The 56,468-nt window shown below is 73.8% G+C and carries 48 protein-coding genes and 1 pseudogene (1 of these 49 running past the window's edge); 38 read left to right on the top strand and 11 right to left on the bottom strand.

The window, feature by feature from the left end; all coding sequences use genetic code 11:
- From ACFXPX_RS07790 to glmM, 7 genes are all read left to right on the top strand, one after another.
- On the top strand, positions 1-810 hold the 3' portion of the coding sequence (locus ACFXPX_RS07790; protein ID WP_030055844.1) for a DNA-directed RNA polymerase subunit alpha. The gene continues 213 nt to the left of window position 1, outside the view; the window shows 810 of its 1,023 coding nt (coding positions 214-1,023); its start codon lies off the left edge, out of view; it ends in the stop codon at positions 808-810.
- Between the two features lie 127 nt (positions 811-937).
- Positions 938-1,417, top strand: a complete 480-nt coding sequence (rplQ, locus tag ACFXPX_RS07785) for a 50S ribosomal protein L17 (protein ID WP_375882098.1) — start codon at positions 938-940, stop codon at positions 1,415-1,417.
- Positions 1,418-1,496: 79 nt separating this feature from the next.
- Complete coding sequence (truA, locus tag ACFXPX_RS07780) at positions 1,497-2,408, top strand: tRNA pseudouridine(38-40) synthase TruA (protein ID WP_380590004.1); 912 nt, start codon at positions 1,497-1,499, stop codon at positions 2,406-2,408.
- 41 nt (positions 2,409-2,449) lie between these two features.
- Positions 2,450-4,108 carry an ABC-F family ATP-binding cassette domain-containing protein gene (locus tag ACFXPX_RS07775; protein ID WP_380590007.1) on the top strand — a complete coding sequence of 553 codons (1,659 nt, stop codon included), beginning with the start codon at positions 2,450-2,452 and terminating at the stop codon, positions 4,106-4,108.
- A gap of 232 nt (positions 4,109-4,340) precedes the next feature.
- Complete coding sequence (gene rplM, locus ACFXPX_RS07770; RefSeq protein ID WP_030055846.1) at positions 4,341-4,784, top strand: 50S ribosomal protein L13; 444 nt, start codon at positions 4,341-4,343, stop codon at positions 4,782-4,784.
- Between the two features lie 45 nt (positions 4,785-4,829).
- Positions 4,830-5,339 carry a 30S ribosomal protein S9 gene (gene rpsI, locus ACFXPX_RS07765; protein WP_350503556.1) on the top strand — a complete coding sequence of 170 codons (510 nt, stop codon included), beginning with the start codon at positions 4,830-4,832 and terminating at the stop codon, positions 5,337-5,339.
- 162 nt (positions 5,340-5,501) lie between these two features.
- Positions 5,502-6,866 (top strand): phosphoglucosamine mutase, encoded by a 1,365-nt coding sequence (gene glmM, locus ACFXPX_RS07760; protein ID WP_375882106.1) that lies wholly within the window; start codon positions 5,502-5,504, stop codon positions 6,864-6,866.
- Positions 6,867-6,928: 62 nt separating this feature from the next.
- Here the strand turns inward: glmM and coaA are convergent, their stop codons facing one another.
- Positions 6,929-7,924, bottom strand: coding sequence for a type I pantothenate kinase (coaA, locus tag ACFXPX_RS07755; RefSeq protein WP_375882109.1), 996 nt, complete (start codon positions 7,922-7,924; stop codon positions 6,929-6,931).
- A 108-nt stretch (positions 7,925-8,032) separates the two neighbouring features.
- On the opposite strand from coaA, the gene glmS reads away from it, so the two are divergent.
- A complete protein-coding gene (gene glmS / locus ACFXPX_RS07750; RefSeq protein WP_375882113.1) occupies positions 8,033-9,889 on the top strand; it encodes a glutamine--fructose-6-phosphate transaminase (isomerizing) in 1,857 nt (618 codons plus the stop codon).
- Between the two features lie 39 nt (positions 9,890-9,928).
- On the opposite strand, the gene ACFXPX_RS07745 is transcribed toward glmS, so the two are convergent.
- Complete coding sequence (locus ACFXPX_RS07745; RefSeq protein WP_380640060.1) at positions 9,929-10,486, bottom strand: Uma2 family endonuclease; 558 nt, start codon at positions 10,484-10,486, stop codon at positions 9,929-9,931.
- Positions 10,487-10,657: 171 nt separating this feature from the next.
- Here ACFXPX_RS07745 and ACFXPX_RS07740 point away from each other — a divergent pair, with 171 nt between their 5' ends.
- The 5 genes from ACFXPX_RS07740 to ACFXPX_RS07720 all read left to right on the top strand — a co-directional run bounded on the left by ACFXPX_RS07740 (position 10,658) and on the right by ACFXPX_RS07720 (position 15,836).
- Positions 10,658-12,133 (top strand): NAD(P)H-hydrate dehydratase, encoded by a 1,476-nt coding sequence (locus ACFXPX_RS07740; protein ID WP_380640058.1) that lies wholly within the window; start codon positions 10,658-10,660, stop codon positions 12,131-12,133.
- 196 nt (positions 12,134-12,329) lie between these two features.
- Positions 12,330-13,541, top strand: a complete 1,212-nt coding sequence (gene alr / locus ACFXPX_RS07735; protein ID WP_375882120.1) for an alanine racemase — start codon at positions 12,330-12,332, stop codon at positions 13,539-13,541.
- The gene (locus tag ACFXPX_RS07730; protein ID WP_380640056.1) at positions 13,538-14,863 is read left to right on the top strand and encodes an alpha/beta fold hydrolase; all 1,326 of its coding nucleotides are present in this window, start codon (positions 13,538-13,540) and stop codon (positions 14,861-14,863) included. The genes alr and ACFXPX_RS07730 overlap by 4 nt, the downstream gene beginning before the upstream one ends.
- Positions 14,864-14,981: 118 nt before the next feature.
- Positions 14,982-15,476, top strand: a complete 495-nt coding sequence (tsaE, locus tag ACFXPX_RS07725) for a tRNA (adenosine(37)-N6)-threonylcarbamoyltransferase complex ATPase subunit type 1 TsaE (protein WP_375882122.1) — start codon at positions 14,982-14,984, stop codon at positions 15,474-15,476.
- Between the two features lie 165 nt (positions 15,477-15,641).
- Positions 15,642-15,836, top strand: coding sequence for a hypothetical protein (locus ACFXPX_RS07720; RefSeq protein ID WP_380590016.1), 195 nt, complete (start codon positions 15,642-15,644; stop codon positions 15,834-15,836).
- Between the two features lie 11 nt (positions 15,837-15,847).
- Here ACFXPX_RS07720 and ACFXPX_RS07715 read toward each other — a convergent pair whose 3' ends face one another.
- On the bottom strand, positions 15,848-16,414 hold the full coding sequence (locus tag ACFXPX_RS07715; RefSeq protein ID WP_380521329.1) for a hypothetical protein: 567 nt from the start codon (positions 16,412-16,414) through the stop codon (positions 15,848-15,850).
- A 156-nt stretch (positions 16,415-16,570) separates the two neighbouring features.
- Between ACFXPX_RS07715 and tsaB the strand changes: the two genes are divergently transcribed.
- The 5 genes from tsaB to ACFXPX_RS07690 all read left to right on the top strand — a co-directional run bounded on the left by tsaB (position 16,571) and on the right by ACFXPX_RS07690 (position 20,097).
- Positions 16,571-17,245: a tRNA (adenosine(37)-N6)-threonylcarbamoyltransferase complex dimerization subunit type 1 TsaB gene (gene tsaB / locus ACFXPX_RS07710; protein WP_375882127.1), complete on the top strand. Its 675-nt coding sequence runs from the start codon at positions 16,571-16,573 to the stop codon at positions 17,243-17,245.
- 23 nt (positions 17,246-17,268) lie between these two features.
- On the top strand, positions 17,269-17,748 hold the full coding sequence (gene rimI, locus ACFXPX_RS07705; protein WP_375882355.1) for a ribosomal protein S18-alanine N-acetyltransferase: 480 nt from the start codon (positions 17,269-17,271) through the stop codon (positions 17,746-17,748).
- Entirely contained in the window at positions 17,741-18,847 is a 1,107-nt protein-coding gene (tsaD, locus tag ACFXPX_RS07700) for a tRNA (adenosine(37)-N6)-threonylcarbamoyltransferase complex transferase subunit TsaD (RefSeq protein WP_380397377.1), read from the top strand. Before rimI ends, tsaD begins: the two co-directional genes overlap by 8 nt.
- Positions 18,844-19,104 carry a hypothetical protein gene (locus ACFXPX_RS07695; RefSeq protein WP_375882131.1) on the top strand — a complete coding sequence of 87 codons (261 nt, stop codon included), beginning with the start codon at positions 18,844-18,846 and terminating at the stop codon, positions 19,102-19,104. Before tsaD ends, ACFXPX_RS07695 begins: the two co-directional genes overlap by 4 nt.
- A gap of 78 nt (positions 19,105-19,182) precedes the next feature.
- Complete coding sequence (locus ACFXPX_RS07690) at positions 19,183-20,097, top strand: polysaccharide deacetylase family protein (protein WP_380640054.1); 915 nt, start codon at positions 19,183-19,185, stop codon at positions 20,095-20,097.
- 11 nt (positions 20,098-20,108) lie between these two features.
- Here ACFXPX_RS07690 and ACFXPX_RS07685 read toward each other — a convergent pair whose 3' ends face one another.
- Positions 20,109-21,278: a methyltransferase domain-containing protein gene (locus tag ACFXPX_RS07685; protein ID WP_375882358.1), complete on the bottom strand. Its 1,170-nt coding sequence runs from the start codon at positions 21,276-21,278 to the stop codon at positions 20,109-20,111.
- Between the two features lie 296 nt (positions 21,279-21,574).
- On the opposite strand from ACFXPX_RS07685, the gene groES reads away from it, so the two are divergent.
- The 3 genes from groES to ACFXPX_RS07670 all read left to right on the top strand — a co-directional run bounded on the left by groES (position 21,575) and on the right by ACFXPX_RS07670 (position 24,761).
- On the top strand, positions 21,575-21,880 hold the full coding sequence (groES, locus tag ACFXPX_RS07680; RefSeq protein WP_014136232.1) for a co-chaperone GroES: 306 nt from the start codon (positions 21,575-21,577) through the stop codon (positions 21,878-21,880).
- Between the two features lie 112 nt (positions 21,881-21,992).
- Positions 21,993-23,621, top strand: a complete 1,629-nt coding sequence (groL, locus tag ACFXPX_RS07675; protein ID WP_375882138.1) for a chaperonin GroEL — start codon at positions 21,993-21,995, stop codon at positions 23,619-23,621.
- A 141-nt stretch (positions 23,622-23,762) separates the two neighbouring features.
- Complete coding sequence (locus ACFXPX_RS07670; protein WP_375882141.1) at positions 23,763-24,761, top strand: LysR family transcriptional regulator; 999 nt, start codon at positions 23,763-23,765, stop codon at positions 24,759-24,761.
- An 89-nt stretch (positions 24,762-24,850) separates the two neighbouring features.
- On the opposite strand, the gene ACFXPX_RS07665 is transcribed toward ACFXPX_RS07670, so the two are convergent.
- Positions 24,851-25,177, bottom strand: a complete 327-nt coding sequence (locus ACFXPX_RS07665) for a WhiB family transcriptional regulator (RefSeq protein WP_375882144.1) — start codon at positions 25,175-25,177, stop codon at positions 24,851-24,853.
- 562 nt (positions 25,178-25,739) lie between these two features.
- Between ACFXPX_RS07665 and ACFXPX_RS07660 the strand changes: the two genes are divergently transcribed.
- The 4 genes from ACFXPX_RS07660 (at position 25,740) to ACFXPX_RS07645 (ending at position 30,470) form a co-directional block, all read left to right on the top strand.
- Positions 25,740-26,351: a response regulator transcription factor gene (locus tag ACFXPX_RS07660; RefSeq protein ID WP_014136228.1), complete on the top strand. Its 612-nt coding sequence runs from the start codon at positions 25,740-25,742 to the stop codon at positions 26,349-26,351.
- A 335-nt stretch (positions 26,352-26,686) separates the two neighbouring features.
- The gene (shbA, locus tag ACFXPX_RS07655; RefSeq protein ID WP_375882147.1) at positions 26,687-27,400 is read left to right on the top strand and encodes an RNA polymerase sigma factor ShbA; all 714 of its coding nucleotides are present in this window, start codon (positions 26,687-26,689) and stop codon (positions 27,398-27,400) included.
- Positions 27,401-27,691: 291 nt separating this feature from the next.
- A complete protein-coding gene (gene guaB, locus ACFXPX_RS07650; RefSeq protein WP_375882150.1) occupies positions 27,692-29,194 on the top strand; it encodes an IMP dehydrogenase in 1,503 nt (500 codons plus the stop codon).
- Between the two features lie 148 nt (positions 29,195-29,342).
- Positions 29,343-30,470, top strand: a complete 1,128-nt coding sequence (locus tag ACFXPX_RS07645; protein ID WP_375882152.1) for a GuaB3 family IMP dehydrogenase-related protein — start codon at positions 29,343-29,345, stop codon at positions 30,468-30,470.
- A gap of 73 nt (positions 30,471-30,543) precedes the next feature.
- On the opposite strand, the gene ACFXPX_RS07640 is transcribed toward ACFXPX_RS07645, so the two are convergent.
- Entirely contained in the window at positions 30,544-31,110 is a 567-nt protein-coding gene (locus ACFXPX_RS07640) for a hypothetical protein (RefSeq protein ID WP_380640052.1), read from the bottom strand.
- A 252-nt stretch (positions 31,111-31,362) separates the two neighbouring features.
- Here ACFXPX_RS07640 and ACFXPX_RS07635 point away from each other — a divergent pair, with 252 nt between their 5' ends.
- Positions 31,363-33,312 carry a serine/threonine-protein kinase gene (locus ACFXPX_RS07635; protein WP_380640050.1) on the top strand — a complete coding sequence of 650 codons (1,950 nt, stop codon included), beginning with the start codon at positions 31,363-31,365 and terminating at the stop codon, positions 33,310-33,312.
- 7 nt (positions 33,313-33,319) lie between these two features.
- Here ACFXPX_RS07635 and ACFXPX_RS07630 read toward each other — a convergent pair whose 3' ends face one another.
- Positions 33,320-33,847 (bottom strand): SHOCT domain-containing protein, encoded by a 528-nt coding sequence (locus ACFXPX_RS07630; protein ID WP_380640048.1) that lies wholly within the window; start codon positions 33,845-33,847, stop codon positions 33,320-33,322.
- Between the two features lie 57 nt (positions 33,848-33,904).
- Between ACFXPX_RS07630 and ACFXPX_RS07625 the strand changes: the two genes are divergently transcribed.
- From ACFXPX_RS07625 to ACFXPX_RS07590, 8 genes and pseudogenes are all read left to right on the top strand, one after another.
- Positions 33,905-34,984 carry a protein kinase gene (locus tag ACFXPX_RS07625; protein ID WP_380521204.1) on the top strand — a complete coding sequence of 360 codons (1,080 nt, stop codon included), beginning with the start codon at positions 33,905-33,907 and terminating at the stop codon, positions 34,982-34,984.
- Between the two features lie 162 nt (positions 34,985-35,146).
- Positions 35,147-36,922: a protein kinase gene (locus tag ACFXPX_RS07620; protein WP_380521202.1), complete on the top strand. Its 1,776-nt coding sequence runs from the start codon at positions 35,147-35,149 to the stop codon at positions 36,920-36,922.
- Positions 36,923-37,093: 171 nt separating this feature from the next.
- The gene (locus tag ACFXPX_RS07615) at positions 37,094-38,737 is read left to right on the top strand and encodes a succinic semialdehyde dehydrogenase (protein WP_380590031.1); all 1,644 of its coding nucleotides are present in this window, start codon (positions 37,094-37,096) and stop codon (positions 38,735-38,737) included.
- Between the two features lie 68 nt (positions 38,738-38,805).
- Complete coding sequence (locus ACFXPX_RS07610) at positions 38,806-40,596, top strand: GMC oxidoreductase (protein ID WP_375882172.1); 1,791 nt, start codon at positions 38,806-38,808, stop codon at positions 40,594-40,596.
- 265 nt (positions 40,597-40,861) lie between these two features.
- A complete protein-coding gene (locus ACFXPX_RS07605) occupies positions 40,862-42,586 on the top strand; it encodes a hypothetical protein (RefSeq protein WP_380640046.1) in 1,725 nt (574 codons plus the stop codon).
- Between the two features lie 1,057 nt (positions 42,587-43,643).
- Positions 43,644-45,212, top strand: coding sequence for a glutamine-hydrolyzing GMP synthase (guaA, locus tag ACFXPX_RS07600; RefSeq protein ID WP_375882178.1), 1,569 nt, complete (start codon positions 43,644-43,646; stop codon positions 45,210-45,212).
- A gap of 172 nt (positions 45,213-45,384) precedes the next feature.
- Positions 45,385-45,918, top strand: a pseudogene (locus ACFXPX_RS07595) (DoxX family membrane protein); the annotation flags it as partial.
- A gap of 42 nt (positions 45,919-45,960) precedes the next feature.
- Complete coding sequence (locus ACFXPX_RS07590) at positions 45,961-46,419, top strand: ubiquinol-cytochrome c reductase iron-sulfur subunit (protein ID WP_380640089.1); 459 nt, start codon at positions 45,961-45,963, stop codon at positions 46,417-46,419.
- A 15-nt stretch (positions 46,420-46,434) separates the two neighbouring features.
- Here ACFXPX_RS07590 and ACFXPX_RS07585 read toward each other — a convergent pair whose 3' ends face one another.
- Positions 46,435-46,644: a hypothetical protein gene (locus ACFXPX_RS07585; protein ID WP_380640044.1), complete on the bottom strand. Its 210-nt coding sequence runs from the start codon at positions 46,642-46,644 to the stop codon at positions 46,435-46,437.
- Positions 46,641-48,062 carry a PspC domain-containing protein gene (locus tag ACFXPX_RS07580; protein ID WP_380640042.1) on the bottom strand — a complete coding sequence of 474 codons (1,422 nt, stop codon included), beginning with the start codon at positions 48,060-48,062 and terminating at the stop codon, positions 46,641-46,643. The genes ACFXPX_RS07585 and ACFXPX_RS07580 overlap by 4 nt, the downstream gene beginning before the upstream one ends.
- 264 nt (positions 48,063-48,326) lie before the next feature.
- On the opposite strand from ACFXPX_RS07580, the gene ACFXPX_RS07575 reads away from it, so the two are divergent.
- The 3 genes from ACFXPX_RS07575 to pcrA all read left to right on the top strand — a co-directional run bounded on the left by ACFXPX_RS07575 (position 48,327) and on the right by pcrA (position 53,075).
- Positions 48,327-49,682, top strand: coding sequence for a PspC domain-containing protein (locus tag ACFXPX_RS07575; protein ID WP_380521319.1), 1,356 nt, complete (start codon positions 48,327-48,329; stop codon positions 49,680-49,682).
- Complete coding sequence (locus tag ACFXPX_RS07570; RefSeq protein WP_375882185.1) at positions 49,675-50,352, top strand: LuxR C-terminal-related transcriptional regulator; 678 nt, start codon at positions 49,675-49,677, stop codon at positions 50,350-50,352. Before ACFXPX_RS07575 ends, ACFXPX_RS07570 begins: the two co-directional genes overlap by 8 nt.
- Positions 50,353-50,432: 80 nt before the next feature.
- Complete coding sequence (gene pcrA / locus ACFXPX_RS07565; protein WP_380590037.1) at positions 50,433-53,075, top strand: DNA helicase PcrA; 2,643 nt, start codon at positions 50,433-50,435, stop codon at positions 53,073-53,075.
- 24 nt (positions 53,076-53,099) lie between these two features.
- On the opposite strand, the gene ACFXPX_RS07560 is transcribed toward pcrA, so the two are convergent.
- Positions 53,100-53,888: a M23 family metallopeptidase gene (locus ACFXPX_RS07560; protein WP_375882190.1), complete on the bottom strand. Its 789-nt coding sequence runs from the start codon at positions 53,886-53,888 to the stop codon at positions 53,100-53,102.
- Between the two features lie 338 nt (positions 53,889-54,226).
- Between ACFXPX_RS07560 and ACFXPX_RS07555 the strand changes: the two genes are divergently transcribed.
- On the top strand, positions 54,227-54,634 hold the full coding sequence (locus ACFXPX_RS07555) for a cobalamin B12-binding domain-containing protein (protein ID WP_375882192.1): 408 nt from the start codon (positions 54,227-54,229) through the stop codon (positions 54,632-54,634).
- 123 nt (positions 54,635-54,757) lie between these two features.
- Here ACFXPX_RS07555 and ACFXPX_RS07550 read toward each other — a convergent pair whose 3' ends face one another.
- On the bottom strand, positions 54,758-56,395 hold the full coding sequence (locus tag ACFXPX_RS07550) for a DUF5691 domain-containing protein (RefSeq protein ID WP_380590040.1): 1,638 nt from the start codon (positions 56,393-56,395) through the stop codon (positions 54,758-54,760).
- Between the last annotated feature and the right edge of the window lie 73 nt (positions 56,396-56,468).

Here is a 56,468-nt window from a genome sequence, read left to right as displayed (position 1 = left end):
GACGTGACCGACCTCATCCTCAACATCAAGCAGCTGGTCGTCTCCTCGGAGCACGACGAGCCGGTCGTGATGTACCTGCGCAAGCAGGGCCCGGGCGTCGTGACCGCCGCCGACATCGCCCCGCCGGCGGGTGTCGAGGTGCACAACCCCGAGCTGGTCCTCGCCACGCTGAACGGCAAGGGCAAGCTGGAGATGGAGCTGACCGTCGAGCGCGGTCGCGGCTACGTCTCCGCCGTCCAGAACAAGGCCTCCGGCCAGGAGATCGGCCGCATCCCGGTCGACTCGATCTACAGCCCCGTGCTGAAGGTCACCTACAAGGTCGAGGCCACCCGTGTCGAGCAGCGGACCGACTTCGACAAGCTGATCGTCGACGTCGAGACCAAGCCCGCCATGCGTCCGCGCGACGCCATGGCCTCGGCCGGCAAGACCCTGGTGGAGCTGTTCGGCCTCGCCCGCGAGCTGAACATCGACGCCGAGGGCATCGACATGGGCCCGTCCCCGACGGACGCCGCCCTGGCCGCCGACCTGGCGCTGCCGATCGAGGAGCTGGAGCTCACCGTTCGGTCGTACAACTGCCTCAAGCGCGAGGGCATCCACACCGTGGGTGAGCTCGTCGCCCGCTCCGAGGCCGACCTGCTCGACATCCGCAACTTCGGTGCGAAGTCGATCGACGAGGTCAAGGCGAAGCTGGCCGGCATGGGCCTGGCCCTCAAGGACAGCCCGCCTGGGTTCGACCCGACCGCCGCCGCCGACGCCTTCGGCGCCGACGACCTGGACGACGCGGGTTACGCGGAGACCGAGCAGTACTAAGAGATTTGGCCGCGGGGGCGGTTCCACGGAGCCGCCCCCGTCGTCATGGCAAGTCGTACCGGCAACAGTGCCGGTACGCCCGCTGCGGTACCTGGTACGGCCGTAGTCGGAGATCCAAGGAGTCACCATGCCGCGTCCCACCAAGGGTGCCCGCCTCGGCGGCGGCCCGCACCACGAGCCGCTGCTGCTCGCCGGTCTGTGCCGGGAGCTGTTCCAGTACGGCCGCATCACCACGACCGAGGCCAAGGCCCGTCGGATGCGCCCGCTGGCGGAGAAGCTGATCACCAAGGCGAAGAAGGGCGACATCCACAACCGTCGCCTGGTGCGCAAGACCATCACCGACATCTCGGTGCTGCACACCCTCTTCACCGAGATCGCGCCGCGCTACGAGAACCGCCCGGGTGGTTACACCCGTATCACCAAGATCGGTCCCCGTCGTGGCGACAACGCCCCGATGGCCGTGATCGAGCTGGTCGAGGCGCTGACCGTCGCGCAGACCGCCGTCGGCGAGGCCGAGGGCGCCACCAAGCGTGCCGTCAAGGAGGCCGACCAGGCCGCCGCCGTCGAGACCAAGGCCGACGAGGCCGAGGCCGCCGAGCAGGCCTGACACCTCCAGGTGTGATGCGGGCCCGCTCTCCCAGCGATGGGGGAGCGGGCCCGTTCCTTATTCGTAGGAGCAGGAGCAAGTGGTCAACGATTGCGCCGAGCAGCCACCGGTGAAGGACGGCCCGGCCGAGGGCCGCGTCCGGGTCCGGCTCGACCTCGCCTACCAGGGCGCCGAGTTCTCCGGCTGGGCCCGCCAGAAGGGCGGCCGCCGGACGGTCCAGGAGGAGATCGAGACCGCGCTGCAGGTCGTCACCCGCAGCCCGGAGCTGTTCCCGCTGACCGTGGCCGGCCGCACCGACGCCGGCGTCCACGCCCGCGGCCAGGTCGCCCACGTCGACCTGCCGGCCGAGCTGTGGGAGGCGCACCGGGAGAAGCTGCTGCGCCGGCTGGCCGGCCGGCTGCCCGGGGACGTCCGGATCTACCGGGTCGGCGAGGCGCCGGCCGGGTTCGACGCCCGCTTCTCGGCGATCTGGCGCCGCTACGCCTACCGGGTCGCCGACCACCCCGGCGGGGTCGACCCGCTGCTGCGCGGGCACGTGCTGTGGCACGACCGGCCGCTGGACGTGAACCGGATGAACGAGGCCGCGAAGCTGCTGCTCGGCGAGCACGACTTCGCCGCGTACTGCAAGAAGCGCGAGGGCGCCACCACCATCCGGACCCTGCTGGAGCTGCACTGGGACCGCGTCCCGGTGGACGGCTACGCCAGCCAGGAGGGCAGCCTCGCGGTCGCCACCGTGCGGGCCGACGCCTTCTGCCACAACATGGTCCGGGCGCTGGTCGGCGCGATGCTGCTGGTCGGCGACGGGCACCGGCCGGTGGAGTTCCCCGGCGAGGTGCTGGCCGGCGGGGTGCGCAACTCGGCCGTCAACGTGATCCGGCCGTACGGGCTCACGCTGGAGGAGGTCGGCTACCCGCCGGACGACCAGCTCGCCGAGCGGAACCGGCAGGCGCGGCGGATGCGCACGCTGCCCGGGCAGCCGGCCGTCGCGTAATCCGTTTTGGCCCGGGGCGTCCGCTTGGGACAATCGCTCCCATGGGACACGTCGAGATTTCGCACCTGGAGTACTACCTGCCGGACGGGCGGGTGCTGTTCGACGACGCGTCCTTCCGGGTCGGCGAGGGCGCCGCGGTCGCGCTGGTCGGCGCCAACGGCGCCGGCAAGACCACCCTGCTGCGCATGATCGCGGGGGACATCCAGCCGCACGGCGGCACGGTGACGATCAGCGGCGGGCTCGGCGTGATGCGCCAGTTCGTCGGCACCACCGGCCGCGAGGACCAGAGCGCCACCCCGGGGGCCCTGCCGGCCGACGCCTCGGTGCGCGACCTGCTGGTCTCGGTCGCCCCCGAGCGGATCGCCGTGGCCGCCCGCGCGGTGGACGCCGCCGAGCTGGCGATGATCGCCCAGGACGACGAGAAGACGCAGATGGCCTACGCCCAGGCGCTCTCCGACTGGGCGGACGTCGGCGGCTACGACTACGAGACCGACTGGGACGTCTGCACCATGGCGGCCCTCGGGATGCCCTTCGACAAGGCCCAGTGGCGCGGCCTGAACACCCTCTCCGGCGGCGAGCAGAAGCGGCTGGTGCTGGAGGCGCTGCTGCGCGGCCCCGAAGAGGTGCTGCTGCTCGACGAGCCGGACAACTACCTGGACGTACCGGCCAAGCGCTGGCTGGAGGAGGCCCTCAAGGCCACCTCGAAGACCGTCCTGTTCATCTCGCACGACCGTGAGCTGCTCTCCAGGTCCGCGGACAAGATCATCAGCGTCGAGTCCGGTGCCGCCGGAAGCAGCGTGTGGGTGCACGGCGGCGGCTTCGACAGCTTCCACGAGGCCCGCAAGGACCGCTTCGCGCGGTTCGAGGAACTGGGCCGCCGGTGGGACGAGGAGCACGCCAAGCTCAAGAAGCTGGTCGTCACCCTGCGCCAGGCCGCCTCCGTCAGCCACGCGCTCGCCACCCGCTACGCGGCCGCCCAGACCCGGCTGAAGAAGTTCGAGGAGGCCGGCCGCCCGGAGGAGCCCCCGCGCGAGCAGAGCATCACCATGCGGCTCAAGGGTGGGCGCACCGGCATGCGGTCCTTCACCCTGGAGCGGCTGGGGCTCACCGGCCTGATGCAGCCCTTCGACCTGGAGGTCTTCTACGGCGAGCGGGTCGCCGTGCTGGGCGCCAACGGGGCCGGCAAGTCGCACCTGCTGCGGCTGCTCGCGGGGGACACCACGGTCGAGCACACCGGCGACTGGAAGCTCGGCGCCCGGGTCGTCCCCGGCCACTTCCGGCAGACCCACGCCCATCCGGAGCTGTTCGGCCGCACCGTGCGCTCGATCATCGAGGAGGAGCACGCGCTCAGCCGCGGCGCCGCGATGGGCGCGCTGCGCCGGTACGAGCTGGACCGCCAGGAGGAGCAGAAGTTCGAGTCGCTGTCCGGCGGACAGCAGGCCCGGCTGATGATCCTCAAGCTCGAACTCTCCGGCGTGACGGCCCTGTTGCTCGACGAGCCGACCGACAACCTGGACCTGGAGAGCGCCGAGGCGCTGCAGACCGGGCTGGAGGCCTTCGAGGGCACGGTGCTGTGCGTCACCCACGACCGCTGGTTCGCCAAGACCTTCGACCGCTTCCTGGTGTTCGGCGCGGACGGGAAGGTCTTCGAGTCGTCCGAACCGGTCTGGGACGTCACCCGGGTGGAGCGCGAACGCTGAGTGACGGCGGGGTGGGCGGCCGGCGATTTTTGACCGCTCCCCGCCCGCCCGGTAACCTGGACGCTTGATGTGCGTATTGGCTCGCTCTATCTCACGTGAGAGGTCGGTACGCCGGAGACATCAGGTCGACGACCAGCGGTCACCCTTGAATTGCGTCCAAGGCTGATCAGGCTGCTCTTCCGTCCGGGTGCTCCTGTCAGGACTCACTCACTGAAAAGCGAAGGCTACGACCGTGCGTACGTACAGCCCCAAGCCCGGCGACGTCCAGCGTCAGTGGCACGTCATCGACGCGACCGACGTCGTGCTGGGCCGCCTGGCCTCCCAGGCCGCCAACCTCCTCCGGGGCAAGCACAAGGCGATCTACGCGCCGCACGTTGACACTGGTGACTTCGTCATCATCATCAACGCCGACAAGGTGCACCTGTCCGGTAACAAGAAGACCCAGAAGCTGGCCTACCGCCACTCGGGCTTCCCGGGCGGTCTGCGCTCGGTGCGCTACGACGACCTGCTGGCGAACAACCCGGAGAAGGCCGTCGAGAAGGCCATCAAGGGCATGATCCCCAAGAACAGCCTGGGCCGCCAGATGCTCTCCAAGCTGAAGGTCTACTCGGGCGACCAGCACCCCCACGCTGCCCAGCAGCCGGTGCCGTTCGAGATCACCCAGGTCGCGCAGTAATTCGGCCACCAAGCCCCCCAACACTGAAAAGAGCTGAGGAACATCGTGGCCGAGACCACTGAAACCCTTGAGGTCGACTTCGACGAGGCCGTTGAGGCCGTCGAGGGCGAGTACACCTCCGAGGAGAGCTACACCTCCGAGTCCCTGGCCGGCCGCTTCGGCGAGGCCACCCCGGGCGCCGGCCTCGGCCGTCGCAAGGAGGCGATCGCCCGCGTGCGCATCGTCCCCGGCACCGGCCAGTGGAAGATCAACGGTCGCACCCTCGAGGGTTACTTCCCGAACAAGGTGCACCAGCAGACCGTGAACGAGCCCTTCAAGCTCCTCGAGCTGGACGGCCGTTACGACGTCGTCGCCCGCATCAGCGGTGGCGGCGTCTCCGGCCAGGCCTACGCGCTGCGCCTCGGCGTCGCCCGTGCCCTGAACGAGGCCGACGTGGACAACAACCGCGCCGCCCTCAAGAAGGCCGGCTTCCTGATGCGTGACGCCCGTGCCGTCGAGCGCAAGAAGGCCGGTCTCAAGAAGGCCCGCAAGGCGCCGCAGTACAGCAAGCGCTAATCGCGTCCCCGGGGGTGCGTACCGCCCTGGCGGCGCACCCCCTGGTTGCGCAAACCGTCGCCCCGGAGTACCTCGTGTACTCCGGGGCGACGTGTTCCCCGGCTAACGTGCGGCGGCCGGGATCAACGGTGGGTTCCGAGCATGGTGATGGAGGACGGGACAGTGGGACGACTCTTCGGTACGGACGGCGTACGCGGTGTGGCCAACGAGGGCCTGACGGCGGAGCTGGCGCTCGGCCTGTCGGTCGCGGCCTCCCACGTGCTCGGCGAGGCCGGCGCGTTCGACGGGCACCGGCCGGTCGCGGTGGTCGGCCGTGACCCCCGTGCCTCGGGCGAGTTCCTGGAGGCCGCGGTCATCGCGGGCCTGGCCAGCTCCGGCGTCGACGTGCTCCGGGTCGGCGTCCTCCCCACCCCCGCCGTGGCGTACCTCACCGGCGCGCTCGGCGCCGACTTCGGCGTGATGCTGTCCGCCAGCCACAACGCCATGCCGGACAACGGCATCAAGTTCCTCGCCCGCGGCGGCCACAAGCTGGACGACCGGATCGAGGACGCGATCGAGGCCCACTACCGCAAGCACACCGTCGGCGGCGAGGACTGGAACCGCCCGACCGGTGCCGCCGTCGGCCGGGTCCGCGAGTACACCGAGGGCTTCGACAAGTACGTCGCCCACCTGATCGGTGTGCTGCCCAACCGCCTGGACGGCATCCGGGTCGTCATCGACGGCGCCCACGGCGCGGCCGCCTACGTCGCCCCCGAGGCCTTCGCCCGGGCCGGCGCCGAGGTCGTCCACACCCTGGGGGCCGAGCCCACCGGCCTCAACATCAACGACGGCGTCGGCTCCACCCACCTGGACCGGCTGCGCGTCGCGATGAAGGAGTACCGGGCCGACCTCGGCATCGCCCTGGACGGCGACGCGGACCGCTGCCTGGCCGCCGACGCCGAGGGCGACGAGGTGGACGGCGACCAGATCATCGCCATCCTCGCCGTCGCCATGAAGGAGGCCGGCACCCTGCGCCGCAACACCGCGGTCGCCACCGTGATGTCCAACCTCGGCTTCAAGCTGGCGATGGAGCGCGAGGGCATCGACCTGGTGGAGACCGCCGTCGGCGACCGCTACGTGCTAGAGGCGATGAAGGAGCACGGCTTCGCGCTGGGCGGCGAGCAGTCCGGCCACGTCATCCTGCTGGACCACGCCACCACCGGCGACGGCACCCTGACCGGCCTGATGCTGGGCGCCCGACTGGCCGCCACCAAGCAGCCGCTGGCCGACCTGGCCGCCGTGATGACCCGGCTGCCGCAGGTGCTGATCAACGTCAAGGGCGTCGACAAGGGCCGGGTGGGCACCAGCACCGAGCTGGCCGCCGCGGTCGCCGCCGCCGAGGCCGAGCTGGGCGCCACCGGCCGGGTGCTGCTGCGCCCCTCCGGCACCGAGCCGCTGGTCCGGGTCATGGTCGAGGCCGCCGACCCGGTGCAGGCCGAGGCCGTCGGGCAGCGCCTCGCCGAGGCGGTCCGCACCCACCTGGGCTGAGCCCGCCCCGGAGACCACGAAGGGCCCCCGCGCGGGGGCCCTTCGCCGTGTCCTGCGCCCGGTCAGAGCTTGCGCAGCAGCGCCCGGCGGACCTTGTGGTCGGCGCCCTTCTGTAGGACCAGGGTGGCCCGGCCGCGGGTCGGCAGCACGTTCTCCAGCAGATTCGGCTTGTTGATGGTGCGCCAGACCTGTCGGCCGTACTCCATCGCCTCCTCCTCCGGCACCTCGGTGAACCGGGTGAAGTAGGAGTTCGGGTCCTGGAAGGCCGTCTGCCGCAGCTTGCGGAAGCGGTCCAGGTACCAGTGCTCGATGTCGTCGGTGCGGGCGTCGACGTAGATCGAGAAGTCGAAGTAGTCCGCCACCGCGAGCCTGGTCCGGCCGTCGGTGCCCGGCAGGGCCGGCTGGAGCACGTTCAGGCCCTCGACGATCAGGATGTCCGGGCGCTCCACCGTCAGCCGCTGGTCCTGCACGATGTCGTACACCAGGTGCGAGTACACCGGCGCCGTCACCAGCTCCTTGCCCGCCTTCACGTCCGCGACGAAGCGCATCAGGGCCCGGCGGTCGTACGACTCCGGGAAGCCCTTGCGGGCCATCAGGCCGCGGCGGCGCAGCTCGGCGTTGGGCAGCAGGAAGCCGTCGGTGGTGACCAGCTCCACCCGCGGGTGCTCGGGCCAGCGGGCCAGCAGGGCCTGGAGCAGGCGGGCGGTGGTGGACTTGCCGACGGCCACCGAGCCGGCCACGCCGATGATGAACGGCGTACGGGTGCGCTCGGTGTCCGGGGTGTCCAGGAACGTGCCCAGCGCGCCGCGCAGTTCGTGCGTGGCGTGGATGTAGAGGTTCAGCAGCCGGGACAGCGGCAGGTAGACGTCACGCACCTCGTCGAGGTCGAGTGCCGTGCCGAGGCCGCGCAGCTGCTCCACCTCCTCGGCGGTCAGCGGAAGTGGCGTACGCTCGCGCAGTGCGCTCCACTCGGCCCGGCTGAGGTCCACGTAGGGGGACGGGGACGGGCCGGGCGTGGCGGCGCCCCGCGTACAGAGTTCGGTCAGCACATGCTCCATTGTGAGCCGTAGCGGTGTTCACCGTGGTTGTGGTGTCGGTCACGCAGGGTTGGGGCGAGCCGGGAAAGACGGGAAAACGGCCACAGAACCGCCCTTATGCTGGCACGCATGTGCGGAATTGTTGGATACGTGGGCGCGCAGTCCGCCCTCGACGTAGTAATCGCGGGCCTGCAGCGACTGGAGTACCGGGGCTATGACTCGGCCGGTGTCGCGGTGCAGGCGCAGGACTCCCAGGGGCAGTGGAGTCTGGTCACCGACAAGCGGGCCGGAAAGCTCGGCAACCTGGAGAAGTCGCTCGCCGAATCCCCCCTCCCCGGCGGCACCACCGGCATCGGCCACACCCGTTGGGCCACCCACGGCGGCCCGACGGACGCCAATGCCCACCCCCACCTGGACGACGACCGCCGGGTGGCCGTGGTCCACAACGGCATCATCGAGAACTTCGCCCAGCTGCGGGCCGAGATCGCCGAGCGCGGCCACACCCTCCGGTCCGAGACCGACACCGAGGTCGTCGCCCACCTGCTCGGTGAGGCCTACGACGGCGACCTGGCCGAGGCCATGCGCGTCGTCTGCCGCCGGCTGGACGGCGCCTTCACCCTCGTCGCCGTCCACGCCGACTCGCCCGACGTGGTGGTCGGCGCCCGCCGCAACTCCCCGCTCGTGGTGGGCCGCGGCGAGGGCGAGAACTTCCTCGCCTCCGACGTCGCCGCCTTCATCGCGCACACCCGCGAGGCGATCGAGCTGGGCCAGGACCAGGTCGTCGAGCTGCGCCGGGAGGGCGTGACCGTCACCGACTTCGACGGCAACCCGGCCGAGGTGCGCGAGTACCACGTCGACTGGGACGCCTCCGCCGCCGAGAAGGGCGGCTACGACTACTTCATGCTCAAGGAGATCGCCGAGCAGCCGAAGGCCGTCGCCGACACCCTCCTCGGCCGGATCGGCACCGACGGCCGGCTGACCCTCGACGAGCTGCGGATCTCCGACGCCGACCTGCGCTCGGTCGACAAGGTCGTCATCGTCGCCTGCGGCACGGCCTTCCACGCGGGCATGATCGCCAAGTACGCGATCGAGCACTGGACCCGCATCCCCTGCGAGGTCGAGGTCGCCTCGGAGTTCCGCTACCGCGACCCGATCATGGGCCCCGGCACGCTGGTCATCGCCATCTCGCAGTCCGGCGAGACCATGGACACCCTGATGGCCCTGCGGCACGCCCGTGAGCAGGGCGCCAAGGTGCTGGCGATCTGCAACACCAACGGCTCGACCATCCCGCGCGAGTCGGACGCGGTGCTGTACACCCACGCCGGACCGGAGGTCGCGGTCGCCTCCACCAAGGCGTTCCTGACCCAGCTGGTCGCCTGCTACCTGGTCGCCCTGTACCTGGGCCAGGTGCGCGGCACCAAGTGGGGCGACGAGATCTTCACCATCATCCGCGAGCTCGGCGACGCGCCGAAGCAGGTCGAGCAGGTGCTGGAGACCATGGAGCCGGTGCGCGAGCTGGCCCGCTCGCTGGCCGACGCCCGCTCGGTGCTGTTCCTCGGCCGTCACGTCGGCTTCCCGGTTGCCCTGGAGGGCGCGCTCAAGCTCAAGGAGCTCGCCTACATGCACGCCGAGGGCTTCGCGGCGGGCGAGCTCAAGCACGGCCCGATCGCGCTGATCGAGGAGGGGCTGCCGGTCGTGGTGGTCGTGCCCTCGCCGCGCGGGCGGTCGATCCTGCACGACAAGATCGTCTCCAACATCCAGGAGATCCGGGCCCGCGGCGCCCGCACGATCGTGATCGCCGAGGAGGGCGACGAGGCCGTCGTGCCGTACGCGGACCACCTGATCCGCATCCCGGCCACCCCGACCCTGCTCCAGCCGCTGGTCTCCACCGTCCCGCTCCAGGTCTTCGCCTGCGAGCTGGCCACGGCCAAGGGCCACGAGGTCGACCAGCCGCGCAACCTGGCGAAGTCGGTCACCGTCGAGTAGACGCCCGGCCGTTCGCGGCGCCCCTGCGGTGGCTGTGCCCTACCGCAGGGGCGCCGTGTCGAGCGTGAAGGAGAACGGGGCGGGCAGGTCGATCGACTTGCCGAACTCGATCTTGGTCCGGGTGATGTAGTCCCCGCCGTCGGGTTCGGTGAACAGCGTGACCGTGCCGTCGGTGCGGTCGACCAGCAGGTAGCAGGGGATTCCCGCAGCGGCGTAGCCCAGGCGTTTCGGTTCGCGGTCCTTGTACGGGTTGGTCGAGGTGATCTCGAAGACCAGCAGTACGCCCGCCGCCTGGGCCCAGGAGTCCGAGTGCTCGAAATGCCCGACCGGGCTCACCACGCCGTCGGGGATGAAACGGCCCTTGGGCGTGATCAGACCCTTGGTGCCTGACAGGTCGAACTCGGTCTCGGCCTTGCGCATGAACTGCCTGTTGATGAGCGAGAACGCGGTCTCGTGGGCCCCGTCCGGCGGCGGCGTCACGACGATCTCCCCTTCGATGAATTCGGCCTTGCTTCCCAGCGGCGTGTCCAGCTCCAAAAACGCCTGGAGGAGGCTGTCCTCGCCCAGCGGGTGCTCGATTGCCGGCATGGCGACCATGGCCCTTCTCCCTCCTGTGGGTCCGTGCCGAGCCACAAGGTAGGCGTACGGACCGACACCGGTGGGGGCTCGAAGTGGGTGTCACCCGAAAGTGTGCCGCAGGCCCGGCTCCCGCGGGGCCGGGACGCGGGCTAGCGTCGGCGGTAGCCGACTGCCGAAGGAGTTCTCCCCATGCGTCATGCACACCCTGTGGACACCGTCCGGGCCGCGGAGGCGGAGCTGATGGCGCGGCTGCCGGAGGGCACGCTGATGCAGCGGGCGGCGGCCGGGTTGGCGGCGACGTGTGCGCGGCTGCTGGTCGGGGGTCGGGGGCGGGTGTACGGCAGTCGGGTGACGGTGCTGGCGGGCAGTGGGGACAACGGGGGTGACGCGCTGTACGCCGGGGCGGCGCTGGCCCGGCGCGGGGCGCGGGTGACGGCGGTGCTGCTGGCGCCGGCGAAGGCGCACCCGGGCGGGCTGGCCGCGCTGCGGGCGGCCGGCGGGCGGGTGACGGCGGAGCAGGAGGTCGGCCTGGCCGACTTCTCGTGCGCGGACCTGGTGCTGGACGGGATCGTCGGCATCGGCGGCCGGGGCGGGCTGCGCCCCGAGGCCGTGCCGTACGCCCGGGCCGGGCGGCGCGGCACCGTGGTGGCGGTGGACCTGCCCAGCGGGGTCGAGGCGGACAGCGGCGAGGTGCCCGGGGAGGCGCTGCGCGCGGACGTCACGGTCTGCTTCGGTACCTACAAGCCCGGGCTGCTGATCGACCCCGGGGCCTCCTACGCGGGCGCGGTGCAACTGGTGGACATCGGCCTGGAACCGCCCGGGCCGGAGGTGACGGCCCTGCAGCACGCGGACGTGGCGGCGCTGCTGCCGCTGCCGGGCGCGGAGAGCGACAAGTACCGGCGCGGTGTGGTCGGGGTGGCGGCCGGCTCGGCGCGGTACCCGGGGGCGGCCCTGCTCGCGGTCGCCGGTGCGCTGCACGGCGGTGCGGGCGCCGTCCGGTACGTCGGCACGGCGGCCGAGGAGGTGGTGCGCCGCTTCCCGGAGACGCTGGTCACCGAGGGCGGCCCGGCCGGGGCCGGACGGGTGCAGGCCTGGGTGGTCGGGCCGGGCGGGGGCGAGGGGGCGCGGCAGGCGCTGGTCGAGGCGCTGGCGAGCGACGTCCCGGTGCTGGTGGACGCGGACGGGCTGACCGAGCTGGGCCGGCTCGGTCCGCGGGCGCTGGCCGGCCGCACCGCGCCCACCCTGCTGACCCCGCACACCGGCGAGGCCGCCCGGCTGCTGGCCGGCGCCGACGGCACCGCGCCGCCCGCCGCCGACGACTTGGCGGCCACCCGGCTGGCCACCGCCCGCCGACTGGCCGCCGCCTACCGGGCCACCGTGCTGCTCAAGGGCTCCACCACGGTGGTCGCCGACCCGGGCGGGGCCGTCCGGGTGAACCCCACCGGCACCTCCTGGCTGGCCACCGCGGGCAGCGGGGACGTCCTCGCCGGGCTGGCCGGTTCGCTGCTGGCCGCGGGCCTGCCGCCGCTGGACGCCGCCTCGGTGGCCGCCTACCTGCACGGCCTGGCGGGCCGGGAGGCGGCGGGCGAGCCCGGGGCGCCGGTGCCGGCGCTCGCGGTGGCCGGGGCGCTGCCCACGGTCTGGCGGGCCGTCCGGCGGCCGTAGCCGTAGCCGTAGCCGTAGCCGTAGCCGGGCCCGCCGCCCCGCCCGGGCCGGAACCGGGACGTCCGTTCACCGCGTCCTGAACTGGGCGGACGAGCCGTCCGCCGCAGGTCGGCGGGGTGCGGGGGGTCGCGGTGCCGACCGCCGCGCCGAAGGCCCGTTCGGCGAGGACTCCGGGACGTCTGGGAGACTGACCCTGATGACAACTGCGAACACGACCGGCACGGCCACCCTCACCGACGGCGTACGGGCCGAGGCGACCATCGATCTCGCCGCCCTGCGCGGCAACCTCGCCTCCCTGCGGGAACGCGTCGGGAGCACGGCGGTGATGCTCGCGGTCAAGGCGGACGCCTACGGCCACGGCGCGGTCGAGTGTGCCCGCGAAGCGGTCGCGAACGGGGTCGGCTGGCTCGGCTGTGCGACGCCGGACGAGGCGCTGGCGCTGCGGGCCGCGGGCATCCGCCCCGAGCAGGCCCGCATCCTGTGCTGGCTGTGGACGCCGGGCGGGCCGTGGCGCGAGGCGCTGCGTGCGGACCTGGACATCTCGGTCAGCGGCCGGTGGGCGCTGGAGGAGCTGCTGACGGCCGTTCGGCAGACCGGCGTTCCGGCGCGCGTCCACCTCAAGGCCGACACCGGCCTGGGCCGCAACGGCTGCCAGCCGCACGACTGGCCGCAGCTGGTCGCCGAGGCCCGGCGGGCCGAGGCGGAGGGGCTGCTGCGGGTCGTCGGCGTCTGGTCGCACTTCGCCGCCGCCGACGAGCCCGGCCACCCGTCGATCCAGGCCCAGTTGGACTCCTTCCGCGCCGCGCTGGCGCAGGCCGAGGCCGCCGGGCTGCGCCCCGAGGTCCGGCACCTGGCCAACTCCCCGGCCACCCTGCTGCTGCCCGAGTCGCACTTCGACCTGGTCCGCACCGGCCTGGCCGCGTACGGGCTGTCGCCGGTGCCCGAGGTGGGCTCGCCGGCCGACTTCGGGCTGCGCCCGGTGATGGCGCTGTCCGCCCGGCTGGCGCTGGTCAAGCACGTCCCCGGCGGGCACGGGGTCAGCTACGGCCACCACTACGTGACGCCCGGTCCGACCACGCTGGGCCTGGTGCCGGTCGGCTACGGCGACGGCGTCCCGCGGCACGGCAGCGGCACCGGCCCGGTGCAGATCGGCGGCAAGTGGCGCACGGTGGCCGGCCGGGTCGCGATGGACCAGTTCGTGGTGGACCTGGGCGGCGACACCCCCGAGACCGGCGACGAGGTGCTGGTGTTCGGCAACGGCGAACGCGGTGAACCGACCGCCGAGGACTGGGCCCGCGCCTGCGGCACCATCTCGTACGAGATCATCACCCGGATCGGCGCGCGGGTGCCCCGCCGCTACCTGGACGGCAGCCACGACGGCGGCCGTGACGGGGGCCGCGCGGCATGACCGACACGCCGGCCGACAGCAACCCGGTCGCGGCGGTGGCCAAGGCGGCCGGCGCGGCCACCGGGGTGAGCCGGGCCGGTGTGATCGGGATCTCGGTCGGCGTGCTGGCGGCCGGCGCGGCCGCGGGCGTCGCGATCGAGCGGCTGACGGTCGGCCGGGCGATGCGCCGCCGGGCCCGGGCCGAGCTGGAGGCGACCGCCCCGTACGGCTCGCTGCGCGGGCGCCCGCTGACGGTGGCCGCGCCGGACGGCACCGAGCTGTACGTCGAGCTGGACGGCACCGGCTGGGACGAGCCGGACGGCGACGCGGCGGAGCAGGCCGGAGGCGAGCGGGCGAACAGCAGCTTCCTTCCGCCGCCGCTGACCGTGGTGTTCAGCCACGGCTACTGCCTCAACCAGGACAGCTGGCACTTCCAGCGGGCGGCGCTGCGCGAAGGCCTACGGCTGGTCTTCTGGGACCAGCGCAGCCACGGCCGCTCCGAGCGCTCCCGCTCCTACCTGGCGGGCGAGCCGGCCAGCATCGACCAGCTGGGCGGTGACCTCAAGGCGGTGATCGACGCCGTCGCGCCGACCGGTCCGCTGGTGCTGGTGGGCCATTCGATGGGCGGCATGACGGTGATGGCCCTGGCCGACCAGCACCCGGAGCTGTTCCGGACGAGGGTCGCCGGGGTCGCGCTGGTCGGCACCCTGGCGGGGGACTGGAACGAGGTGAGCCTCGGCCTGCCGAAGGCCGGGGCCAAGCTGTTCAAGAGGGTCGCGCCCGGGGTGGTGAAGCTGCTCGGCCGTCAGGTCGACCTGGTGGAGGCGAGCCGGCGGATCGGCTCGGACGTGGCCGCCGTGTTCTACCGGCGGTTCTCCTTCGGCGGCCGGGACGTCGATCCCGGCGTGGTGCGCTTCGCCGAACAACTGCTGGACGCCACCCCGATCGACGTGGTCGCCGAGTTCTACCCGGTGTTCGGCGCGCACGAGAAGTACGGGGCGCTGGCCGCCCTGCGCGGCCTGCCGGCTCTGGTGCTGGCCGGGACGAAGGACCTGCTGACGCCCTCGGCGCACAGCGAGGCGATGGCCGAGCGGCTGCCGGGGGCCGAACTCGTGCTGGCCGAGGGCGCCGGGCACCTGGTGCTGCTGGAGCGCCCGGAGCTGGTCGACCACGAGCTGGCGCGGCTGCTGCGCCGGGCCGCCGACTTCGCCGGTGCCGCGCCGCTGCCGCCGGCCGTCCTCGAACTCGCGGCCGAACCGCCCCGGGAGGACCGGGCTCCGGCGGGCGCGACCCCGGGCGCGACCCCGGACGCGGACCCGGATCCGGCCCCCGACCCCGCCTGAGACCGGCCCGGGTACGCCCGGGCACCCGCGCGCCACGGCGGGGTGCGGTGATGTGGCACGGTAGCGGTGGCGGCCGGTGGTCGGTGCGCCGCTACGGACCGAAGGGCAAGACACGCGCATGGGCTCGCACGCCACTCTGACCGTCCCCACTCCGGAGCGGATGGGCCGTCTCGGCCGGGAGCTGGCCGCGCTGCTGCGGCCGGGGGACCTGGTGCTGCTCTCCGGTGAGCTGGGGGCGGGGAAGACGACGCTGACCCGGGGCCTGGGGGAGGGGCTGCAGGTCCGCGGGGCGGTGACCTCGCCGACCTTCGTGATCGCCCGGGTGCACCCCTCGCTGGTCGGCGGCCCGGCCCTGGTGCATGTGGACGCGTACCGCCTCGGCGGGGACCTCGACGAGATGGAGGACCTCGATCTGGACGTCTCGCTGCCGGAGTCGGTGGTCGTGGTCGAGTGGGGCGAGGGCAAGGTCGAGCGGCTGTCCGAGGAGCGCCTGGAGGTCCGGATCGAGCGGGCGATCGGTGACACCGCCGGGGAGGACCACGACCCGCGCCGGGTGCTGCTCACCGGCATCGGGGCGCGCTGGGCGGACGTCCCGCTGGCCGAGCTGGCCTAGGGCGCGACCAGGGCCGCGCACGGGGCGTGTGCTGCGGGCTTGCCGGGCCCCGGTCGATCGGGTTCCACCGTTTTGCCGACAGGCCGTCGGCAAGGTGTTGCGGGCGGGGCGCCGGGCGTGGTGGGATGGGTGCTGCGGTTAGGTCTGCCTAACTAGGGAGGCGCCATGTCGAGCACCACCCCCGCCCCGGAGCGCGCCGTGCGTGCCACCGGGGCCGGAGAGTCCGCCCACCGCGCTCCGGGCGCGCCGATGCGGGCCCTGCTGGCCGCCTGCGCGGCCGCCGAGGCGGTGTCCACCCCGCCCGAACCGAAGGCCCGGCAGGCCGAGGAGCCCGAGGCGGGGACGCCCCGGGCCGCGTAACGCGCCGGGCCTCAGGGGACCACGACCACCTTGGTGCCGTTCGGCGCGAAGTCCCAGAGCAGCTGTCCCTCGGAGCGGCCGCTGCGGATGCCGCCGGTCTTGGCCTTCGGGTCGGCGGTCGGCGTGCTGCCGTCCAGTGCCGCGCTGAATCCGAACACCACGCCGTTCTGCTGCGCGAAGCGCACCACGTGCTCGATCTGCTTGCCGTCCGTCCCGGTGGCGGTCTGGGTGCGGCTGTACACCGAGTAGCTGCCCGGGGTGGGCTCGACCGAGCCCGGAGTGACCGGGAAGGCGGCCGCGACCTGCGGGTTCTTCTTCGGGTCGACCAGCCAGACGAAGTGGCCGCCGGCCGAGTAGACGACCCGGGTGCCGCTGCCCGAGGTGGCCGGCAGCGGCGGGACGGTCGGGGTGGCGGAGGCGCTCGGCGTCGCAGAGGCGGCCGGGCCGGAGGACGTCGAGGCGACGGTCGGCTTGGCGCCGCCCGCGCGGTCCTGGGCGCCGTTGGCCTGGAAGGCCAGCAGGCTCACCACTGCCAGGGCCCCCAGGGTCAACCCCGTGACCACCACTCCAGGACCCATCTTCGCCACGTGCCCGCTCCCGCCGCCGTCCGCTGTACGTACCGCCCTTATCGTGCCAGGTCCCCGGGGCGGGTCGGCAGTGGCCAGTACGTGTGTTCCGGATGGGGACACCAGCTCGATCGTCCGGTCGGCCCAACGTCGGTCTAACCTTGACCCGTGCTGCTGCTCGCGTTCGACACCGCTACCCCCGCCGTCACCGCCGCCGTCCACGACGGCACGGCCGTCCTCGCCGAGACCCACCAGGTCGACGCCAGGCGCCACGGCGAACTGCTGCTGCCCGCGATCGACCAGGTCCTGCGGGCCGCCGGAGTGGACAAGAGTCGGCTCACCGGCATCGCGGTCGGCGTCGGCCCGGGCCCGTACACCGGCCTGCGGGTCGGCCTGGTGACCGCCGCCGCGCTCGGCCACGCGCTCGGCCTGCCGGTGCACGGCGTCTGCACCCTGGACGCGATCGCCTTCCAGGCCCGCGCCGAGGGCCTGACCGGGCAGCCGTTCACGGTCGCCACCGACGCGCGCCGCAAGGAGGTCTACTGGGCCTCCTACGACGCCGACGGCAACCGCACCGAGGGCCCCGGCGTGGACCGCCCGGCCGAGCTGACGCCCGCCGCCCGCTCGGTGGGCGCCGGCGCGCTGCTCTACCCCGAGGCCTTCCCGGGCGCCGGCGGCCCCGAGCACGTCTCGGCCGGAGCCCTGGCCGGCTTCGCCGCCGCCGAGCTGGCCGCCGGGCGCGAGCTGCTGCCGAACGTGCCGCTGTACCTGCGCCGCCCGGACGCCCAGGTCCCGGCGGGCTACAAGAACGTTCTGGGGGGCAAGGCGGTGCTCCCGGCGTGAACCACGGCACCACCCTGCGCCCGATGCGCTGGTGGGACATCGAGCCGGTGCTGGACCTGGAGCTCAGGCTGTTCCCCGAGGACGCCTGGTCCTCCGGGATGTTCTGGTCCGAGCTCGCCGAGGCCCACCCCGGCGGCACCCGCCACTACTCGGTCGCCACCGCCGCGGACGGCACGATCGTCGGCTACGCCGGTCTGATGGCCGTCGCCGGTGACGGCGACGTCCAGACCATCGCCGTGGACGAGCGCCACCAGGGCGCCGGCCTCGGCACCGCCCTGCTCACCGACCTGATCCACGAGGCCGCCCGGCGCGGCTGCGCCGACCTGCTGCTGGAGGTGCGGGTGGACAACCAGCGCGCCCAGCGGCTGTACGAGCGCCACGGCTTCGAACCGGTGGGCATCCGGCGCGGCTACTACCAGCCCGCCAACGTCGACGCGCTGGTGATGCGCCTCGAACACCCCAGCACTGACCCGAAGGAACCGAAGGACACCCCCCATGGCTGACGAACCGCTCGTCCTCGGCATCGAGACCTCCTGCGACGAGACCGGCGTCGGCATCGTGCGCGGCACCACGCTGCTGGCCGACGCGGTCGCCTCCAGCGTCAACGACCACGCCCGCTTCGGCGGCGTCGTCCCGGAGATCGCCAGCCGCGCCCACCTGGAGGCGATGGTCCCGACCATCCAGCGCGCCCTGGACACCGCCGGCATCAAGGCCAGTGACCTGGACGGCATCGCCGTCACCGCCGGCCCCGGCCTGGCGGGCGCGCTGCTGGTCGGCGTCAGCGCGGCCAAGGCGTACGCCTGGGCGCTCGACAAGCCGCTGTACGGGGTCAACCACCTCGCCTCGCACATCTGCGTCGACCAGCTGGAGCACGGCCGGCTGCCCTCGCCGACGATGGCCCTGCTGGTCTCCGGCGGGCACTCCTCGCTGCTGCTCAGCGAGGACATCACCACCGACGTCCGCCCGCTCGGCGCGACCATCGACGACGCGGCCGGCGAGGCCTTCGACAAGGTCGCCCGGGTGCTCGGCCTGGGCTTCCCCGGCGGCCCGATCGTCGACCGGAAGGCCCGCGAGGGCGACCCGAAGGCGATCGCCTTCCCGCGCGGCCTGACGGGGAAGAACGACCCCGCGTACGACTTCTCCTTCTCCGGCCTGAAGACCGCCGTCGCCCGCTGGGTGGAGGCCAAGCGCCGGGCCGGCGAGGAGGTGCCGATCGCCGACGTCGCCGCCTCCTTCCAGGAGGCGGTCACCGACGTGCTCACCCGCAAGGCCGTCAAGGCCTGCAAGGACAGCGGCGTCGACCACCTGATGATCGGCGGCGGCGTCGCGGCCAACTCCCGGCTGCGCGAGATGGCCCAGCAGCGCTGCGACCGGGCCGGCATCCGGCTGCGGGTGCCCCGGCCGGGCCTGTGCACCGACAACGGCGCGATGGTGGCGGCGCTGGGCTCCGAGATGGTGTGGCGGGGCCGCACCCCCTCCGCCTTCGAGCTGTCCGCGGACTCCTCGCTGCCCGTCACCGACGTCCACGTCCCGGCCGGGGGAGCCGGGCACGGCGACGTCCACGGCCAGGCCTACCAGGCCCTCGGCGGCGGCGCCGCGTGACCGTCGCCGCGATGTGGGAGGCCCGCGCGGCGGACGGCCGCGGGGCCGAACTCGCCGCCTGGGCAAGGGAGTCCGCTCTTCCCGCGCTGCGTGGCGCGGCCGGGCTGGAGCGCCTCGAACTGCTCTCCGCCCCCGGTGAGCGGGTGCTGCTGATCACCTGGTGGAGCGGTGCGCCCGTGCCGGTCGCCGACCCGCCGGCCGAACTGCTGGGCCGCCCGGTGCACCGCTGGTCCTTCACCAGCGACCACGTCGAGTAGGGCCCGAACGGGAACCGCCGCGGCGGCGCTACCGTGCATAGCTGAGAGAACGCTGGACGGGACCGGGAGCGCGGTGCGGTGAACAGGGACGGGCGGAGCAGGACCAGGACGTACGTGGCGGGGGCGGTGGCCCTGCTGGCCTTCGCCACCGCGTGCGGCGACAACGGGGGCGGCGGCAGCGCCGCCCCGGCCGCGAGCACGGCCGGGACGGCGGAGCAGACCCGGCCGCCCGCCGGCGGCACCCCCAGCGCGGCGGCCACCACGCCCGGCGCGGCCCCGGCCCAGGGCGACGCCGCGGCCTGGGCGAAGTGGAACCTCAAGCCGCTCGCCCCGGCCCCCGCGCCGCCGGCCGACAAGCCCGTCAAGCTCGAACGCACCGGCACCGTACCGGTGTTCAGCGACGTGAAGACCACCGACAAGGTCATCTTCATCACCATCGACGACGGCGCCGAGAAGGACCCGAAGTTCGTCGAGATGCTGACCGACCTCAAGGTGCCGATCTCGATGTTCCTGACCAAGGACATCGTCAAGAACGACTACGGCTACTTCAAGCCGCTCCAGGCGCTGGGCAACCACATCCAGAACCACACCGTCACCCACCCGGTGATGAGCAAGCTGTCGGCCGACAAGCAGAAGTCCGAGATCTGCGAGGACCAGGCCGCGCTCACCCAGCAGTACGGCACCGCCCCGCTGCTGTTCCGCCCGCCGTTCGGCGACGGCGCCAACACCCCGATGCTCAACACCTCGGTGCAGCAGTGCGGCCCGCGCGCGATCGTGCTGTGGCGCGAGTCGATGCAGATCCACGACATGCAGTACCAGGCGGGCGACAAGAAGCTGAAGTCCGGCGACATCATCCTGGCGCACTTCCGCGGCCCCAAGGAGCTCAAGGGCGCCACCATGACCCAGATGTTCGCGGACCTGCTGGCCCGGATCCAGGAGCAGGGCTTCTCGGTGGCCCGGCTGGAGGACTACATCCAGGCGCCGGCCTCCTAGGCTCTGTCCGCTCAGACCGGCCGGCCCAGCATCATCAGCGGCCCGTTGTCGGTGCGGCTGAGGATCACCGTGACGGAGTTCGGCCCGGAGGGCTTGAGCTGGCGGCGCAGTTCCTCCGGGGTGATCGCCATCCCGCGCTTCTTGATCACCACCGTGCCGACCGCGCGCTCGCGCAGCAGCGCCTTCAGCTTCTTGACGTTGTACGGGAGCACGTCGGTGAGTTCGAAGGCGTGCGCGTACGGGGTGGCGACCAGGCGGTCCGAGGTCACGTAGGCGATCTTCGGGTCGATCAGCCGGCCGTCGACCTGCCCGGCCACCTCGGCCACCAGGTGCGCCCGGATCACCGCGCCGTCCGGCTCGTACAGGTAGCGCCCGACCGGGCCGGCCGGCGGGTCGGGCAGGTCGCCGCCGGTCAGGCTGTCGCCGTGCGGCAGCAGGGTCGCGCGGTGCGGGCGGACCGCCCCGGTGCCGAACCAGAGCACCGCCTCCTTGACGTCCCCGTGGTCGGAGACCCACTCGGCCTCGGCGTCCGCCGGGACGGCCTCGTGCGGGATGCCCGGGGCGACCTTCAACGCGCCGATCGGGGTCCGCCGCCCGGCCTCGACCGCCCAGGACAGCGGCGGGGCGTACGCCTCCGGGTCGAACACCCGGCCGCGCGAGGTGCGCCGCGCCGGGTCGGTGAACACCGCGTCGTAGCCGGTGACGTCCACCTCGGCGACGTCCGCGCAGCGCACCTCCACCAGCTCCGACAGGCCCAGCGCGGCGGCGTTGGCGGCGGTGGCGGCGCAGGCCGCCGGGTCCTTGTCGACGGCCAGCACCCGGATCCCGGCCCGGGCCAGGGCCAGCACGTCCCCGCCGATGCCGCAGCAGAGGTCCGCCAGGCGCCGTACGCCCAGCTCGGCGAAGCGGCGGGCCCGCCACTCGGCCACGCTGCGCCGGGTGGACTGCTCGACCCCGTTGGGCGTGAAGTACATCAGGTCGGCGTCCGCCCCGAACTTCGCCCGCGCCCGCTGCCGCAGCCGCGCCTGGCCGAACGCCGCCGACACCAGCTCCGCCGGGTGCTCCCGCCGCAGCCGGGTGGCCAGCGCCAGCTCCTCCTCGGGGGTGAACTCGCGCAGCTCGGCGAGCAGGGCCTGACCCTCGGGGGTCAGCAGGGGCTGGAGGTTCTCGGTGTCCACCAGGTCATTCTGACCGGTCGGCCCGTCAGCAGGGCCGGCAGCGCCGGCGCGAACGGCGTCGCCGGCGGGGCCCGGGGAGTGGATCCGGAGTGTGGCCGCTCGTCCGCGGGTCGAGCCCGCAGGGCGCGTCGTTGGCACTCTGGTTGACTGAGTGCTAACGGCAGCCTATGGTCGTCCTTGGCACTCCCCACTGGGGGAGTGCTAATGCGAAGACGTGTGCCTGACCCCCGCGACGGCAGGTACGCAGGTTCGCCCCTACCCGTTAGAAAACCCCGTAATCTCCGAAGGGGAGCTCGGACGTGACCACCAGCAGCAAGGTTGCCATCAAGCCGCTCGAGGACCGCATTGTGGTCCAGCCGCTCGACGCCGAGACCACCACGGCCTCCGGCCTGGTTATCCCGGACACCGCCAAGGAGAAGCCCCAGGAGGGCGTCGTCCTGGCTGTCGGCCCGGGCCGCTTCGAGGACGGCCAGCGTCTGCCGCTCGACGTCGCCGTGGGTGACATCGTCCTGTACTCGAAGTACGGCGGCACTGAGGTGAAGTACCAGGGCGAGGAGTACCTCGTCCTCTCCGCCCGCGACGTTCTCGCCATCATCGAGAAGTAAGTCGTTCCGACCCGCCCCGGATCCGTGTCCCTAGTGACAGGGGCCCGGGGCGTGGTTGTTGGTTCACGTAGTTCGGCGGCCGGCCGGCCGCAGCCCCGAGGGAATAGGGAACATGGCGAAGATCCTGCAGTTCGACGAGGACGCCCGCCGCTCGCTGGAGCGCGGTGTCAACAAGCTGGCCGACACCGTCAAGGTGACCATCGGCCCCAAGGGCCGCAACGTCGTCATCGACAAGAAGTTCGGCGCCCCGACCATCACCAACGACGGTGTCACCATCGCCCGTGAGGTCGAGCTGGACGACCCGTACGAGAACCTTGGCGCGCAGCTCGTCAAGGAGGTCGCCACCAAGACCAACGACGTCGCGGGTGACGGCACCACCACCGCCACCGTGCTGGCCCAGGCCCTGGTCAACGAGGGTCTGCGCAACGTCGCCGCCGGTGCCGGCCCGGCCGCCCTCAAGAAGGGCATCGACAAGGCCGTCGCCGCCGTCTCCGAGCACCTGCTGTCCATCGCCCGCGAGATCGAGGGCAAGGACGACGTCGCCGCCGTCGCGTCCCTCTCCGCGCAGGACACCCAGGTCGGCGAGCTGATCGCCGAGGCGATCGACAAGGTCGGCAAGGACGGTGTCATCACCGTCGAGGAGTCGAACACCTTCGGCGTGGAGCTGGACTTCACCGAGGGCATGCAGTTCGACAAGGGCTACCTGTCGCCGTACTTCGTCACCGACGCCGAGCGCCAGGAAGCGGTCCTCGAGGACCCGTACATCCTGATCAACCAGGGCAAGATCTCCTCCATCCAGGAGCTGCTGCCGCTGCTGGAGAAGATCCTGCAGAGCGGTGCCTCCAAGCCGCTGCTGATCATCGCCGAGGACGTCGACGGCGAGGCGCTGTCGACCCTGGTCGTGAACAAGATCCGCGGCACCTTCAACGCCGTCGCCGTCAAGGCCCCGGGCTTCGGCGACCGCCGCAAGGCGATCCTCGGCGACCTGGCCGTCCTCACCGGCGGCACGGTCATCTCCGAGGAGGTCGGCCTCAAGCTCGACCAGGCCGGTCTGGACGTGCTGGGCACCGCCCGCCGCGTGACCATCACCAAGGACGACACCACCGTCGTCGACGGTGCCGGTGACTCCGAGGCCGTGGCCGGCCGCGTCGCCCAGATCAAGGGCGAGATCGCCGCGACCGACTCCGACTGGGACCGCGAGAAGCTGCAGGAGCGCCTGGCCAAGCTGGCCGGCGGCGTCTGCGTCATCAAGGTCGGCGCCGCCACCGAGGTGGAGCTCAAGGAGCGCAAGCACCGCCTGGAGGACGCCATCTCGGCGACCCGCGCCGCGGTCGAGGAGGGCATCGTCGCCGGCGGTGGCGCCTCGCTGGTGCACGCCGCCAAGGTGCTGAACGACGGCCTGGGCCTGTCGGGTGACGAGGCCACCGGTGTCGCCGTGGTCCGCAAGGCGCTGCACGAGCCGCTGCGCTGGATCGCCCAGAACGCCGGCCTCGAGGGCTACGTCATCACCCACAAGGTCGCCGAGCTGGAGGCCGGTCACGGCTTCAACGCGGCCACCGGCGAGTACGGCGACCTGCTGAAGGCCGGCGTCATCGACCCGGTCAAGGTCACCCGCTCCGCGCTGGAGAACGCCGCCTCGATCGCCTCCCTGCTCCTCACCACCGAGACCCTCGTGGTGGAGAAGAAGGAGGAGGAGGCCGACGCCGGTCACTCGCACGGCGGCCACGGCCACTCGCACTGAGGCACCGACGCCTGACCGGAGGCCCGGTCCACTCCCTCGGGGAGTCGGACCGGGCCTCCGGCCGTTGTTCGGTGGGTGCGCTTGATGCTTCAACTATCAGTAGAATTTTGCAGAATGCAAAGATTGCCTTATAACTGAGGCATGATCGAGGCCCGCCACCTGCGCGTCCTGCGTGCCGTCGCCCGCACCGGCTCCTTCTCCGCCGCCGCCCGCGAGCTGGGGTGCACCCAGCCCGCCATCAGCCAGCAGATGAAGGCCCTGGAGAAGTCGGTGGACACCCCGCTGGTGGTCCGCTCGGGCCGCGGGATGCAGCTCAGCGAGGCCGGGCGGGTGCTGCTCAAGCATGCCACCGGGATCCTGGCCGGGCTCTCCGCCGCCGAGGAGGAGGTGGCCGCGATCGCCGGGCTGCGGGCCGGCCGGGTGCGGCTGGTCTCCTTCCCGACCGCGAGTTCCACCCTGGTGCCGCCCGCGGTCGCCCGCCTGCGGGACAGCCATCCGGGGGTGCGCGTGTCGCTGGTCGAGGCCGAGCCGCCGGAGTCGCTGGCGATGCTGCGCGGCGGCGAGTGCGAGATCGCGCTGGCCTTCCGCTACCCGCAGTCCGACGGTGCGGCCGCGGCGCCCGCCCCCGCGCACGGCACGCCGCGCGAGGCCCGGGCCGAGGCGAACCTGGAGGCCCAGCAGCTGTCGGCCGGCACCGACTGGTCCGACCTGGTGGTCACCCCGCTGCTGGACGACCCGCTGGTGGGTCTGCTGCCGGCCGCCCACCCGCTGGCCGGGCGGGGCGGTCCGGTGGAGCTGGCGGAGCTGGCGGGGGAGCAGTGGATCGCCGGCTGCCCGCAGTGCCGGGGGCACCTGGTGGAGCTGTGCGCGGGGGCGGGTTTCGAGCCCCGGATCGACTTCGCGACCGACGACTACCCGGCGGTGGTCGGCCTGGTGGCGGCCGGGCTCGGAGTGGCGGTGCTGCCCCGGCTGGCCCTCCAGTCGGTGCGTCCTGACGGCGTGTCGACGGTTCCGGTGCGGACGGCCTCGGGGGCACCGGCGGTGCGCCAGGTGGTGGCGCTCACCCTGCCGGACCTGGCCGAGGTGCCGGCCGTCGCGCTGATGCGGGAGCGGCTGGCGGGTGCGGCCGCCGATCGCTGACGATCGGTGACCGGGTTCCCCAGAGGGGGGCGGAGCGGCCTGATGCGCCGCGAAGGAACGTTTCTTCACGGCGCGCCGCGAGCGCGGGTCTAACGGTGCGCGACCGCCGGCGGGGTCAACGGGACCTCCACCAGGCGGTGCCGCGAGCGGCCCAGCATCTCCTCGCGCTCGTCCTCGGTCATCCCGCCCCAGACCCCGTACGGCTCGCGGACCGCCAGGGCGTGCGCCGCGCACTCGGCGATCACCGGGCAGCGCATGCAGACCTCCTTGGCGCTGGTCTCGCGCGAACTGCGGGCCGCTCCGCGCTCACCCTCCGGGTGGAAGAAGAGCGAGCTGTCCACGCCGCGGCAGGCCGCCGAGAGCTGCCAGTCCCAGAGGTCCGCGTTGGGACCGGGGAGGCGGGAGAAATCTGCCATGGCTCATTCCCTTCAGAGGCGGTCGGCGGCGGCCGGGCGTTTCGGCGGGCTGCTGCCGAACGGTGCCCGGCGGGGCGTCCCGCGCTGGTGTGGACACCTGGAAATATGACTTAAGGCAACTCCATGGACAAGTCACCCACACACTGGCACAACAGTCAATGACCATACGAAAGCTATAAAAACGGGCAAAGTGGGCAAGGGGTTCGGCGGGCGCGAGGTGTGGCAATCGGGTGGTCGACGGGCGCGCGACGACCCGTACCGGCGTGCGGGTCGTGCGCCCACCGCGCGCGAGCTGCGTAAAAGTGCGGCGTGTGCACCGCGATGCGGCTGATCGGTAATGGGTTGGCCACGTACAGTGGTGGAGATGGCCCGAAGGCCGTAACTCATTCGAGTGACGGTCGTTGGTAGTGCGGAGGCGGTTAGCGGGCGCCGGACGTCGGGAACGATCGCGGGCAAGTCGGGGCGATCAGGACGAAGTCCGTCGCCGATCGGCCGTGTCGGAGAGGTTCGTACCAGCCAGGAGGCTCAACGTGACGCGGATCAGCTGCGGAGGACGACGGTCATGACTTCCGTTCTCGTTTGCGACGATTCCCCGCTCGCCCGCGAGGCGCTTCGCCGCGCCGTCGCGACCGTACCCGGTGTGGACCGGGTCACCACCGCGACGAACGGGGAGGAGGTCCTCCGCCGCTGGGTGGCCGACCGCTCCGATCTCGTCCTGATGGACGTCCGGATGCCCGGCCTCGGCGGGGTCGAGACCGTCCGGCGGCTGCTGTCCGCCGATCCGGGCGCGCGGATCATCATGCTCACCGTCGCCGAGGACCTCGACGGGGTCGCGCTCGCGGTGGCCGCGGGTGCCCGCGGGTACCTGCACAAGGACGCCTCGCGCGCCGAGCTGCGGGCCACCGTCACCCAGGCCCTCGCCGACCCGACCTGGCGGCTCGCCCCGCGCCGGCTGCGCAGCCCCGACATGGGCGCGGCACCGACCTTGACGGCGCGTGAGATCCAGGTGCTGGAGGGCATGAGCCACGGGCGCAGCAACGCCGAGATCGGGCGCGAGCTGTTCCTGTCCGAGGACACCGTCAAGACCCACGCCCGACGGCTGTTCAAGAAGCTCGGCGCCTCCGACCGTGCGCACGCGGTGGCGCTGGGTTTCCGCTGGGGCCTGGTCCGCTGACCGTCGGCGGCGCCGCCGGCCGCGGCGCGCCGCCCTCGAATTCCGGAGCGGACGCCGCACGGGCGTGTGACGTTACGGTCCCGAGGTTGCACCATGGAGGAGTGGAGCACCTCGGGGACCAGCGGACAGGCACTGCGGCGAACCACGCAGCCGCAGGACACTCGGCGGACGGCGCGACGGACAGGACCACCCACGGCGGCGCGGCGGGAGGCGGCACGGTGCAGGAGGGGCCGGTGGTGCGCGGCACGCCGCACGGTGCCGCAGCGCATAACGTTCCGGTGCACAACTCCGGACGCGGTGCCGCGTTTTCCCGATCGACCAGGCACCATGGACCGATGCGCGACGATGTCGCCGGTGCGGCCGGCCAGGCGGACCCGGGTGAGGCCGAGCCCTCCGACCCGGGTCGTGACGCGTACGCGGAATCCGGCGACTCCGTGACCGGGGACGGTCCGGGCCGCCCGCCGGTGCTCGGCACGGGCGGCTCCCCCCTGGTGGGCGAACTGGTCGCGGCCGCCGTGCGCGGCGAGGGCCCGGCGATCGACGCGCTGCTCGCCTACGTCCACCCGCTGGCGCTGCGGTACTGCCGCGCCCGGCTGGTCCGGCTGCCCGGCGGGGCCCGGCACCACGTGGACGACGTGGCCCAGGAGGTCTGTGTCGCGGTGCTGTGCGCGCTGCCCCGGTACAAGGACCAGGGACGGCCGTTCGAGGCCTTCGTCTACGGCATCGCCGCACACAAGATCGCCGATCTGCAGCGGGCCGCGATGCGCGGGCCCGGCTCCACCGTCGTGCCGCAGGACGACCTGCCGGAGGTGCCGGACGAGGCGCTCGGCCCGGAGGAGCAGGCGCTGCTGAGCAGCGACGCGGCCTGGGCCAAGGAGCTGCTCTCCAACCTGCCGGCCCGTCAGCGCGAGCTGGTGCTGCTGCGGGTGGCCGCCGGGCTGTCGGCGGAGGAGACCGGCGAGGTGCTCGGGATGTCGCCGGGGGCCGTCCGGGTCGCCCAGCACCGCGCGCTCAGCCGGCTGCGGGCGCTCGCGGAGGAGTCCTCCTGAGGCCGGGCGCCGCCTCCTCCTGACCGGAGGCGCAGGCCAGGGGGCCCGGCCGGGCGGAATGAGCCCGCGGGGGCGCTTGTTGTCAAGGGCACACGAGGGCACATTCGCGGTGCCAGTACCATGGGGTATCGGCGCCTGGGCAGGTTGCCAAAGTTTTGCGGGTGCACACGGGGTTCCGTTGGAGCTTCCTCCAAGCCACCCGGCTTTCGGCCGTCTGCGCGAGTGAGCGATCAACGCGCCCCCTCCCTCTGGGCGCGAGCGGATAAGGCCGGCCACGGAAGGTACCCCCAAATGTCTTACAACGCCGCAGGCGTACCCGAGAAGTTCGCCATGCTCGGGCTCACGTTCGATGACGTCCTGCTGCTGCCCGGGGCCTCCGCGGTGCTGCCGAACCAGGTCGACACCTCCTCGCGGGTCTCCCGGAACGTCCGCGTCAACATCCCGCTGCTGTCCGCGGCGATGGACAAGGTCACCGAGGCGCGGATGGCCATCGCCATGGCCCGCCAGGGCGGCGTCGGCGTGCTGCACCGCAACCTGTCGGTCGAGGACCAGGCCAACCAGGTCGACCTGGTGAAGCGCTCCGAGTCCGGCATGGTCACCGACCCGATCACGGTCGGCCCGGACACCAGGCTCGCCGAGGCCGACGCGCTGTGCGCCAAGTTCCGCATCTCCGGCGTCCCGATCGCCGACGAGTCCGGCAAGCTGCTCGGCATCGTCACCAACCGCGACATGGCCTTCGAGTCGGACCGCACCCGCCGGGTCCGCGAGATCATGACCCCGATGCCGCTGATCACCGGCAAGGTCGGCATCTCCGGCGAGGACGCGATGGCGCTGCTGCGCCGCCACAAGATCGAGAAGCTCCCGCTGGTCGACGACGAGGGCCGGATCAAGGGCCTGATCACGGTCAAGGACTTCGTCAAGGCCGAGCAGTACCCGAACGCCGCCAAGGACGCCGAGGGCCGTCTGCTGGTCGGCGCCGCCGTCGGCGCCAGCGCCGAGGCCTTCGACCGGGCCCAGGCCCTGGTCGAGGCGGGCGTGGACTTCCTGGTCGTCGACACCTCGCACGGCCACAGCCACAACGCGCTGGCCTGGATCGAGAAGATCAAGTCCGCCGTCAAGGTCGACGTGGTCGGCGGCAACGTCGCCACCCGCGACGGCGCCCAGGCGCTGATCGACGCCGGCGTGGACGGCGTCAAGGTCGGCGTCGGCCCCGGCTCCATCTGCACCACCCGCGTGGTCGCCGGCATCGGCGTCCCGCAGATCACCGCCATCTACGAGGCCGCGCTGGCCTGCCAGGCGGCCGGCGTGCCGGTCATCGGCGACGGCGGCCTGCAGTACTCGGGCGACATCGGCAAGGCGCTCGCCGCCGGTGCCGACACCGTGATGCTGGGCTCGCTGCTGGCCGGCTGCGAGGAGTCCCCGGGCGAGCTGCTGTTCATCAACGGCAAGCAGTTCAAGTCCTACCGCGGCATGGGCTCGCTGGGCGCCATGCAGTCCCGCGGCCAGGGCCGCTCCTACTCCAAGGACCGCTACTTCCAGGCCGAGGTCGCCTCGGACGACAAGCTCGTCCCCGAGGGCATCGAGGGCCAGGTCCAGTACCGCGGCCCGCTGTCGGCCGTGCTGCACCAGCTGGTCGGCGGCCTGCGCCAGACCATGGGCTACGTCGGTGCCGCCACCATCGCCGAGATGGAGAGCAAGGGCCGCTTCGTCCGGATCACCTCGGCGGGCCTCAAGGAGAGCCACCCGCACGACATCCAGATGACCGTCGAGGCGCCGAACTACTCGTCGCGCTGACCCGCTCGACCCCGGAAGGGCCCGCCACGGCGGGCCCTTCCGCGCGTCCGGGGACCGGGCCGTCGGGGCGCCACCAGCGCTGGTACGGGATACTGGGGGCGGCCGGGGTGACCCGGCGGGCATGAGCAACAAACCAGAAGGGCTCGAAGTGACTGAGATCGAGATCGGGCGAGGCAAGCGCGGCCGCCGGGCGTACGCCTTCGACGACATCGCCGTCGTCCCCAGCCGGCGTACGCGTGACCCGAAGGAGGTCTCGATCGCCTGGCAGATCGACGCCTACCGCTTCGAGCTGCCGTTCCTGGCCGCCCCCATGGACAGCGTGGTCTCGCCGCAGCAGGCCATCGCCATCGGTCGCCTCGGCGGCCTGGGCGTGCTGAACCTCGAAGGCCTCTGGACCCGCTACGAGGACCCGCAGCCGCTGCTGGACGAGATCGCCTCGATCACCGACGAGGCCACCGCGACCCGCCGCCTCCAGGAGATCTACTCCGCGCCGATCCGCGCCGAGCTGATCAAGCAGCGGATCCAGGAGGTCCGCGACTCCGGCGTCGTCACCGCCGCCGCGCTCTCCCCGCAGCGGACCGCCGAGTTCTCCAAGGCCGTCGTGGACGCCGGGGTCGACGTCTTCGTCATCCGTGGCACCACCGTCTCGGCCGAGCACGTCTCCAGCGCCGCCGAGCCGCTGAACCTCAAGCAGTTCATCTACGAGCTGGACGTTCCGGTGATCGTCGGCGGCTGCGCCACGTACACCGCCGCGCTGCACCTGATGCGGACCGGCGCGGCCGGCGTGCTGGTGGGCTTCGGCGGGGGCGCCGCGCACACCACCCGGAACGTGCTCGGGATCCAGGTGCCGATGGCGACCGCGGTGGCGGACGTCGCGGCCGCGCGTCGGGACTACATGGACGAGTCCGGCGGGCGCTACGTGCACGTGATCGCGGACGGCGGCGTCGGGTACAGCGGCGACATTCCGAAGGCGGTCGCCTGCGGTGCCGACGCGGTCATGATCGGGGCGGCGCTGGCGCGGGCGACGGACGCTCCGGGCAAGGGCTTCCACTGGGGGATGGAGGCGGTCCACGAGGAGCTGCCGCGCGGGAAGCGGGTCGACCTCGGGACGGTCGGCAGCACCGAGGAGATCCTGACCGGGCCCTCGCACACTCCGGACGGGACGATGAACCTGTTCGGGGCGCTGCGCCGGGCGATGGCCACCACGGGCTACACGGAGCTGAAGGAGTTCCAGCGGGTCGAGGTGACGGTCAACCCGGCGCTGGACCACCGCTGACGGTCTGGTCCTCGGCTGACGGCCCGTTCTCCCTCCGGGGGGAGCGGGCCGTCGGTGTTCCCGGGGGTGGGGATCAGGTGCCGTTGGCGGAGCGGCGGGTGAGGAGGAAGCCGCCGATCAGGGCGATGGCGTAGAAGGCCAGGTCGAGGGGGCGGAGGTCGCCGCGCCAGCCGGTGAGGGTCTGGGGGAGGAGCGGGTGGGGGGTGGGGGTGGTGGCGAGGAGCAGGCGCAGGTGCTGGGTGAGTTGGCCGAGCAGGAGGGCGCCGGCGGCGAGGAGGGCGCCCAGGGGCGGGAGCAGCGGGTTCCGGCCGCCCAGGCGGCCGAGGGGGAGGGCGACCAGGCCGGCCTGGGCGATGGTGAGCCAGCCGAGGCTGTCGGCGGCGCGCAGGGGCGCGCAGCCGTAGGCGAGGCCGCCGAGGAGCGTGGCGAGCAGGGCGAGGGCGAGGGCCAGGGCGGTGCGGCGGCGGGGGGCCCGGCGGAGGGGGGCGGGGGTGTCGGGGGTGTAGCCGGTGACCGGGACGCCGGGCATGCCGGGGGCGACGTAGCCCTCGGGGGTGTCCAGGACCGGGGCCACCGAGAAGTGCTGGGCGGTGCGCGGGCGTGGCGACGGGCCGTCAGCGCCCGGTGCGGGTGCGGTCATGGGCATCGAGTCCCCCCGGAAAAACGATGAGCTGCCGAACGGTAGCAGCGCTCCGGGCAGATCATGGCGAGTTTTCGATCACAGATCGGGCACGGAGCGTCGCACCCGTTCCGGTTCGTCCCGGCTTGGGACGGGGGGCGGGTGGCCGCCACCTTCCCGGACAGGGGATGATGGAGGCTTGGGCGTTCGGGCCCGGGCCGGGCCGACGCGCCGTCACCACGACCGCCAGCAGCACATGGGGGAACGTTCCGAATGACCCAGGCGCAGGGTTCCACCGGCCGCCTCCTGGCCGGCCGCTACCGGCTGAACGGCGTGCTCGGACGCGGTGGCATGGGCACTGTCTGGCGCGCCGAGGACGAGATGCTGGGCCGGACCGTCGCGGTCAAGGAACTGCGGATGAACGCCAGCGTCGAGGAGGAGGAGAAGCACCGGCTGATCGTCCGGACGCTGCGCGAGGCGAAGGCCACCGCGCGGATCCGGCACAACTCGGCGGTGACCGTCTTCGACGTCGTCGACGAGGACGACCGGCCGTGGATCGTGATGGAGCTGGTCGAGTCCCGCTCGTTGGCCGACGTCGTGCGGGAGGACGGGCCGCTGGCGCCCGCCCGGGCGGCGGAGATCGCGCTGGACGTGCTGGGCGTGCTGATCGCGGCGCACGCGCTGGGCATCCTGCACCGGGACGTCAAGCCGTCCAACGTGCTGATCGGCGAGGACGGCCGGGTCGTGCTCACCGACTTCGGGATCGCCAGTGTCGAGGGCGACGCCTCGGTGACGTCCACCGGGATGCTGGTCGGCGCGCCCTCGTACATATCCCCGGAGCGGGCGCGCGGGCAGAAGCCCGGTCCGCCGGCCGACCTGTGGTCGCTGGGCGGGACGCTGTACGCGATGGTCGAGGGGCGGCCGCCGTACGACCGGGGGTCGGCGCTGGCCACCCTGACCGCGGTGATGACCGAGGACCTGACCACGCCGGTGAACGCCGGGCCGCTGCTGCCGGTGATCGAGGGGCTGCTGGAGAAGGACCCCGCGAAGCGGCTGGACGCGACGCAGACCCGCTCCATGCTCAAGCGGGTGGTGGCGGAGGCGACCGCGCGGGCGGAGTCGACCACCGAGCACGCGGTGCCGGTCGCGGGCGGGGAGAAGGCGGAGCAGAAGGACGCCGCCGGGGAAGGCAGCGCGCAGGAGGCCCCGGCTCCGGAGGAGACGCCGAAGGAGACGCCGAAGCGGACCGTGGGCGGGCTGCTGGGGACGGTCCGGGTGGGGAGCCGGGCCAAGGCCGTGGAGCCCGTGGCGGAGGCAGCGGGGCCGGCCGAGGCGGCCGATCCGGCCGCGTCGGCGCCGGCGACCGAGCCGATCCGGCCGGTGACCAGTGAGTGGACGATGGGCGCGACCCAGGCGGCCGGGGCCGATCCGCGCAAGGGACGGCGGCGGCTGGCCATCGCGACCGTGGTGGTCGTGCTGCTGCTGATCGCCGGGATCGTCGCGGTGGTCCGGGCGGTCGGTAGCGGGGACACCGGGGCGAAGGGGGCCGGCACGCACAGTGCGGGCGCCACCTCGCCGGCCGCCACCACCGGGGAGGCCACGCCGAGCGCGGGGCCGACGGCGACGGGCAGTGCGCCGGCTCCGGGCGGCACGCCCACCGAGGCGCCGTCCTCGGCCGCGGTGCCGCCGCCGGCCGCCACCACCCCGGCACAGCCGCAGCCGCAGCCGTCGGCGTCGTCCGCGTCGAGCGACCCGGCGCCGACCCCGCCCGGTGGGGCGGTGCCGGCCGGTTTCCACGCGTACCAGGACCCGAGCGGCTTCTCGGTCGTGCTGCCGGACTGGCTGCAGCCGGCCGGGTCGGAGGCCAACCGGCGGATCTTCAAGAACTCCGCCGACGGCAGCCAGCTGCGGATCGAGTGGACCACCACGCCCGGCGAGAGCGCCCTGGCCGACTGGCAGGAGTCCGAGCCGAACGTGCGCGGCCAAGTGACCAACTACCAGAGGGTGAACCTGGCGGCGATCACCTACCGGCAGTGGACCAACGCGGCGGACTGGGAGTGGACCAACGGCACGCCCAAGAGCCACTCGCTCAACCGCGGCTTCGTGACGGGCAGTCCGGCCAAGTACGGCTACTCGATCTACTGGATCGTCCCGGACGCGCAGTGGGCCGCGCAGGCCCCGGCCCGGGACGTCGTCTTCAACACCTTCCAGCCGGCGCCGTAGGTCCGGTTCAGCCGAGCAGGCGCTGCTTGGCGAGGGTGAACTCCTCGTCGGTGAGCGCGCCGGAGGCCCGGAGGGCGGCCAGGCGCTCCAGCTGGCCGATGAGCTGCTCGCCGGCCGGGGACCCGGGAGCGGGTGCCGGAGCGGGCGGGGAGGTACGGGCGAGGCGGGCGGCCTCGCGGACCTGCTCGGCGAAGACCTCGGCCTTGGCCACGTCCTCGAAGCGGTGGGAGCCGGTCAGCGCGACGACGGTCAGCACCTCGCGGTTGAGCTTGGTCCGGGCGACGGCGGCGTCGGTGACGGCGGCGAGCGGAACCGGTACCGGAGGTTTCCCGTCCTTCAGGAAGAGCAGCCGGTGGGTGGTGAGGACCAGCACCCCCTTGCGGAAGTGGTCGGGATGGCGCCCGGCCGTGGAGGCGACGGGCTTCTCGCCCCCGATGACGGACGCCTCGACGGTGCGGACCGCCTCGGCCCGGTTGGCTTGGTTGCTGTTGCCCGCCATCTTGAAGGCGGTGTCGATCAGATCGGTCCAGTCCATGGGGCCGAGCGTAAAGGAGCCGATCAGTAGGCTGCTCGGTGAGCGAGAGGAACTGGCATGCGAGGCGGCCCGGGCCAGTTGTTGGCGGGGCGGTACCGGCTGACGGACCGTCCCGAACTGCTGCGCGCCTGCGCGGTGGACGAGCGGACCGGTGAAACGGTCCTGCTGCGCGCTGTGGAGCTGCCCGCGCTGCTGACGGCGGGTCAGGATCCGGACGAGCCGAACCCCGGGCACGGGGACCGCCTGGTGCGGCGGGTGGCGGCGGTCGGCGCGGCCGCCCCGTCGTGGCACCCGCGGCTGCTGCGCGGGGTCGGCGCCTTCGTCGAGGGCGAGCTGCTGTGGACGGTCGAGGAGCGCCCGGCCGGCCGGACGCTGGCCGAACTGCTCACCGCCGGACCGCTCCCGCCCTACCGGGCGGCCGAGTTGGCCGCCGACCTGGCCGGCGCGCTGCGGGCGCTGCACGAGGCCGGGCTCGCCCACGGCAATGTGACCGCCGAGTCGGTGCTGGTCTGCGAGGACGGCGCGGCGATGCTCGGCGGCCTGCTGGACGGGGTGGCGCAGGAGGCGCTGGCCGAGGACCTCGGCGGGCCCGGCGGGCGCCGCCGCTACGAGGTCCGGGCCACCCTGGCCGGTCCGGTGGCCGAGCGCTGGCCGCTGGACGGCGGCCCGGCCGGGGACTGCTGGGCGCTCGGGGTGCTGCTGCAGCGGATGGTCACCGGGCGCTCGCCGTTCCCGGAGCTCGGCGTGCCCGAGCTGGTGACGGCCGTGCGGGACGGGCGGCGCGAACCCTCCGTGGTCTGCGGGCCGGTGGCGCCGGCGGTCGAGCGGCTGGTGCAGCCCGACCCCACGCTGCGGCCCACCGCCGCGGAGCTGCGGGAGGAGCTGGCGGCGCTGCTGGTGGGCGCGCCGGAGCCGGCCGACGGGGAGCGGGCGGCCCGGGAGGTCGAACTGAAGCCCGACGCGCCGCTGGTGCCGCTGCGTCGGCGGCGCGCCCGGCCGGCGGCGGCGCCGGAGACCGGGGCGGGGAGTGCGAGGAGCCCCCGGATACGCCCGGCGCTGCTGGGTCCGCTGCTGGTCGGAGGAGTGTTCCTGCTGCTGGTGCTGGCCGTGGTCGCCGTGGTCCTGTTCGCAGGCTGACGGCCCCGGTTCGCGCCGGTCCGCCGGTCCGGCGGGTGGGCGAGATTACCGGGCTCGGCACGGTGCGCCTAATGTGTCCGTGGGATTTGTTCGAACAGCGGTCTGCGGCGGTCGTTCGGCCGTCGTGGCGCGGGTGGAAGCGGAGAGGGGGAGCGGTCGCCGATGGGCGTGCAGGACCGGCCGGAAGCGGCCGAGGCGGAGCGGTTGCTGGCCGGGCGGTACGAGCTCGGTGAGCGGCTCGGCCGGGGCGGGATGGGGACGGTCTGGCGGGCCTGGGACCGGATGCTGGACCGCGAGGTCGCGGTCAAGGAGCTGACCGTCAACCACCTTCCCGAGGAGGACCTGCAGATCCTGCACACCCGGATGAAGCGCGAGGCCAGCGCCGCCGCCCGGATCAAGCACCCCGGTGTGATCACCGTGCACGACGTGCTGGAGCAGGACGGCCGGCCGTGGATCGTGATGGAGCTGGTCGACGGCCGCTCGCTGGCCGACGTGATCAGCCAGGACGGCACCCTGCCGCCGCGGGCCGCCGCCGAGGTCGGCAGCCAGGTGCTCGCCGCGCTGCACCGCGGCCACCAGCTGGGCGTGCTGCACCGGGACGTCAAGCCGGCCAACGTGCTGCTGGAGCGCGGCACCGGGCGGGTCGTGCTGCTGGACTTCGGCATCGCCAAGTACGAGGGCTCGACCGAGCTGACCCGGCCCGGTGACCTGGTCGGTTCGCCGGACTACCTGGCCCCGGAGCGCGCCCAGGGCGAGCGGCCCGGGCCGGCCTCCGACCTGTGGGGCCTCGGGGCGACGCTGTACGCGGCGGTCGAGGGCCAGTCGCCGTTCCGCCGGGACTCGCCGATCACCACGCTGGCCGCGGTGGTCGACGAGCCGCTGCCGGAGTCGCGCCGGGCCGGTCCGCTCGGCCCGGTGCTGGCCGCGCTGATGGCCAAGGACCCGAACGACCGGCCGAACGCGGACGAGGCGGCCCGGATGCTGGCCGAGGTCCAGGCCGGGCACACCATGGGGCTCAAGACGGTCGGGTCGACGGTCGGCCCGGTGCGGACGCCCACCCAGTCGGTGCCGGTGGTGGACCGCCCGGCCGGGCCGGAGGGGACGGTGGCCTCGGCGCCGGAGGGCTCGGACGCCCCGGCCGCTTCGGAGGCGCCGACGGACCCGCGTCCGGCCGGGACCGCGGTGGCGGCCGCCGTACCCCCGGTCGGGCCCGAAGCCCCCGGGGGAGCGCACACCGCCGTCGGCGCGCCGGTCGCGCACCCCAGTGCGCCCGTGCGCGGTCCGGCCAAGCGCCGCAACCGGATGAAGCTGGTCGCCGTCGCGGTGGCGGTCGGCCTGCTGGCGGCCGCGGCGACCTTCCTCGCGACCCGGCACGTGGTCGGCTCCTCGACCGCCGACCCCACCCCGACCACCCAGCCCGACACCGCCGGGCCCACCGAACCGGACCAGACCGGCACCCCCGCCCCGGGGGCGCCCGCACCGGCCGGCTACCGCTGGGTCGACGACCAGGCCGGCTTCCGCTTCCCGCTGCCGACCGGCGGTCCGGCCTGGCAGCGCAGCCTCGGCACCGACGCCAACCAGATCTTCTACAGCCCCGACAACCGGGTGCACTACCTGCAGTTCGCGGTCACCGTCGGCCAGTCCGTCAAGCCGCTGGACCACATGCGGCAGATGGAGGGCAGCGTCTCCAAGTCGCTCAAGGACTACAAGCAGCTCCGGATGGCGAGCTCCGTGGTCAACGGCCACGAGGCGGCCACCTGGGAGTTCAGCTACGCGGCCAAGGAGGGCGGGCGCCGGCGGGCGATCGAGACCGAGTTCATCGACGAGGACGGCACCGCCTACGCGGTCTACGCGTCCAGCCCGGACAAGGACGGCGAGTGGCAGCAGGCCGAGCAGCGCTTCACCACGGTGCTCAACCACTTCACGCCGACCCGCTGAGCCCGACCGGCTGAGCCCGACCCGCTGAGCCCGATCCGCTGAGCCCGACCCGCTGGGCCCGGGAGGGGGGAGCGGGCCGTACGGGCGGAGCGCCCCGCTTTCGCCCGACTGCGGCAGATTCTTGTTACCGACGGGTACCGCACCGGGGCCCGAAGGCCTAGGCTGCGCCGTATGTCGGACCTCACAGCAGATGCAGTGGCCACCGAACACTCCGGCGCCGCCCCGGCGGACGGCAACCCGGCCGCCCCCGGCGGGGGCCGGACCGTCGCGACGGCCGTGCCCCGGTCCCTGGTCGAGCGGCTGGCCGGCGGGGTCACCGCGACCGGCGAGCCCAGTCTGGTGGAGACCGTCGCCCCGCTGACCGGTGAGCGGCTGGCCGGTCTGCCGCAGTCCACCCCGGCCGACGTCGAGGTCGCCTTCCAGCTGGCCCGCCGCGCCCAGGCGGCCTGGGCCGCACTGCCGGTGCGCCGCCGCGCCGCCGTCCTGCTGCGCTTCCACGACCTGCTGCTCAAGCGGCAGGACGAGGTGCTGGACCTGGTGCAGGCGGAGACCGGCAAGGCCCGGCTGCACGCCTTCGAGGAGGTGCTGGCCGTCGCCATGGCCGCCCGGCACTACGGGCGCGCCGCGCAGGGCTACCTCAAGGACCGGCGCCGCGGCGGTGCGCTGCCGGTGCTCACCCACACCGTGGAGGCCCGCCGCCCCAAGGGCGTGATCGGCCACATCTCGCCGTGGAACTACCCGCTGGAGCTGTGCGTCGGCGACCTGCTGCCCGCCTTCGTGGCCGGCAACGCCGTCGTCAACAAGCCCGACACCCAGACCGCGCTGACCGGCCTGTGGGCCCGCGAACTGCTGATCGAGGCGGGGCTGCCGGCCGACCTGTGGCAGGTGGTGATCGGCGACGGCCCGGTGATCGGCCCCGCCGTGGTGGAGCACGCCGACTACGTCTCCTTCACCGGCTCCACCCGCACCGGCCGCGAGGTCGCCCAGCGCGCCGCCGCCCGGCTGGTCGGCGCCTCGCTCGAACTCGGCGGCAAGAACGCCATGCTGGTGCTCTCCGACGCCGACCTGGAGGCCGCCGCCGCGGGCGCCGTCCGGGCCTGCTTCTCCTCGGCCGGGCAGCTGTGCATCTCGATCGAGCGGCTGCTGGTGCACCGCTCGGTGGCCGACCGCTTCCTGGAGCTGTTCGTCGCCCGCACCAAGGCGCTGCGGCTGGGCGGTGGTCTGGCGTACGGCGCCGACATGGGCTCGCTGGTCTCCGCCCGGCAGCTGGACACCACCACCCGGCACGTGGACGAGGCGGTCAAGGCCGGTGCCGTGGTGCTCGCCGGCGGGCGGGCCCGGCCCGACCTCGGCCCGTACTTCTACGAACCCACCGTCCTGGACGGGGTGACCCCGGAGATGGCGGTGTGCGGCGAGGAGACCTTCGGCCCGGTCGTCTCGGTCTACCGCTTCGACACCGAGGAGGAGGCGGTGGCCGCCGCCAACTCCACGCCGTACGGCCTGAACTCCAGCGTCTGGACCAGGGACCTGCGGCGCGGCCGGGCGGTCGCGGCCCGGCTGCGCACCGGGACGGTCAACGTCAACGAGGCCTACGCGGCCGCCTACGGCTCGGTCGCCGCGCCGATGGGCGGCATGGGCGACTCCGGTCTGGGCCGGCGGCACGGCGCCGACGGCATCCTGCGGTTCACCGAGGCGCAGACCGTCTCGACCCAGCGGCTGATGCCGATCGCGCCCTCGTTCGGCCTGGACGACAAGCAGTTCGCCGCCGTGATGACCGGCGGGCTGCGGGCGCTCAAGGCGCTGCGGTTCAAGTAGCGGTGCCCCCGGCCGGGGTTCCCCCGACCGGTCCGACCCCCTTTTTCGACCCCGAGGAGCAGAGGCAGATGGTGGAGTCCGGCGGTGCGGCGGAGTTCGACTACGACGTGGTCGTGGTCGGCTCCGGCTTCGGCGGTTCGGTCGCGGCGCTGCGGCTGACCGAGAAGGGCTACCGGGTCGCCGTCCTGGAGGCCGGGCGGCGCTTCGAGCGGGACGAACTGCCCCGCAACTCCTGGGACCTGCCGAACTACCTGTGGGCGCCGCAGCTCGGGCTGTACGGCATCCAGCGGATCCACCTGCTGGCCAACGTGCTGATCCTGGCCGGCGCCGGGGTCGGCGGCGGTTCGCTGAACTACGCCAACACCCTGTACGTGCCGCCGAAGGCCTTCTTCGAGGACCGCCAGTGGCGCCACATCACCGACTGGCAGCAGGAGTTGGCGCCGTTCTACGACCAGGCGCAGCGGATGCTCGGGGTCCGGCTGAACCCGACCGTCACGCCGTCCGACGTCCACCTCAAGGCGGCGGCCGAGCAGATGGGCGTCGGGGACACCTTCCACATGGCGCCGGTCGGGGTCTTCTTCGGGGACGGCAAGGACACCGACGGCACCGCCAAGGGCGCGCCCGGCGAGGAGGTCGCCGACCCGTACTTCGGCGGGGCCGGCCCGGCCCGCAAGGCCTGCGTGGAGTGCGGCGAGTGCATGACCGGCTGCCGGCACGGCGCCAAGAACATGCTCACCGAGAACTACCTGTACCTGGCCGAGCAGGGTGGCGCGGAGATCCACCCGCTCACCACCGTGGCCCGGATCCGGGAGTCCGGGGGCGGCTTCGCGGTGGACGTGCGGCGCACCGACTCCCGGTCGAGGACCGACCGGGTCAAGGCGGGCGCGCGGACCCTCACCGCGGCCCGGGTGGTGGTCGCGGCCGGTACCTACGGCACCCAGTCGCTGCTGCACCGGATGCGCGACGCCGGCCACCTGCCCCGGATCTCCGCCCGGCTCGGCGAGCTGACCCGCACCAACTCCGAGGCGCTGGTGGGCGCGCAGACCACCGACCGGCGCTACGGCGCCAAGGCGGACTTCACCAAGGGGGTGGCGATCACCTCCTCGATCCACCCGGACGCCAACACCCACATCGAGCCGGTCCGCTACGGCAAGGGCTCCAACGCGATGGGCGCGCTGTCGATCGCCCAGGTCAAGGGCGGTGGGAAGGGCCCGCGCTGGCTGCGCTACCTGGGCAACTCGGCGCTCCACCCGGTGACCTTCGCCCGGTCGATGAACCAGCGCGGCTGGTCCGAGAAGACGATCATCGGCCTGGTGATGCAGTCGCTCGACAACTCGATCACCGTCTCGCTCAAGAAGGGCCCGCTCGGCAAGCCCCGGCTCACCTCCAGCCAGGGCCACGGCACCCCCAACCCGACCTGGATCCCGGCCGCCGAGAAGGGCGCCCAGGCGCTGGCCGACGAGATCAACGGCTTCGCGGGCAGCACCGTCGGCGAGATCTTCGACATCCCGATGACCGCCCACTTCCTCGGCGGCTGCCCGATCGGCGACGCCCCCGAGACCGGCGTGGTCGACCCGTACCACCGGCTGTACGGGTACCCGGGGATCAGCGTGGTGGACGGCTCGGCGGTCTCCGCCAACCTCGGCGTCAACCCCTCGCTCACCATCACCGCGCAGGCCGAGCGCGCGATGTCGATGTGGCCCAACAAGGGCGAGGCCGACCGGCGCCCGGAGCAGGGCGGGTCCTACCACCGGGTCGCGCCGGTCGCACCGGTGCGACCGGCCGTGCCGGAGGGCGCGTTCGGCGCGCTGCGACTGCCGCTGCTGCCCGTCCCGGAGGTCCCGAAGAAGCAGGGCTGAACCCGCCCGGGAGGGCCAACCCACCTGTGCCGCTTCCCGGTTGACAGTCGTTCGGGTCCGATGGGATAAACGGGCTCCCTGGGGGACCAGGAACTCGTCGAGCGGGGGGACTGCGGCCATGGCCAACTGCGCATCGTGCGGCGCGACTCGGGTGGCGGGGGCGCCTGCCTGCGGCTCCTGCGGTCGGCCGTGGGCGCCGCCGCCCCCGCCGTCTGCCGCGCCGCTGGTGCCGCTCGGACCGCCGGTACCGTCTGCCGCGCCGCCGGTGCCGCTCGGACCGCCGGTACCGCCTGCCGCGCCGCCGGTGCCGCCGGCCGGGTACCCCCCGCCGCCGGGCGCCGGGTACCCGCCGGGCGCCGGGTACCCGCCGGTCGGCGGCCCGCCCGCGCTGGGCAGCTGGGGCGCCGGCCGGCCGTACCAGCCGTCCTCGCCCGGCCGGCGGCTGCTGGCCGGCCCGGACTGGCGCCCCGCCCTGCGGGCCGCCGTCGCCCCGACCCTGGTGCTGCTGCTGGCCGCGCTGGTCGCGGCGATCCCGAGCGACTACACCTACGACCGGACCTTCCCGACGCCCGACTTCGGCGACCGCCTCCTCGCCACCCTGGCGATGGCGCTGAACGCGCTCGGGGCGCCGTTCCGGCTCGGCCTCCGGAGCCCGGTCGGCCGGGGCCGCTCGGAGGGCCTGGACGTCACCTTCTGGGTGGTGCCGATGACCGTCACCGTCCTGTGGGGCCTGGCCCTCTGGCTCGGCCTGCGGGCCGGGCGGCGCCGGCGCAAGGCGGACGGCACCCAGCTGACCCGCGGCCAGGCCGGCGGCGAGGCGCTGCGCACGGCGGTGGTGCTCGGCCTGGTGACCGCGGTGCTCGGCCTGGTCGGCAGCACCAGCTGGCAGCCCGCGACGGCCGCACGGAACCCGGACTACTACGGCACCGCGCTGAGCCTGGGGAAGCCGACGTACAGCACCGGCTCCGGCTGGCTCTGGGCGGTCGGCTGGACCGTCCTGCTCGGCGGGCTGCTGGCCTTCGCCGTCTACGGCACCGACGCGCTGCGCTGGGCCGCCTGGCGCAACCGCTCGGTGCGCGGCTGGGCGGTCGCGGCGCTGACGGCCGGCCAGGCGCTGGCGCTGACCCTGGGCCTGGCCTCGGTGACGGCCTTCGTGCTGGTCGCGGCCAACAGCGACCGGGGCTGGCAGACGGCGGTCTCGCTGGCCTTCCTGCCCAACCTCGGCCTGGGGCTGCTCGGCCTGGGCTCGGGCGCGACCCTCCGGGCGGGCACCAGCCTGGGCGGGGACGCCCCGGGCTGGGGCGATCCCGGCGGCCGCTGGACGGAGTTCTCCTTCTTCGACCTGCACGACCAGAGCGCCGACTGGCGCTGGGCCGCCCTGCTGGCGCTCGCCGGGGCGGTGCTGCTCGGCTGGACGGCCCACCGGCGGCGGCTGGACGCGGCCGACCGGGTCCGGCTGGCGGTGGTGTACGCCGTGCTGCTGACCGGGCTGACGGCGGCGTCCGGCGGGCTGACCAGCTCGGCGATGTCCTTCCTGGCGCCGGACTCCAGCGGCTGGGGCGGCTCGAACCGCTCGGTCACCACCCAGGACACCTCGGTCGGCCTGGTGTTCCTCGGCGTGCTGGTGGCCAGCGCGGTCTGGGCGGCGGTGGGTGCGCTGCTGGTGCCCGCGCTGCTGGCGGCGCTCGGCGGTCGCGACGCGGCGCTGTACGGCGCGGCGCCGTACGGCTCGGCGGCGTACGGGACGCACGGGACGCACGGGACGGTGCCGCCGGAGGCGCCGTACCCGGCGGGGCCGCCCTACGGAGCGGTGCCGGCCCAGGCGCCGCCGCCCGGGCCGGTGGCGGACGCGCCGGTGGCGGAGGCGTCGGTGGTGGCCGGGGTCAGCGAGGTGATCGGCTCGCACGAGGTGCCGCCGGCCCCGGCCCCCGCCGAGGCGCGGCCGGGCGAGGAGCCGGTGGACCCGACGGTCTGGCGCGACCACCCTTAGGGCCGGCGCGCGGCGGGGAAGCGCCCGGCGGAGAAGCGTGCCGCGGAAAGGGCAAAGGGCCCCGCGGGGGAACGGGGCCCTTTGTCGCTCAGCACGCGGCGTCAGGGCTGCGCCGGTGCTGGGGGGTGACGGCGCCGGGGGAGGAGCGCCGTCGGGTCGGTCGGCTCGTGGTGCGCCCGTGCGGCGCCGGCGTGGGTGGCCGGTGGCGCGGGACGCGCGGCTCCGTGCGGCGTGGTCGGCGGGCAGGTCTGCGCCGGTCCCTTGCTCACGGAGCGTGAGGTGACGACCGCTGTCGTCGTTCCGGACGGCGACTGCGGAGGCCATGGTCCGGGGCCCCACGGGAGGCCTGCCGGCCGCCGGGAGAACCGGTCACACCGAGCATCGTGGTGGACGGAGGGGCCGTTCTGCAACCGATTCGGCACAGTTCGGCACAGTCCATTTACCGGCGGCACCGCGTCGAATGATCACGGTGAGTAGTGATCTGGGGGGTTGCGGCGCACGGGGACGCGCGTAGCAGCGCGGGACGGCGGGGGTGGTGCGCCCGGGGCGCGGCCCGGATCGAAGGGCGGATCGAAGGGCGGTGCGACGGCCGGTCCCGGGCGTCCCCGGGGAGCCGGCCGTCCCACCTCTCGGCCCAGTCGCGGCCGGGGTCGCTGTCCCCTGCTGGCCGGCCGCGGCACCCGCGCACGGTCCCACGGAGCCGCTCCCCGGCGGGCCGGGGCGGCGGCGCCACATGCGCCGGTGGACTGGGGTGAAGCTCCACGCGTGGTCCTGCACCCGCACGGCGGTGCCCCGGTCGGGGCGGTGGCGGCGCGTCTGGCGGACGCGACGCACTCGTGCGGTCGTCAGAAGCAACGAAGGGCGGCCCCGCCCGGTCACGGTCCTTTGGACGTGCAGACGAGTGAAACCGGACAGCCCGGTAGAATCGGTGTCCAGACACCCACACCCGTCCGCCGCCGCTGCCCTCCGTCGGGGAGGCGGCTGCGCGCGACACCTCGATACCGCTGATACCGCTGCCGGAAGGCCGTCTGTGTCCTCTGCAATTCCCGTCCAGTCCGTGCCGGACAACGACACCGTCCTGGTGGTCGACTTCGGTGCCCAGTACGCCCAGCTCATCGCCCGTCGGGTGCGTGAGGCGCGGGTCTACAGCGAGATCGTGCCGAGCAGCATGCCGGTCGCCGAGATGCTCGCCAAGAACCCCAAGGCGATTATCCTCTCCGGCGGTCCGTCGTCGGTCTACGAAGAGGGCGCGCCGCAGCTCGACCGTGCGATCTTCGAGGCCGGTGTCCCGGTCTTCGGCATGTGCTACGGCTTCCAGCTGATGGCCAAGACCCTGGGCGGCACCGTCGACAACAGCGGCGCCCGCGAGTACGGCCGCACCCCGCTGAAGGTCTCCCGCACCGGCTCCACCCTGTTCGAGGGCGTCCCGGCGGAGCACTCGGTGTGGATGTCGCACGGCGACGCCTGCTCCGCCGCCCCCGAGGGCTTCACCGTCACCGCGTCCACCGAGGTGGTCCCGGTCGCGGCCTTCGAGAACGACGAGGCCCGGCTGTACGGCGTCCAGTACCACCCCGAGGTGCTGCACTCCGACCACGGCCAGCAGATCCTGGAGCACTTCCTCTACCGCGGCGCCGGCATCGCCCCGACCTGGACCACCGGCAGCGTGGTCGAGGAGCAGATCGCCCTGATCCGCGCGCAGGTCGGCAACAAGCGCGCGATCTGCGGCCTGTCCGGCGGCGTGGACTCCGCGGTCGCCGCGGCCCTGGTCAACAAGGCCATCGGCGACCGGCTGACCTGCGTCTACGTCGACCACGGCCTGATGCGCAAGGGCGAGACCGAGCAGGTCGAGAAGGACTTCGTGGCCGCCACCGGCGTCCAGCTCAAGGTCGTCGACGCCTCGGAGCGCTTCCTGGGCGCGCTCAAGGGGGTCACCGACCCCGAGGAGAAGCGCAAGATCATCGGCCGCGAGTTCATCCGGGTCTTCGAGCAGGCCCAGGCCGAGATCGTGGCCGAGGCCGGCGCCAACGGCGAGTCGGTCGACTTCCTGGTCCAGGGCACCCTGTACCCGGACGTGGTGGAGTCCGGCGGCGGCACCGGCACCGCCAACATCAAGTCCCACCACAACGTCGGCGGCCTGCCCGAGGACCTCCAGTTCCAGCTGGTCGAGCCGCTGCGCAAGCTGTTCAAGGACGAGGTCCGGATGGTCGGCCAGGAGCTGGGCCTGCCGGAGGAGATCGTCCAGCGCCAGCCGTTCCCGGGCCCGGGCCTGGGCATCCGGATCGTCGGCGAGGTCACCCAGGAGCGCCTGGACCTGCTCCGCGACGCCGACGCGATCGCCCGCGAGGAGCTGACCGCGGCCGGCCTGGACCGCGAGATCTGGCAGTGCCCGGTCGTGCTGCTCGCCGACGTGCGCAGCGTGGGCGTGCAGGGCGACGGCCGCACCTACGGTCACCCGATCGTGCTGCGTCCGGTCTCCTCCGAGGACGCCATGACCGCCGACTGGTCGCGCCTGCCGTACGACGTGCTGGCGAAGATCTCCACCCGGATCACCAACGAGGTCCGCGACGTCAACCGCGTCGTCGTCGACGTCACCAGCAAGCCGCCGGGCACCATCGAGTGGGAGTGAGCACTCCCCGCGAAGCCTGAACAGCCGCGCCGTCGTTCCCGTAGTGAAGGGAACGGCGGCGCGGCCGTTCTCGGCCCCGGCCCCGGTACGTCCCACCGAAAGCGTGCAGGAGCGGGCAGAATGCGGACCGGACCTGTCAGGGAGTGGCAGGCCGCGAGGGAAGGTGTGCGGGATGTCGGAGGTCAGCGACTCCGAGGCGATCGACGGAGGGCCGGCCGGCCGGGCCGACCGGGCGGCCCAGCGGCGGGCGTTCGCGTCCAGGTACGCGCTGCTGCCGCTGCGGCTGTTCCTCGGCGTCACCTTCGTCTACGCCGCCCTGGACAAGCTCTCCGACGCGCACTTCCTGGCCGGCGCCGGCGACCCGGCCTCCTTCGTCTCGCAGACGCAGGCCGCCAAGGCGGGCGGCAGCCCGATCGGCTTCCTGCTCGGCCCCGCGCTGGACTCGCCGACGCTGTCCGCGCTGGCCATCGCCTTCGGTGAACTGGCGGTCGGCCTCGGCACCCTGCTCGGCCTCTGGGGCCGGATCGCGGCGCTCGGCGGCGCGCTGATCAACCTCAGCCTGTGGCTGACCGTCAGCTGGAACGTCTCGCCGTACTACCTCGGCAACGACCTCGGCTACCTGATGGCCTGGACCCCGCTGCTGCTGGCCGGCACGCCGTACCTGTCGGTGGACGGCTACCTCGCCCGCCGGGCCGGCCGGGACCGCGAGCGCGGGCTGACCGAGGAGCACGTCAAGCGCCGGGCGCTGGTGGACGGCGGCATCGCGGCGGTCGCGATCGGCGGCGCCGGGCTGCTGACCGGCTCGCTCACCCGCACCTTCGGCCGCGGCGGCAAGGCCGCGCCCAAGCAGTCCGCGGCCCCGGCCACCGGCGGCACCGCGACGGCGCCCGCCGCGCCCGCCCCCAGCGTCGCCGCGGCGAGCGTGCCGGTCGGCGGCTCGGCCCAGGTCAAGGACCCGGCCACCGGGGACGGCGTCTACATCGTGCAGCCCAAGGCCGGCCAGTACTGCGCCTTCTCCGCCGTCTGCACCCACTCCGGCTGCGCGGTGGACGCCCCGAAGAACGGCCAGCTGTACTGCCCCTGCCACGGCTCCCGCTTCGACGCCGCGACCGGCGCCGTGGTCAACGGCCCGGCGGTCAAACCGCTGCCCCGCTACGCCGTCAGCCGGAACGGCGACAAGCTGACCCTGGGCCCGCAGCAGAGCTGAGCCGCACGGCACGCCCTACTCGTCGCGGTCCGGCCGGCCCCGCCGGGCCACCGCGGCGACCGCGCCGGCCAGGCCGCCGACGCCGAGCACGATGAAGGTGACCGGGACGACGACGCGTCCGTTCACCGACCGGTCGTTGAGCGCCGCCGCCAGGTAGAGCACGGCGATCACGGTGAACAGCCCGCCCGCGATCAGCGAGAACAGGTCGAGCCGGTGCTTCCTCACTGCTGGACCACCTTGATGTCGCCGATGCCGATGCCGAGTTGGAGATCGATGGTGCCCTTGGACTGGCGGCCGTCCACCGGGCCGAGCTGGTAGACGTGCCGTCCGGTGCCGCCGCCCTGGCCGCCGGGGACGGTCACGTTGCCCAGGCCGACCCGGGCGACCAGGTCCACCGTGACGTCGGCCGGCACGGTGACCACCAGTTCGCCGGCCCCGAGGTCGACCTTGGTGGCGACGGTGCCGCCGGCCGGGTCCAGCCGGGAGAGGTCCAGCCGGATGTTGCCGGCGCCGAGGTTGTAGCGGTCCTTGAGGTCCGTGGCCGCGGCGACCGTCCAGGTGCGGTCGCCGACGGCGTCCTGCACGGTGTGCGGCGAGTGGCCGGCGAAGGCCAGCGCCAGCGTGGTCAGCAGGCCCAGCACCGCGAGCTTGCGGGCCTTGCCGAACTTCGCGGCCAGCAGCAGGGTCAGGCCGATCACCAGCAGCCCGGTGGCCAGCACCACGGTGCTCAGCCTGGTGACGTCGGTGTGGCCGACCGAGGCGGACCAGACCGCGGTGGCGGCGCCGATCGCCAGCAGGAAGCCGAAGAAGCCGAGCGGCGAGCGCTCCTTGGGGTGCCGGACGACGGCCGGCTCGCGCCGCTCCGGACGCTCCTTGCGCAGCGGGTCGCCGGCCGGGAGGTCGGCCCGCTGCCACCAGGCCTGGGCCGGGCCGCCCGGCGGCGGCACCTTGGGGCCCGCACCGGGCGGCGGGGTGCCGCCCTGGTCGGTGGCGCCGTACGGGTTGCGCTCGGGGTGGCGGGGGTCCCACAGGTAGCCGCTCGGGCCGGGGGCGGGGGAGTCGGCGGGGACGGTCCCGGCGGCCTGCGCGGCGGCGTGCCGGGCCCGGGCCTCGTCCGACGGCCAGCCCTGGCCCTCGGCGTCGGGGAAGTGGCGGTCGTACGGGCCGCCGCGGCGGCGGCCGCGGCCCCGGAAACCGCCGCGGCGGCGCTCCGGGTCGTAGCGCACCGCCAGGAAGACCAGGCCGCCGAGCAGCAGCAGCGGGAACAGCTGGTCGCCGTCGCCCATCGAGGAGAAGAACACCCCGGTGCCGATCACGGTCAGCAGGACCGCGCCGATCGACTGGCCGTCGACCCGGCCGGTCAGCACCCGCTGGAGCTCGGTGCGCCCGCCGCGGCCCTTGCCCTCGCCGGCCTCGGTCGGGACGATCAGCCAGGCCAGGCCGTACAGGAAGAGTCCGAGGCCGCCGGAGAGGCAGAGCACCACGGTGACCACCCGGAACACCACCGGGTCGATGTCCAGGTGCCGTCCGAGGCCGCCGCAGACGCCGGCCACCACGCGGTGGTGCTCGGTCCTGGTGAGCGGCGGGCGCTCCGGTTCCGGCGGGGCGGTGGGCCCGGCCTCCTGGATGTGGTCCTCGGTCATGGGCACCATCCTTCCGGCAGCGGGCGGGCGGGCCCAACCGGGTAGGGCCCTGTCCCTACCCTGACTTCTCCCTGAGAGGACTGGGGGGCGCCACCCTGATGCGCCCGGAGGCGCCCGCGTGGAACCATCGGTGACGTGGCAGCACCCGGTACCGATCCCCGCCCCCTCGCCCCCGACGCCGCGGCGCCGGCCGGCGCCGACCCGAACGCGCCCGCCGACGGTCGGCCGCCCTACCGCCGGCTCTACCGCAGCCCGCAGGGGCGGATGCTGGGCGGCGTCGCGCACGGCCTGGCGGTGCACCTCGGGCTGCCCGTCCGCTGGGTCCGGCTGGCCTTCGTGCTGCTGTTCTTCGCGCAGGGGATCGGGGCGCTGCTGTACGCGGCGTTCTGGTTCGTGGTGCCGATCGGCATCGGCGAGCCCTCGCAGCGCGGCGGCACCCACTGGGTGAACGTCAACGGCGTCTACGTCCCGACCTCGCCCTGGCTGCGGCCGGGCACCCCGGTGACCAAGTCGGGCGGCGGCGGTTGGGTCGGCCGGCTGCGCGAACTGCTCCAGCACGCGCTCCAGGGCGAGCCGGTCGCGGCCGCCACCGCCACCGCCGCGGAGGGCGAGGGCGAGGCCGGCACCCGGCCCGGCGGCCGGACCGGGCAGGGCGGCATCGGCCAGCTCGCCGCCCTGGTCATGGTCGTGATCGGCCTGATCGCGCTGCTGAACGTGCTCGGCTGGCAGACCGCCAAGCCGTACACCTGGCCGCTGCTGGCGATCGGCGTCGGCGTCGCGCTGGTCTGGCGGCAGGCCGACGACTCGCGCTGGCAGCGCTGGTTCGGCATCGAGGAGGGCGAGAAGCGCCGCAGCGCCTACACCCGGGTCGGCGCGGGCGTGCTGCTCGCGGTGGTCGGCACCATCGCGCTGCTCGCCATGCAGGGCAGCGGCTCCACCCTCGGCTCGGTGATCGAGGCCTCGCTCGCCGTGCTGGCCGGCGTGCTGGTGCTGCTCGGCCCGTACGGCCTGCGGCTCTGGCAGGACCTCGGCGCCGAGCGCACCGCCCGCATCCGGGCCCAGGAGCGCGCCGAGATCGCCGCGCACATCCACGACTCGGTGCTGCACACCCTCACCCTGATCCAGCGCCGGGCCGAGGACCCCAAGGAGGTGCTCCGGCTAGCCCGCTCCCAGGAGCGCGAGCTGCGGCTGTGGCTGTACCGCCCGGAGGCCGCCGCCGAGGCCGCGCCGGACACCATGGCGGAGACCCTGCGCGCCGCCGTCGCCGAGGTCGAGGACCGGCACGGCGTCCCGGTCGAGCTGGTCATCGTCGGCGACTGCCCGATGGACGAGAAAGTCGCGGCACAGATGCAGGCCGCGAGGGAAGCGACCGTCAACGCGGCCAAGTACGGTGGCGGGGGACCGGTCCAGGTCTACGCCGAGGTGGAGGGGAGGACGGTGTCGGTGTTCATCCGCGACCACGGACCCGGCTTCGACCCCGACACGGTGCCCGAGGACCGGATGGGCGTACGGGAGTCGATCATCGGCCGGATGAAGCGGCACGGCGGCACCGCGCGGGTGCGGCCGGCGGCGGGCGGCGGCACCGAGGTCGAGCTGGAGATGGAGAGAACGAATGACTGAGGCAGAGCCGGGGCGCACGGCCAGGGTCGTGCTGGTGGACGACCACCGGATGTTCCGGACGGGGGTCCGGGCCGAGATCGGCCGCACCGACGTGACCGGGATCGACGTGGTGGGCGAGGCCGACGACGTGGACTCGGCGGTCCGGGTGGTCGCCGAGACCAGGCCGGACGTCGTCCTGCTCGACGTCCACCTGCCCGGCGGCGGCGGCGTCGAGGTGCTGCGCCGCTCGGCCGGCGTGATGGGGGAGCAGGGGGGAGTGAAGTTCCTGGCGCTCTCCGTCTCGGACGCCGCCGAGGACGTCATCGGCGTGATCCGCGGCGGAGCCCGCGGCTACGTCACCAAGACCATCACCGGCACCGACCTGGTCGACGCGATCTTCCGGATCGGCGACGGCGACGCGGTCTTCTCGCCCCGGCTGGCCGGCTTCGTCCTGGACGCCTTCGCCGCCACCGACACCCCGCCGGTGGACGAGGACCTGGACCGGCTCACCCAGCGCGAGCGCGAGGTGCTGCGGCTGATCGCCCGCGGCTACGCCTACAAGGAGATCGCCAAGCAGCTCTTCATCTCGGTGAAGACCGTCGAGAGCCACGTCTCCGCCGTCCTGCGCAAGCTCCAGCTCAGCAACCGCCACGAGCTCACCCGCTGGGCCACCGCCCGCCGCCTGGTCTGACCTGCCGGCCGAGCCCGCCCGCCCCGGATCCCCCGGGGCGGGCGGGCTTGTCGGTGGGTGGCCATAGACTCGTCATTGCCATGAGTAGCCTCTTTGACGACCTCCCGCTCCCCGGTTTCGAGGCACCCGCCGCCGGGTCGAAGCAGCCCGCCGTGCCCGTCGACGCCGCCGACGAGGAGCCCCCGCCGTACGAGGACGAAGTCCCGTACGACGCGTACGAGGAGGCGATCCCGGACGGGCTGTTCCACACGACTGCTTTCAATCAGCCGGGTGGCGCCGCCGAGGCCGAGCGGGACGCCTGGTACCGCAACGGCGCCGCGCGGACGGTGGTCGACCCGGCGCAGCTGCTGGAGGGGATGAACGACCCCCAGCGCGAGGCCGTGCTGCACGCCGGCTCGCCGCTGCTGATCGTGGCCGGCGCCGGCTCCGGCAAGACCCGGGTGCTGACCCACCGGATCGCCCACCTGCTGGGCGCCCGCGGGGTGCAGCCGGGCGAGATCCTGGCGATCACCTTCACCAACAAGGCCGCGGGCGAGATGCGCGAGCGCGTCGAGGCGCTGGTCGGCCCGCGCGCCCGGGCGATGTGGGTGTCCACCTTCCACAGCGCCTGCGTGCGGATCCTGCGCCGCGAGTCCAAGCTGCTGGGCTTCACCTCCAGCTTCTCGATCTACGACTCGGCCGACTCCCAGCGGCTGATGTCGCTGGTCTGCCGCGACCTCGACCTGGACCCCAAGCAGTTCCCGCCGAAGTCCTTCACGGCGAAGGTCAGCAACCTCAAGAACGAGCTGATCGACGAGGAGACCTTCGCCGACCAGGCCGCCAACCCGATGGAGAAGAAGCTCGCCGAGGCGTACGCGCTCTACCAGCGGCGGCTGCGCGAGGCCAACGCGCTCGACTTCGACGACATCATCATGACGACGGTGAACCTGCTGCAGGCCTTCCCGGACGTCGCCGAGCACTACCGCCGCCGGTTCCGGCACATCCTGGTCGACGAGTACCAGGACACCAACCACGCCCAGTACATGCTGGTCCGCGAGCTGAGCGGGGGCTCGGTCGCCGCCGCCCCCAGGCGCACCGTGGACGGCGAGTTCGTGAACCCGGCCGCCGCGCACCTCGCCGAGGTGCCGCCCGCCGAGCTGTGCGTGGTCGGTGACGCGGACCAGTCGATCTACGCCTTCCGCGGCGCGACCATCCGCAACATCCTCCAGTTCGAGGAGGACTACCCGAACGCGACCACGATCCTGCTGGAGCAGAACTACCGCTCCACCCAGACCATCCTGAGCGCCGCCAACGCCGTCATCGAGCGCAACGCCAACCGGCGCGAGAAGAAGCTCTGGACGGCCGGGGACCACGGCGAGAAGGTGGTCGGCTACGTCGCGGACGACGAGCACGGCGAGGCCCAGTTCATCGCCGACGAGATCGACCGGCTCACCGACAAGGGCGAGGCCAAGCCCGGCGACGTCGCGATCTTCTACCGCACCAACGCCCAGTCCCGGGTGTTCGAGGAGGTGTTCATCCGGGTCGGCCTGCCGTACAAGGTGGTCGGCGGGGTGCGCTTCTACGAGCGCAAGGAGGTCCGGGACGTCCTGGCCTACCTGCGGGTGCTCTCCAACCCGGAGGACACCGTGCCGCTGCGCCGGATCCTCAACGTGCCCAAGCGCGGCATCGGCGAGCGGGCCGAGGCGATGGTCGACGCGCTGGCCGCCCGGGAGCGGATCTCCTTCGCCCAGGCGCTGGTGCGGGTCGACGAGGCGTACGGGATGGCCGCGCGCTCGGCCAACGCCGTCAAGAAGTTCAACGTCCTGATGGCCGGGCTGCGCCAGGTCGTCGAGTCGGGCGCGGGCCCGGCGGCGGTGCTGGAGGCCGTCCTGGAGGAGACCGGCTACCTGGCCGAGCTCCAGGCCTCCACCGACCCGCAGGACGAGACCCGGGTGGAGAACCTCCAGGAACTCGCGTCGGTGGCGCTGGAGTACGAGCAGGACCCGGGCGAGCGGCCGGACGCCGGGGAGGACGGCGCGCCGCCGGTCGGCTCGCTGGCCGACTTCCTGGAGCGGGTCGCGCTGGTCGCCGACTCCGACCAGATCCCGGACGACGACGAGGAGGGCCAGGGCGTCATCACGATGATGACCCTGCACACCGCCAAGGGCCTGGAGTTCCCGGTCGTCTTCCTGACCGGCATGGAGGACGGGATCTTCCCGCACATGCGGGCGCTCAACCAGGTCAAGGAGCTGGAGGAGGAGCGCCGGCTCGCGTACGTCGGCCTCACCCGGGCCCGCGAGCGGCTCTACCTGACCCGCTCGGTGCTGCGCAGCGCCTGGGGGCAGCCGGCCTACAACCCGGCCTCGCGGTTCCTGGAGGAGATCCCGGGGGCGCTGGTCGAGTGGAAGCGGACGGGGGCGGCCCAGGCGCCGGTCCAGCGCGGCTTCTCCTCGGGCTCCTCCTGGGGCAAGTCCTCGTCCGGGGGCGGGAGTTCGCGGTCCTCGTCGTCCGCTTCGGCGGCGCCGAAGGCGGGCTGGGGGCAGTCGGTGCGGCGCGGCGGCAAGGTCGTGGAGCGCGAGGTCGCCTCGCTCGCCGTCGGCGACCGGGTCACCCACGACACCTTCGGGCTGGGCACCGTGGTGGGCGTGACGGGCGCCGGCGACAACGCGCAGGCCGAGGTGGACTTCGGCTCGGGCGGGCGCAAGCGGCTGGTGCTGCGCTACGCGCCGGTCGAGAAGCTGTAGGGCGTCCGCGGCGGGCCCCGGGGGCTACCTCGGGTCCAGCCCGTTCGCGAGGAACCAGGGCAGCGGGTCGATCGGCCCGCTGTCCTTCGGCCTGATCTCGAAGTGCAGGTGCGGTCCGGTGCTGTTGCCGCTGCTGCCGACGAAGGCGATCACGTCGCCCTGCTTCACCGGCCCCTTGCGGACCTTGTAGCTGCGCAGGTGGCAGTACCAGGCCTCGGTGCCGTCCGGCATCTTCAGCATCGACATGTAGCCGTAGAACGGGTTCCACTGTGTCCGGAGCGTGCCGTCGGTGACGGCGTACACCTCGGAGCCGCCGTCCACCGGGAAGTCGATGCCGGTGTGCCGCCGGGCCCAGTGCTCGCCGGAGGCGCCGAACAGCTCGCCCAGGCCGTGCCGGGCGACCGGCATGACCACCTTGGGCTTGACCGGCTCGGGGGTCGGCTGGGCGGTCGGGGTGGCGGTGGGCGTGCCGTCGCCGGGCTGGGTGCCGGTCAGCGGCCCGCGGGCGTCGCCGCGCGAGGCCTGGTCCTGGTCGGTGTGGGCGAGCGCCTGCCGGGCGCTCTGCGCTGCGGCCGGTCCGGTGGGGGCGTCGGGCGCCGAGGCCTGGGCCGGCGCCCGGTCGGCCTGTTCCTGGACCACCGCCGCGCCCGCCGCCCCGGCGACCCCGAGCGCGGCCACCGAGGGCACCGCGACCCGGAACAGGGCGGCCCGGGTGGCCGCCTTGGCGGCGCCGCGGCGCTGGGCGCGGGACTGCTCGCGGGCGGCGAGGCGCAGCTCCGCACGGGTGGGGCGGGCGGCTGCTTCGGGAGCCATCGGGGGCTGCCTCCTCGGTGGGCCTCGGTCACGTCGTCGGGCGAGGTAAACAGGCGTGACTGTAGCCCCACGGCCGACACCCCGGAAAAACCGCCGGTTGTCAAGGGGGCGCACGGGGGTCCGCGCGGTGTCCGGGGGCCCGTCGACGGGAGTACCCGCTGGTAGCAAGGCCCGGCGCTGTGACTTTGCCCTCCTCTTGGGAGGTGGCTCGGCCAACCGGGGCGGGTGGCGCTAATCTCCCCTCAGGTTGGTTGGTTATCGAGCGTTAACCGCGTCAACCGCACCGTGGGCCCACGAAGCCCGGTCGGATGATGGACGACGAGGTCCAGGAGGCAGTGATGAGTGTGTCGGGGCCGATCCGTGTGGTGGTCGCCAAGCCGGGGCTCGACGGTCACGACCGTGGCGCCAAGGTCATCGCGCGCGCCCTGCGCGACGCCGGTATGGAGGTCATCTACACCGGGCTGCACCAGACCCCCGAGCAGGTGGTCGACACCGCGATCCAGGAGGACGCGGACGGCATCGGGCTGTCGATCCTCTCCGGCGCCCACATGACCCTGTGCGCCCGGGTGCTGGAGCTGTTGAAGGAGCGGGACGCCGAGGACATCAAGGTCTTCTGCGGCGGGATCATCCCGGACGAGGACATCGCCGAGCTCAAGGCGATGGGCATCGCCGACATCTTCACCCCGGGCACCACCACCCGGGACGTGGTCGCCTGGGTCGAGGCCAACCTGCGGACCGCCGGCTGAGCTCCGCCGCGCGCCGAGCGGGCCGGTCCGTCCTGGACCGGCCCGCTCGGGCGTTCCCGGGGCGCGCTCCGGTACGGCCGTGCTGCCCGCCCGGCCGTACCGGCTGCCCGGCCCGCCGGTGCGTCAACCCGGCGTGACCGTCAGTTCGTCGAGCATCGCCGCCCGGAAGCGCAGGGTCCCGGCCAGCCGGGCGAAGGTCTCCGACCAGGCGGAGTCGGGCGGGGCCCCGGCGGCCAGCTCCTCCACCGCGGCGGCCGTCCCGGGGGCGAGCGCGCGCTCCGTCATCCCGAGCACCCCGCTGTGGCTCCACGGGTACGCGCCGGAGGCGGCGGCCCGGGCCAGCGCCGTCACCACGGCGGTGGACAGCGGCGGCGTCCACGGGGTGGCGCAGGCCCCGAGCAGTTGGAAGGCCTCGGCCAGGCCGTGCACCTCGACGAAGGCGGCCGTCCAGGCGGCCCGCTCCTCGGGCGGGAGCACGGCCAGCAGCTTCGCCGGGGCGCCGGTCACCCGCGCGCCCCGGGCCCGCCCGGCGCCCCGGGTCGGCGGGGCGGGGGCCGGGCCGAGCAGGGCGCGGGCCCAGTCGGCGTCGTGCTGGCGTACGGCGGCGCGCGCCCAGGCCTCCCGCAGGTCGTCGGCCCAGCTGCTGCTGGTCTCGTCCAGGCTGTCGCCGACCCGCAGCGCGAGCAGCTGCCCGGGCGTCAGACCGGTGTCGGCCGGCCAGACCGACAGCGGCGCGGCGGCCACCAACTCGCCGAACCACCAGGCACGTTCGCCGCGCCCGGTGGGGGACTTGGGGGCGATGCCGTCGCGCTGCATCCGCTCGTCGCACTCGGTGGGCGGGGTGACCAGCAGGTGGGTGCCGCTGTCGGCGAGCCGGACGGCGGCCCGGGCCCGCTCGGCCATCCGCCGGGCGAGCGCCGAGTCGGGCAGGGTGGAGAGCAGTTCGGCGGCGGTGGCGCGGACGTTCTTGCTGCGGTCGCCCAGGGCGGCCTCCAGGAAGGGCTCGTCGGCGGGGGAGAGGCCGTCCTGGAGGGCGTCCAGGAAGAGCAGCCGGTCCTCGGCGCGCTCGGTGGGCCAGGTGCTGCGCAGCAGCTCCAGTCCGGCGGCCGGGTCGTGGCGGCGCAGCAGGGTCAGGTGGGTGACCCGCTCGGCGAACAGGCCCTCGTGCCACAGCCGGTGGTCGGCCGGGTCCGCCGGGTCGGCCGGGGTGCCCGGGTCCGCCGGTCGCCGGGCCGGCCCGGCGGCGGTGGTGCGCAGCACGAACCGCCAGTCGGGGTTCTGCGCGGCCAGCCAGCGGCCCGGCGGGCCGGCCAGCGCGACGGCGTCGGAGCGCAGTTCGCTGCGGGCCCGGGCGGCGTCGAGCAGTCCGGGGATCAGCGCGGCGGGCGGCCGCAGGCCCGCGGCCCGGGCGGCGGCGAGCCACTGCGGCAGCAGCTCGGCGAGGTTGGCCAGGGTGGCGCCGCCGGTGCCGCCGGTGCGCCCGCCGAGCAGGACGGCCAGCCGGCGGGCGGCGGCCTCGGGCAGTTCGGGGCGGGGGTCCTCGGGGGCGGGCGGCCCGGGCGGCCCGGCGGCCGGTACCGGCAGGGCGCCGGCCCGGCGGCGGACGGTGGCCAGCGCGGCCAGCTCCAGCAGGGCGGTGGCCGGATCGGACGGGTCCACGGCCTCGGCGAGCGGCAGCGCGGTGGGCGGCAGCGGCCGCCGGTCGGTGCCGAGCAGGGCGCTGGTCCGCAGCGGCTCCCACGGGTCCTGGGTGAGGGTCATCGTCGGTTCTCCTGGGACGTCGGGTTCTCCTTGGGGCGCGCCCGGCGGGATCGGCCGGACAGGGCCTAGGGCC

The sequence above is a fragment of the Kitasatospora sp. NPDC059146 genome, assembly GCF_042786665.1.
Classification (GTDB): Bacteria; Actinomycetota; Actinomycetes; order Streptomycetales; family Streptomycetaceae; genus Kitasatospora.
Note: the sequence above shows the minus strand (reverse complement) of the source record. Positions and strands in the feature narration are given on the sequence as shown.

Bases quoted from the DNA above. Each gene is read 5' to 3' on its own strand.
- rplQ (WP_375882098.1), top strand. From the start codon at position 938: ATGCCGCGTCCCACCAAGGGTGCCCGCCTCGGCGGCGGCCCGCACCAC.
- ACFXPX_RS07775 (WP_380590007.1), top strand. From the start codon at position 2,450: ATGGGACACGTCGAGATTTCGCACCTGGAGTACTACCTGCCGGACGGG.
- coaA (WP_375882109.1), bottom strand. From the start codon at position 7,924: ATGGAGCATGTGCTGACCGAACTCTGTACGCGGGGCGCCGCCACGCCC.
- glmS (WP_375882113.1), top strand. From the start codon at position 8,033: ATGTGCGGAATTGTTGGATACGTGGGCGCGCAGTCCGCCCTCGACGTA.
- ACFXPX_RS07745 (WP_380640060.1), bottom strand. From the start codon at position 10,486: ATGGTCGCCATGCCGGCAATCGAGCACCCGCTGGGCGAGGACAGCCTC.
- ACFXPX_RS07740 (WP_380640058.1), top strand. From the start codon at position 10,658: ATGCGTCATGCACACCCTGTGGACACCGTCCGGGCCGCGGAGGCGGAG.
- alr (WP_375882120.1), top strand. From the start codon at position 12,330: ATGACAACTGCGAACACGACCGGCACGGCCACCCTCACCGACGGCGTA.
- ACFXPX_RS07730 (WP_380640056.1), top strand. From the start codon at position 13,538: ATGACCGACACGCCGGCCGACAGCAACCCGGTCGCGGCGGTGGCCAAG.
- tsaE (WP_375882122.1), top strand. From the start codon at position 14,982: ATGGGCTCGCACGCCACTCTGACCGTCCCCACTCCGGAGCGGATGGGC.
- ACFXPX_RS07720 (WP_380590016.1), top strand. From the start codon at position 15,642: ATGTCGAGCACCACCCCCGCCCCGGAGCGCGCCGTGCGTGCCACCGGG.
- ACFXPX_RS07715 (WP_380521329.1), bottom strand. From the start codon at position 16,414: ATGGGTCCTGGAGTGGTGGTCACGGGGTTGACCCTGGGGGCCCTGGCA.
- rimI (WP_375882355.1), top strand. From the start codon at position 17,269: ATGCGCTGGTGGGACATCGAGCCGGTGCTGGACCTGGAGCTCAGGCTG.
- tsaD (WP_380397377.1), top strand. From the start codon at position 17,741: ATGGCTGACGAACCGCTCGTCCTCGGCATCGAGACCTCCTGCGACGAG.
- groL (WP_375882138.1), top strand. From the start codon at position 21,993: ATGGCGAAGATCCTGCAGTTCGACGAGGACGCCCGCCGCTCGCTGGAG.
- ACFXPX_RS07670 (WP_375882141.1), top strand. From the start codon at position 23,763: ATGATCGAGGCCCGCCACCTGCGCGTCCTGCGTGCCGTCGCCCGCACC.
- ACFXPX_RS07665 (WP_375882144.1), bottom strand. From the start codon at position 25,177: ATGGCAGATTTCTCCCGCCTCCCCGGTCCCAACGCGGACCTCTGGGAC.
- ACFXPX_RS07660 (WP_014136228.1), top strand. From the start codon at position 25,740: ATGACTTCCGTTCTCGTTTGCGACGATTCCCCGCTCGCCCGCGAGGCG.
- shbA (WP_375882147.1), top strand. From the start codon at position 26,687: ATGCGCGACGATGTCGCCGGTGCGGCCGGCCAGGCGGACCCGGGTGAG.
- guaB (WP_375882150.1), top strand. From the start codon at position 27,692: ATGTCTTACAACGCCGCAGGCGTACCCGAGAAGTTCGCCATGCTCGGG.
- ACFXPX_RS07640 (WP_380640052.1), bottom strand. From the start codon at position 31,110: ATGACCGCACCCGCACCGGGCGCTGACGGCCCGTCGCCACGCCCGCGC.
- ACFXPX_RS07635 (WP_380640050.1), top strand. From the start codon at position 31,363: ATGACCCAGGCGCAGGGTTCCACCGGCCGCCTCCTGGCCGGCCGCTAC.
- ACFXPX_RS07630 (WP_380640048.1), bottom strand. From the start codon at position 33,847: ATGGACTGGACCGATCTGATCGACACCGCCTTCAAGATGGCGGGCAAC.
- ACFXPX_RS07625 (WP_380521204.1), top strand. From the start codon at position 33,905: ATGCGAGGCGGCCCGGGCCAGTTGTTGGCGGGGCGGTACCGGCTGACG.
- ACFXPX_RS07620 (WP_380521202.1), top strand. From the start codon at position 35,147: ATGGGCGTGCAGGACCGGCCGGAAGCGGCCGAGGCGGAGCGGTTGCTG.
- ACFXPX_RS07615 (WP_380590031.1), top strand. From the start codon at position 37,094: ATGTCGGACCTCACAGCAGATGCAGTGGCCACCGAACACTCCGGCGCC.
- ACFXPX_RS07610 (WP_375882172.1), top strand. From the start codon at position 38,806: ATGGTGGAGTCCGGCGGTGCGGCGGAGTTCGACTACGACGTGGTCGTG.
- ACFXPX_RS07580 (WP_380640042.1), bottom strand. From the start codon at position 48,062: ATGACCGAGGACCACATCCAGGAGGCCGGGCCCACCGCCCCGCCGGAA.
- ACFXPX_RS07575 (WP_380521319.1), top strand. From the start codon at position 48,327: ATGCTGGGCGGCGTCGCGCACGGCCTGGCGGTGCACCTCGGGCTGCCC.
- ACFXPX_RS07570 (WP_375882185.1), top strand. From the start codon at position 49,675: ATGACTGAGGCAGAGCCGGGGCGCACGGCCAGGGTCGTGCTGGTGGAC.
- pcrA (WP_380590037.1), top strand. From the start codon at position 50,433: ATGAGTAGCCTCTTTGACGACCTCCCGCTCCCCGGTTTCGAGGCACCC.
- ACFXPX_RS07560 (WP_375882190.1), bottom strand. From the start codon at position 53,888: ATGGCTCCCGAAGCAGCCGCCCGCCCCACCCGTGCGGAGCTGCGCCTC.
- ACFXPX_RS07555 (WP_375882192.1), top strand. From the start codon at position 54,227: ATGAGTGTGTCGGGGCCGATCCGTGTGGTGGTCGCCAAGCCGGGGCTC.
- ACFXPX_RS07550 (WP_380590040.1), bottom strand. From the start codon at position 56,395: ATGACCCTCACCCAGGACCCGTGGGAGCCGCTGCGGACCAGCGCCCTG.